This is a genomic window from Cellulophaga geojensis KL-A, from assembly GCF_000568425.1.
GTDB lineage: Bacteria > Bacteroidota > Bacteroidia > Flavobacteriales > Flavobacteriaceae > Cellulophaga > Cellulophaga lytica.
The window spans coordinates 57,672-115,342 of the sequence record NZ_ARZX01000007.1 but is presented as its reverse complement, the minus strand read 5'-3'; the positions used below and the strand labels follow the sequence as shown (position 1 = coordinate 115,342).

The window sequence follows — 57,671 nt, the reverse complement described above, 5'->3', positions numbered from 1 at the left end:
ACTAGTGGTAATAAAGCAAGAGATAATGCACGCCAAAACACATCCTTACCTTTTAGTGAGTTGGTAAGTGGCGTGGCCAAATTATTAACTACAAACGGAAGATTTGCTACCATAATACCATATAAAGAAGAAGAAGAATTCATAAAACTAGCAGAAAATTTTAAACTATACCCGCTAAAAATTACCAGAGTTAAAGGCAATGTAAAAGCAGAGGTTAAACGTAGTCTGTTAGAGTTTCAAAAAACACCTTGCGCCAACATAAAAACAGAAGAGCTTGTTATAGAGAACAATAGACACGTATACACCGAAGATTACATTAATCTAACTAAAGATTTTTATTTAAAAATGTAACATTTAGTCTTTGTATTGTTATATTTCTTTACCTATCTTTGGTTACATATCCTAATACATAGCTATGAAACCAGACTTATTTGAAGCACCAGATTATTATAACATAGACGATTTATTGTCTGAAGAACATAAGTTGGTGAGAGATGCAGCCCGCCAATGGGTTAAGAGAGATGTATCTCCTATAATTGAAGATTATGCTCAAAAAGCAGAATTTCCAAAACAAATAATAAGTGGTTTAGCAGAAATAGGGGCTTTTGGTCCGTATATACCAGAAGAATATGGCGGTGCAGGATTAGACCAAATTAGTTACGGTTTAATTATGCAAGAGATAGAACGTGGTGATAGTGGCGTACGCTCTACAGCATCTGTACAATCATCACTAGTAATGTACCCAATATACACTTACGGCACAGAAGAACAACGCAAAAAGTATTTACCTAAACTTGCCAGTGGTGAGTTTATGGGCAGTTTTGGACTTACAGAACCAAACCACGGATCTAACCCTGGTGGTATGGAAACCAAGTATAAAGATATGGGCGACCATTACCTTTTAAATGGTGCTAAATTATGGATCTCTAATGCTCCTTTTTGTGATGTAGCTGTAGTGTGGGCAAAAAATGAAGAGGGTAGAATAAACGGACTAATTGTAGAGCGAGGAATGGAAGGCTTCTCCACACCAGAAACTCACAACAAATGGTCTTTAAGAGCATCTGCTACAGGTGAGCTTATTTTTGACAATGTGAAAGTGCCAAAAGAAAATTTACTACCAAATAAAAACGGTTTAGGTGCTCCGTTGGGTTGTTTAGACTCGGCTCGTTACGGTATTGCTTGGGGTGCAATTGGCGCAGCAATGGATTGTTATGATACTGCACTACGCTATGCAAAAGAACGCATACAATTTGGCAAACCTATTGGCGCTTACCAATTACAACAAAAAAAATTAGCCGAAATGATTACCGAAATCACAAAGGCACAATTACTAGCGTTGCGTCTAGGACAGCTTAAAAATGAAGGTAAAGCAACAACAGCACAAATATCAATGGCAAAACGTAACAATGTAGATATGGCTTTAAATATTGCTAGAGAAGCTAGGCAAGTATTAGGAGCTATGGGCATAACTGGTGAATACAGTATTATGAGACATATGATGAATTTAGAAAGTGTTATTACGTATGAAGGTACACACGACATTCACTTGCTTATAACAGGTATGGATATTACAGGACTTAATGCCTTTAAGTAAAAAATAATTCCTTATCTTTACACAGTCTAAATAAGGGTTGTCTTGTTTACAAAAACAACCCTTAAATATGTAAGATTATGGAAACACTACAACACATTTTAGTTTTTATTACTGCAACTATTGCATTTGGGTATATTGCTAAAAAATTCTTTCTTCCTAAATCTCTTTTCACAAGCAACAAAAGCAAAAAGTCTTGCGGGTCTGACAATTGCGGCTGTAGCTAAATAGGCTGCCAAATACTCAGTATTTTTCTTAAAACATTCACAATTTCGTTAAAGAAATAAAAATTGTATATTAAAATTATCAAAAAACGCTTTTTTGTAGTCTTTATATTACTTTAATTAGCCGTCAGCTAAAAAACTACAAAAAAAGAGACCTATTAAACTACTTATAACCAAAGTATTACACTATTTTTTTTAGTTGTTTTAGCTTCATTGGGCAACACAAACCACATTGTTGTTGTCTATACTAACAAGAAACAAAACTAAAAAATCAAAAATGCGTAAAACTATTCAGCTTGCTCTAATTATCTCTATTTTACTTACGGGTAACTTTTTAAAATCCCAAGAATTAAATGCTAGTATAAAAGATGCAAACAGCAAAGAGCCAATACCATATGTTTCAGTTGTTTTATCTAACAAAAAAGGTGTTATTACAAATGGCGAAGGTAAATTTTCATTAAGCACTGCAAATACAACTGCTATAGATTCTATTTTTATTTCTTGTATTGGCTACAATACCATTGCGCAACCAGTATCTACTTTTACAGATAGTATTATTTATATGAAACCTAAAACAATAGAGCTTAGAGAGGTACTGGTTTCTAATAAAAACTACACTGGAGAAGAAATTATAGATATGGTTAAAGATAGTTTAGACAAAAACTACAACAAGGATTTCACTAGAAAAAAAATGTTCTTTAGAGAGTCTTACTACCAAGGTTTCGATAAAACGAATTACACATTTATGAAGTCTACAATTAAGGAATTAAATAAACCTTTTATTGATAGTATTTTAAATGCTGTACCCAAAAGAGATAATAGTTATTCGGAAATTTTATGTGACTTGTACGGGAACTACAATAGAGAAAATATGAAGATTGACGGTATAAAAGCTTGCAAATTATATGATGAAAAATCGGAATTAGATATAAACAACCTTGAGGAAAAGTTTAATGAAATTATAAAAGATAACGTAAGACCAGATTCTTATTTTAAAATAAAATCGGGCATATTTAGCACAAAAGTAGATGCAGAAGAAATGGGCGTTGCAGACGTTAAAAAAGACAGCACAGAGTTACAGAAAGAGCTTGAAAAAAGGAAAGAAGAAGAACGAATAAGAAATGTAGGCTTTGCAATTCATAGAAAACACACTATAGGAAGGCAGTTTGAAAACTTGTTTTATATGGATGATGCCAAATTAAATGTAATAACAAAATCTGGCCGTTACAATTTTACTATTACAGACTACACATATTGGGGAAATGCGCCAGTATACATATTAAATTTTGAACCAAAAAGAGGTGAAGATTACAAGGGTACAATGTATGTAAACGCAGATGATTTTGCTGTTATAAGAATAGACTATGAAAATGTAAAAAACTTAAAAAGTATAAAACTGTTTGGCATATCTTACAAAGAACACTTAGCTAATGGTAAAATGATTTTTGCTAAAAATGAAAATAACACCTATGACTTACAATATTTAGAAAGAGAAACCGGAAGCAAATCTGGTATTAATAGACCATTAAAAATAATTGAAAAGAATAAAGTTGTAAAAGGAAGAAATAAGCAGAATGAACTTTATGTTAAGTTAGATATGGCTTTTACTAATGTTATAAAATATGAAATTGTTGTTTTTGATGCAGAACCAATAACAAAAGCTGACTTTACTAATTTTGAAGAAAAGAAGGGTGTTAAACCAGAGCTCTTGCGTAAATACGATCCTGAGTTTTGGAAAGGGTATAATATTATAGAGCCTAACCAAGCTATTAAAGAGTTTACAGCAGAAGAGTAACTACAATATTACGCCTGCAAAAAAATAATTAATAAAAGCGCCCAACCTAGGACTAGCCCCAAGCCTCCTAGGGGCGTAATTGGCCCTAAGAATTTCATTTTTTTTCCTTTAGCAGATGATATGCACAGACCATATATACTAAAAGAGAATAAAAATATACCTATAACAAAAGCATAGCCCATTACAACCTCTATGGTTGAAGAAAAACTATAGTTAAAACCTAAAACTAACAACACAATAGCATGATACATTTGATACTTTACACCAGTTTCAAAATTTTTGAGTTGGTCATCTGTGAATATCTTTTTTAAGGCGTGAGCACCAAAAGCTCCAAAAATAACGGCCAACATACCGTAAAGAGCTCCAAATACTTTTATAGTGATAATCATTATTGGCAAATTAATAAAGTTATATATTTAATTAGAATTATTATAATGCAATTTAAAAAGAGCGTTATGAACATTACATACTTCTATGTTTATCCCTTCTAAATCAGATGTGCTAAATTGAGTTGTTTTATTTACTATTTCTCCTTTTAGTCTTAGGTAGTTATGGAATAAATGATCATTAGAATTAGACAAAACTAAACTGTGAACGATAATATTTCTTTTCTCTCTTAACTCATCCAAATTATTAATCAATTTAATAAATTCATATCGATTAGATAAACTTGAATTTTTTAATTCTTTCTTGATATTTTTAATCTTTTGCCCAGTGTTACTATCAGCAAAAAAATCAATTTTACTATCCATAAAACCCAATTCAGATAAAATCTGAGACAGAATAAATTCGGTCCTAACAAATGAGCTTACAATATCCCCTATTAAACAATTTAATTTTACCATATTTAAATTCTAATATTTTATAATTGATAGTGATAAATAAAAGAGTTATTTTAAACTAGATAAACTATCTATTTTATGAGAAAACATAGTGTACATTTTTTCCGTCTCTAAAGAGTCAGAAACGTTAAAAAATAGCTGAAGAGAATCTTTATAAGTAACCTTTACCTTATGCTTAGATAATTTATCTACAAAAATATAGACATCTGTATTGTAGACAGAATCTTTAAAAATACCTTTTTCTGTTTCACTTACCGAAAACCCGTTAATACGTTCTAAAGATGGAATTTTTTCTACCATTTCTACAGCATTAACATCTGTAAAATTTATTGTTTTATAATATACACCAGATAATATTTTAAATTGATTGTTTTCAATCTTTATCCAGTTTTTATAATGAGCCATAAAAGCAATAACTACCACCATAAGTGTTAGTACTATTACTATATTCCAAAGCCAGTGTTTTTTTCTATTCTTCATTGTAAATACGAATGTACAATTTTTAAAAAATAAGAAGAATAATTACCCTCTAAATAAAAAGAAATCTTCTTTCATTTTTTCAATAGCTACAGTACTATTTGTTGTAATATAATCTATAGCTTTATCTGTAAAACCCTGACCTTTTTCTGTTAAGGATATAATATTGTTGTTTATTACTATCATATTATTTTTCAAAGCCAAATCTACTACTGTTTTAGATTGCATTTTACCCCAATTTATATGCTCGTTTAAGTGGTTTATGTGTCGTTCAGACTCCTCACTATGGTTTTGTAAATGCAACATAAATGTAAGTAAATACACTTCTACCTGTTGTCTTTTTTGCCTAAACAACATAGATATCAAGCCTTTACTTGGTGCAAACAAATACACTAATAAAAATAAAACTCCTAAAACCGTAGTCATAGATCCAGCTATAGAAGCGTCTAGATAATGCGCAACCCAATACCCTATTAAAGCAGAAGCCACACCCGCAACAACAGCTATTACTAGCATTTTTATTAAGTTGTTTGTTAACAAGTAAGCCATTGCTGCAGGAGCAATCATAAGAGCTACAACTAATATTGCTCCAACAGCATCAAAAGCACCAACAGTTGTAATAGAGGCTACAGACATTAAACCATAATGCAATACTAAAGGAGAAAAACCCAAGGTTGCAGCAAGTTGCTTATCAAACGTGCTTACTTTTAGCTCTTTAAAAAAAGTAAACAATAATACTAATGTTACTAATACAATACTACCAATAACCCAGAGCGATTTTGCACCTATATCTACACCATTTATAATAAGCCTATCAAAAGGAGCAAAAGCAAGCTCACCTAATAAAACAGCATCTACATCTAAATGCACATCATTAGCATTTTTTGCAATTAAAATAACGCCAATACTAAATAGCGAAGGAAAAACCAGTCCTATAGCGGTGTCCTCTTTTACGAGTCCGGTTTTTTGAATATACTCTACTAAAACTACTGTAATAACGCCTGTAACAGCAGCAAGTAATATTAACCAAGGTGAGTTTAAATCTTCTGTTATAAAAAAACCAATTACCAAGCCTGGCAGTATAGAGTGACTAATAGCATCGCTAATCATTGCCATTTTACGAAGCACTAAAAAAGTACCAGGTATAGCACAAGCAATAGCCACCAAACAAGCAATAAGTTGTATTTCTAATTGTGCGCTACTCATTTTCTTCTAATTGATTATATAAATTTGCAGCCGTACTAAAGCCTTTTTCTGTTAAAGACCACATTGTTTTGGTTACTGTTATTAACTCTCTGTCTTCTAATTTTTGAAGTGATTTACGTGTAAACCCGTGAAAATTATTTAATATTTTTATAGCGTGAGGATGATTTATATTGTCATGAGACGCTACAATTTGATACATAAAAGCTAACGTTTTATTTAACTCTAAATCTTTACGGTTGTTACGGTATCTAATCTCCTTAAACAACAATCCTCTTTTAGGTGAAAAAATAAACGAAAACAACACAAAAACAGCCGCTATTAATACAATTACTGGTCCTGTAGACAAATTATTAGAACTTGCACTAATTGCAGTGCCAAAAACTCCAGAAAAAGCACCAAAAACAGCAGCCAAAACCACCATTACACCTAAACTATTTGTCCACTGTCTTGCTGCAGCTGCAGGAGCTAACAGCATAGCACTCATTAAAACAACACCAACAGTTTGCAAGCCAACTACAATAGATATAACTATAAAAAATGTAATTAAGACATCTAAAAATTTCACATTAAAACCTAGTGATTTAGTATAATCTGCATCAAAAAGCAACAGTTTAAACTCTTTCCAAAACACCAACAAAATAAGCAAACTTAAACCAGCTATAACACACATTGTCCAAACATCACTGGCTACTAAAGTTGCCGCTTGCCCAAATAAGTATTTATCTAAACCAGCTTGGTTTGCATTGGGCATTTTTTGTATAAAGGTTAACAACAACATTCCAAAACCAAAGAATAGAGATAATATAAGTCCTAAAGCGGTATCAGATTTTAAATGTGTTTTTTTTACAATGCCTCTAATCCAAAAAGTACCAACCAAACCGCTTACCAAAGCACCAATTAATAAAGTATTGCTGTCTTTAGCTCCTGTAATTAAAAAAGCCAAAGCAATACCAGGCAAAGCTGCATGGGATATTGCATCTCCTAGCAAACTCTGTTTACGCAACACCGCAAAACTCCCTAGCATACCACACAAAGCACCTAAAATTGCTGTACCTAATGTTATTGTTTGCAGGGTATAATCTGTAAATAAAAGATTAAAATATTCTGTTATGTTCACAATTTAATTGTTTTATATAAACTTACTCTTGCACACTTACTTTATAGTTTATACCATAAGTTTTAGTTAGGTTACCATCATTAAAAATATCTTTAACAGGCCCTGTTGCTATTTTCTTCACATTTAAAAACGTAACCCAATCAAAATATTCTGGTACCGTTTGCAAATCATGGTGTACTACAATTAGTGTTTTACCCGCTTTACGCAATTCTTTTAAAATATTAATAATGGCTTTTTCTGTTGTAGCATCTACTCCCTGAAAAGGTTCATCCATTAAATAAATACTTGCATTTTGCACTAATGCTCTAGCTAAAAATATACGTTGTTGTTGTCCGCCACTAAGCTGACTAATTTGTCTTGATTTAAAAGACAACATACCCACTTTTTCTAATGCTTCTAATGCTGCTTTTTTCTCTTTTTGCCCAGGTCTTTTAATCCACCCCAAACTACCATAAGTTCCCATCATTACAACATCTAAAGCAGTGGTAGGAAAATCCCAATCTACACTACCTTTTTGCGGCACGTAAGCAACCTCTTTAAACTGTTTTTTATAGGGTTTATCAAAAATTTTTACACTACCAGCAATAGGCTTAATAATACCTAAAATAGATTTTATTAGAGTAGATTTACCTGCACCGTTAGGACCAACAATAGCCATAAGCACGCCTTCTGGTATTGCCAAATCTATATCCCATAAAACAGGTTTATAGTTGTAAGCAACCGTAAGGTCATCTACAGTAATAGCGTATTTAGTTTTCATAAGTTGTTATTTTAACGCATTTACAATTGTAGTTACATTGTATTTAAACATTCCTATATATGTACCTTCTACAGTTCCTTTATCACCTAAAGCGTCAGAATATAATGTGCCTCCTATGGCAACATCATGATTTTTAGATGTAACAGATGCCTGTAAAGCCTCTATTGTACGTTTAGGTACAGAACTCTCTACAAAAATAGCTTTCACTTTATTTTCTATTATAAATTTAGACAATTCTTGCACATCTTGCACACCAGCTTCTGTTGCTGTAGATAATCCTTGCAAACCAACCACATTAAAATTATATGATGCTCCAAAATAATTAAAAGCATCATGGGCTGTTACTAAAATTCTTTTGTCTTGTGGTAGCTCATTAATTTTTCCTCTTACTTCTGCATCTAGTTTTGTTAATTCTTGCAAGTATTTTTTGCTGTTTTGCTCATAAACAGCAGCATTTTTAGGGTCTGCCTTTTTTAACTCATTTGTAACATAGGTAGTTATTTGTTTCCAAAATGTAACATTAAACCAAATATGCGGATCGTAATTAGAAGCAAAATACTCAGAACCAATAAGTTCTTTTTTATTTAAAGCATCAGAAACAGCTATTGTTTTTTTTCCTGTTCTTTCCATTTTTTCAAACACCTCAACAAGCTTACCTTCTAAATGTAAACCGCCATAAAAAACTACGTCTGCATTTACCAATTTCGTTACATCACCCTCACTAGCCTTGTACAAGTGCGGATCTACACCACTGCCCATTAAACCAACAACATTTATAGTATTACCGCCAATATTCTGTAATAAATCTGTAATCATTGTAGTTGTTGTAACTACGTTTAATTTTCCGTTAACAGCTTTTTTAGCATCCGTTTTACAAGCAGATAAACTCACCATTAAAACGCTAATTAGTACATATATAATCTTTTTCATTTTGTTATTTATTCTGTTATCTGCACAAACAAATTAGAAGCAATTTGGTTAGACACGTTAAAACTGTTTGCATTAATTTTTAATTGAAAAGATCCGTCAAAATCTTCCTTATCTATTACTTCTATCACATCTCCTAATGCAATTTTATTTTTATCTAAAAACTTTAAAAACTGACTAGAAGAATCCTTTACCCCTACACAAATACCTTTATCATTTACAGAAAGTTCACTCAAAAGCTTTTTATCTATCACTTTAAAATTACCATTCTTATCTGGTATTGGGTCTCCGTGCGGATCATACTTAGGGTAATCTAAAAGCTTATCTAACTTATCTATTAATTTTTCACTTTTAATATGCTCTAATTGTTCTGCTACCTCATGCACTTCATCCCAAGAAAACTCTAACTTTTCTACTAAAAAAACTTCCCATAACCTGTGCTTTCTAATAATAGACAAAGCCATAGATTTACCAGTATCTGTTAATGAAACACCTTTGTATTTTTTATAGTTTACTAGATTTTTTTCAGATAATTTTTTAATCATATCTGTTACAGAAGATGGCTTAGTTTCCATTTGCTCTGCAATAGCATTTGTAGAGATCTCATTAACTCCTCCTTTACCAATGTGAAAAATTGCTTTTAAATAATTTTCCTCGGAATGCGTCATCAAATTTAATTTTTACCAAAAATACATTTTTATTTCTAAAAACAAATTTTTAGTTTTGTCTAAATTTAATTTTAAACTGATGAAAAAAATAATTTTCACACTAATAATTATTCCCTATTCTATTTTTTCTCAAGACTTTAACATTAAAGGAAAAGTAAGTAATTACAACACACCATTAGCATATGCATCTGTACACGTTAAAGGAAAGCCTATTGGCACTACAACAAATGAAGAGGGATTTTACAGTTTAAAACTAAGTAAAGGGGATTACATTTTAGTATGCCAAAGTATAGGCTTTACCACTATTGAAAAGCAAGTTACAGTTAACAACAACCAAGCTCTTAATTTTAACCTTAAGGAAGATGTTTTGGGCTTAGACCAAATTGTGGTTACCGGTACCAAAACAGAAAAAAGAAGAACAGACTCTCCTGTAATTGTAAACCTTATAAACAGTAAAACGTTAGATAATGTTGTTGCCACTAACTTATCTGAGGGGCTTAGGTTTCAACCAGGTTTAAGGGTAGAAACAGATTGCCAAACTTGCAATTACACACAGTTACGTATGAATGGCTTACAGGGTGGTTATTCTCAAATATTAATAAACGGGAGACCTATATTTAGTCCGCTAACCGGTTTATATGGTATGGAACAAATTCCGGTAAATATGATAGAACGCATTGAAGTGGTAAGAGGTGGTGTTTCTGCACTATACGGCTCTAGTGCTATTGGCGGCACAGTTAACGTAATTACCAAAATACCTATTAAAAACGAATACAACTTAACCTATACCTACCAGAGTATAAACAATAACGCATCTGATAATATTTTACTTGGTAATGCTACGGTTGTAAATGATGATAGATCTGCCGGTGCTACATTTTTCATCAATAAAAGAGATAGAAATACGTATGATGATAATGGAGACAATTACTCTGAATTGCCTAGCCTAAAAAACAATTCTTTTGGGGCAAATTTATTTTATTTACCTTCTGAAAACGAAAAAATAGAAGCAAGTATAAGTAGCATTTATGAATACAGATATGGTGGCGAGCAAGTAAATAAAGCTGCTCATTTAGCAAAACAGTCTGAAGAACGCACCCATAATATAATAATGGGAAGTTTAGATTATCAGATAAATTTTAATGAAGATAAAAATAGTTTTATTGCCTACTATGGCGGACAAATTACAGACCGAGACCACTATACTGGCATACTACCAGATGATGAAAATGAGTTAAACTCTTTTTTGGTAAACCCACCGTACGGCACCTCTAAAGTAGAGACTCACCAAGCTGGTGTGCAATTAAACCATAAAGTAGATTCATTTGTAGGCGGAGAAGCAATTTTTACTTTTGGTACCGAGTATGTTTATGATGATGTTTTAGATGTAATAGAGGCGTACAATTATAAAATAGACCAAACAACCCGAAATTGGGGTGCATTTTTACAAAGCGATTGGGATATTACTCCTAAAATTAATTTTTTATCAGGACTAAGAATAGACAAACACAACTTACTAGATAAAGTAATTGCTAGTCCTAGACTATCATTTTTATACAAAATGAATAAAGAATCTCAATTTAGATTAGGTTGGGGAACAGGCTTTAGAGCGCCACAAGCTTTTGATACCGATTTGCATATTGCCTTTGCAGGGGGAGGAATTTCTAGAATATCTTTGTCTGATAATTTATTTGAAGAACGCTCTAACAGCTACACGGCTTCTTTTAATTATGACAAAGCTACAGAGCATTTAATTGCTGGCTTTACAGTAGAAGGCTTTTACACAAAATTAAATGATGCTTTTTACCTTTTTCCTTTAGGCGAAGATAATTTTGGTGAGTTATTTGAAAAAAGGAACGGAGACGGAGCAGTTGTGAAAGGTATAACAGTAGAGACAAGAGCTAATTTTGATTATGTTCTACAGGTTGATGCAGGCTTTACATTACAATCTAGCAAATTTACAGAAGCAGTAGAAAATATTGAAGGCTTACCTACTAAAAAAGAATTTTTAAGAACACCAAACACCTATGGTTTTGCAACACTAACGTACACACCAACTAAAAGGTTTAATGCCTCTGCTAATTTGGTTTATACAGGCAGTATGGATATTGCGCATTTTGGAGGAGAAAACACGGGTCAGGCTATAGATGAGTACAAGGATACTCCATCTTTTTTAGAAACAAGTTTAAGGCTTGGCTACACTTTTTGCAGCAACAAATTAAATACTGGCTTAGAGGTGTTTGGTGGCGTAAAAAACATAACCAATGCCTATCAAAACGATTTTGATATCGGGAAAAACAGAGATAGTAATTACGTTTACGGTCCGTCTTTACCAAGAACCCTTTTTTTAGGACTAAGATTAAAAAGTTTGTAACTAAAATGAAATTGCACTACCAAAAAATACTTATTGGCCTATTAATTGGCTATATAAACTGTACTCAATTAAATGCACAAGCGCACAAATTAAACTGGCTAAGCTTTAACCAGCTTGAAGACTCTTTAGCTGTAAAACCAAAAAAAGTACTCATACACTTTTATGCAGACTGGTGTAGTTTATGCAATAAAATGGAACGTAAAACATACAAAGACACCACCGTAATTAACAAATTAAAAAAAGAGTATTACGTAGTTAAAATGAATGTAGAATCCACTAAAAAAATAACATTTGGCGGCAAAGTTTATGAGAACAAAAACTTTAAAAAAGTAAATGCTATTCATGAAATACCTTTATTAATGGCTAGTCGAAAAAACAAACCATTTTCATTACCAGTAACAGTTATTTTAGATGATACATTTACGGCAACAGCTAGGTATTTTCAATATTTAAATGCAAAACAACTTTTAAAAACAATACAATAACAATTTATTACGTTTGAAAAAAAATAACTTTAGTTACATTTACAAAAAAAAGCTATGAAATACCTTGTCTGTTTTTTTACCCTACTGTTTTGCATTACCACTATAAATGCACAGCAAAAACAAGACACTACTTTTACGGTTAGCAAAACTGAGGATTATAAATTATTATTTTCCGCTAACAAAAATGATCATATACATTTGAGTTTAAAGGCTAAAGGAAAAGGAGATATAGTTTATACCATAAGTAAGTATAAAGATGTAAATACAGCAATTTTTAAAACTTTAGGCAAAAAAGCAAATTATTGGCTAGAAGCTCCAGACACAGACCTATACCAATTAATTATAAAAACCAGCAATAGTAAGGATTCAAAAATAAGCTTAAATTTTAAAGTAGATTCTTTTAACAAACAAGCGCCTATTATTGCCTACAAAGAAGTTGCAGACACAACATATGCTACACCAATAAAAACAGACACAGAGGTTACTAAACTAAAAACAATCTCTTTACAGCAAGATAATTTTTACCTTAACAGTAGGTCTAACGACTTATTAAAAGGAGGAAAAAGCAGAGTTCTAGTACCAATTGCATTACCAAAAAATACAGTTTCTTGGTATTACGTTTTTAGTGCCTCTAGAGAAGAACAAGACATAAAAAACACAATAAAAAGTTTTGGTTTAGCCTCTACATTATCTAATTATATAGATACGGAAAATTCTTTTTCGGGCGCAGTAGAAAATTTGAGTCCGCCACCTGGAGCTAATATTTGCGACATTTATTTACTAAACGAAGAAAATGCATTACTCTTTAAACAAAAAGAAGACTATGTTCCCTACTTATTTGGCTCTAGAGAAAACTACAAGTCTGGTATTGTAAATGTAACAGACACTACCAAAGGCACATTTTATTTAGGACTTAATAATCCAGATAATATTTACGGCATACACATTGGCATAGAGGTTATTTGCATTGTAGAACAACAGCAAACCATACAGCAAATGCTAAGTAAGCCAATAATTACATTAAAGAAGGTTCCGTATTTGGTAGACTAAAAAGTTACACTTTTCTGGTCATTAGCCATAACCCAAATTGCTTTAATGCTTCTTTGTTTGTAGCAGGTATTTCTAGCTTATCTAAAACATTAAAGGCTTTTTGCGTATAATCTTCTATAGCTTGCTTTGTAGCAACATCTGCTTTAGACTCTTCAAAAATAGCTTTTACAGTAGCTATTTTATCATTATTATTTGTTGGTTGTATAGAAAACAACTGATCTAATGAGTTTTGCTCTGCCTTAGAGGAAAGTTCTAACGCTTTTAAGTACAAGTATGTTTTTTTGTTTTCTATAATATCACCACCTACTTGTTTACCAAATGTCTTTGGGTCACCAAAAGCATCTAAATAATCATCTTGCAACTGAAAAGCTATACCTAAATTTTTACCAAAATCGTAAATTAAGTCTTCATTTTCTACCGTAGTTTCTGCTATTATAGCTCCCATTTTCATAGCAGCAGCAACCAAAACAGCAGTTTTATACTCAATCATTTTTAAGTATTCTGGTATGGTAACATCATCTCTAGTTTCAAAATCAACATCATATTGCTGCCCTTCACAAACTTGCAAAGCAGTAGTACTAAAAAGTACATTTAGTTTTTTGTATTGCTCACCATCATACTGTTCTAAAAGCCTATATGCTTCAATTAGCATTGCATCACCAGATAAAATACCAGTATTAATATCCCATTTTTCATGCACAGTTGCTTTTCCTCTTCTCAAAGGTGCATCATCCATAATATCATCATGAACTAAAGAAAAATTATGAAAAACCTCAACGGCCATAGCTGCTGGTATCGCTTTTTTAAAATCTGTTTCAAAAATATCTGCAGTCATTAATGCCAAAATAGGACGCAAACGCTTACCACCTAATTGTAGTATATAATTAATAGGCTCATATAAGTTTTTAGGCTCCTTTTCTGTTGTAATTTTGTTTAATTCTTCTAAAAAAGACTCTCTATACTGGTCAATGGTGTGCATCTTTATTTTTTTTCCAAAAATACATGAAATACTTTTTAAGTAATTATAAATGTAACATTCATTTTAAACTAAGGTTAAGTAATAATAAAACTTAGGAAACTTTTTTTGTATTCTAAGTTTCCTGACTTATATTTGCGCCACATTATGAAAGAAAAAATTTTAGAAAAAGCTACAGATTTATTCTTAAGCCTAGGTTTTAAGAGTGTTACAATGGATGATTTAGCCAACGAATTGGGGATGTCTAAAAAAACCATTTACACCTACTTTGACAATAAAACAAAGTTAATAGAGGAAAGTACCTCTCATTTATTTTGTAATATTACTAAAGGGATAAACAATATTTGTGCGTTAAACCACAACCCTATTGAAGAAATGTTTGAGATAAGAAAATTTATAATCTCTAACCTAAAAGATGAAAGTTCATCTCCAATTTATCAACTACAAAAGTACTATCCTAAAATACACCAATCATTAAAAAAAGAGCAGTTTACATTTATGCAAAAATGTGTATTAGCAAATTTAGATGAAGGAATAAAATTGGGATTATTTAGAAAAAATTTAGACACAGAATTTATTTCTAGAATATACTTTTCTGGGATGACGGCTATTAAGGATGATGACTTTTTTCCGCCTGAAAAATTTTCAAAAATAAAATTAATGGACAATTATTTAGAATACCACTTAAGAGGAATAGTAACTATAAAAGGAGAAAAATTATTAACTGATATTATCAAATCAAATCAATCATAAATGAAAAGGAGTTTAACATTATTAGTATTGCTTTTGAGCATACAAATGGGATTTTCTCAGGAGAAACCCACTAGTTTCTCGCTACAAGAAGCAATTAACTACGCATTAGAGCACAATTATAGTGCTATAAATGCAGAACGAGACATAGAAGATGCGCAAAAGCAAAAATGGGAAACTATTGCTAGCGGTTTACCGCAAGTAAATGGTGCAATTAGCTACCAAAACCAATTAAAGCAACCTGTATCTTTAATACCAGGAGAATTAGCAGGTGGTGCACCAGGGTCTTTTATACCTGTAGTTTTTGGACAAAAACAATCTACTAGTGCTACAGCAACTTTAAGTCAGCAAATTTTTGATGGCTCATATATTGTAGGTGTACAAGCAACTAAAACGTTTATAGATTACAGCGCTAATAGTAAAGAAAAAAATGCTTTAGATGTACGCAAGGCAGTTGTAGAAGCATATGGCAATGTACTTTTAGCAGAAGAAAGTGCTGCTATATTAGAGAAAAACAAAACCGCTTTAGAAAAAAACCTTAACGAAACGCAAAAGATTTTTGAAAATGGTTTAACTGAAGAAGAGAGTGTAGAGCAACTGCAAATTACTTTAGCATCTATAACAAACCAGTTAAAAAACGCAATTAGACTTAAAAAAATTACAGTACAAATGCTAAATTTAGTAATGGGCTTAGAACTAGACAACCCAACTAAATTAACAGAAGACTTAGATATTTTAACTGAAAAGCAGATAGATTTTAATTTAGTAGAAAGCGATTTAGTTTTAGAAAATAATGTAGACTACAAAATGGCACTTAACTTAAATGAGCAACGTGCATTAGAGCTTAAGTTAGAAAAAAGTAAAGCACTACCAACACTTAATGCTTTTGTAAATTTTGGATACACAGCTTACAGTCAAGAATTTGATTTTTTAAAGAAGGAAACAGATTGGTTTAACTCATCAATTTTAGGTTTTGATCTTAATATTCCAATATTTAGTTCTTTACGCAGAAGTGCATCTACACAACGTGCCAAAATTGCATTAGAAAAAGCAAAAACACAAAAAACAGAAGCAGAAGAATCTTTACGTTTAAGTTGGGAAAATGCAAAAAGTGAATACATTTTAGCAATAGAACAATACCAAACAAATAAAGACAATTTAGGCTTAGCAGAACGCATAGAGAAAAAAAACCAGGTAAAGTATTTTGAAGGTTTAGCTACAAGTTTTGAACTTAGACAGGCACAAACACAATTGTACGCAGTACAACAAGAGTACTTACAGTCTATGGTAGACGTAATTAATAAAAAAACAGATTTAGAATTAATTCTAAATAACTAACCCCAACACAACAATTTGTAACACAAACAACATGAAAAAAATATTCTACATACTAACACTTACAGCAGTTGTTACTGCCTGCGGAAGCAAAAACAATTCTGTAGAAAGCATTATTGCTAAGGGAGATATAGAAGCCATAAGAGAAAAGAAAGCTACGGTTTCTGAAGAGCACAAAAAGCTAGAGATACAAATGTTTAAGCTAGACTCTGCCATTGCAGAAATACAAGGAAACAAAAACCTTCCTTTAGTAAGTACATTAACCACTAAAAATCAGGTTTTTAATCACTTTTTAGAACTACAAGGTAACGTACAAACAAAACAAAATGTTTTAATATACCCAGAAATGGCTGGTACATTAAAAAGAGTATACGTTAAAGAAGGACAAAAAGTAAACAAAGGGCAAATACTTGCTACTATAGATGATGGTGGTATGAGCAGTCAACTTGCACAATTAAAAACACAAGCAGAACTGGCAAAAACTACTTACGAAAGGCAACAAAGACTTTGGGAGCAAAAAATAGGTTCTGAAATACAATACCTACAGGCTAAAACCAATTACGAAGCCCAAGTAAACGCTATTAAACAGGCAGAAAGTCAATTAGGCAAATCTAGCATTAGAGCTCCTTTTACTGGCATTATAGACGATGTTATTAAAGAGCAAGGAACTGTTGTTGCCCCTGGTATGGGATCTGAAGTTTTTAGAATTGTAAACTTATCTAATATGTATTTAGATGTAGAGGTACCAGAGACCTACATTAAAAGCATAAAAAACGGAAAAGAAGCTGTTGTATATTTTCCAATTTTAAATGATAGCGTAGTTACTAAGATTCGCCAAACTGGTAACTTTATTAATCCTAGTAACAGATCTTTTGTAGTAGAAATTCCGGTTCCTAATAAAAACGGAAATATAAAACCAAACTTAACAGCAAAAGTTAGACTTAATGACTACACTAGCAATGAGGCCATTTTAATACCACAAAGTGTAATTTCTGAAAATGCAAACGGAGAACAGTATGTTTATGTAGCAGAAAAAACAGAAGAAAACTATGCTAATGCTAAAAAGAAAATAATTACGACTGGTAAAAGTCAAGGTCCATTAACAGAGGTTGTATCTGGCCTAACAGCTAATGAACACGTAATTAAAGAAGGTGCAAGAACAGTTAAAGACGGACAAAAAGTTGAAATTTTAAATCAATAATTCCATGAGCAAAATACAAAAAAACGCCGACAAGGAATTTAAAATATCCTCATGGGCAATAGATAACCCTTCCGTTATTTATGTGCTAATTGGACTATTTTTATGGATAGGACTCTCTGCTTATATGGCAATGCCAAGAGAAGATTTCCCTGAAGTAATTGAAACCAAAATATATATAAGCACACCATACCCTGGTAACACTGCTGAAGATATAGAACGTTTAATTACAGATCCTTTAGAAGATAAAATAAAAAACGTAAGTAATGTTGTAGAGGTAACATCTACCTCGCAAGAAGACTATGCTATGATTATAGTAGAGTTTGACGAAGGCATTACTGTACAAGAGGCTAAACAAAAAATTAAAGACGAGGTAGATGCAGAAAAAGCAAGTGAAGACTGGCCTACTTTTAATGGTGCAAAAGTAGAACCTAATGTTTTTGATCTTAACTTGTCTGAAGAAATGCCTATTATGAACATTAACTTTACAGGAGATTATCCTGTAGAAAAGTTAAAAGATTTTGCAGAGTATTTACAAGATAAAGTTGAAGACTTGCAAGAAATAAAACAGGCAGACATACGTGGTGCTCAAGAAAAAGAAGTAGAAATTGCAGTAGACATTTATAAAATGATGGCTGCTAAAATTAGTTTTGATGATGTTTTAAATACAATAAGAGGCGGTAATGTTACTATGTCTGCTGGTAATTTAAAAACAAAAGAACAAAGAAGAACTATACGTATTTTAGGCGAAGTAAAAGACCCACAATTACTAAACAACTTTGTGGTTAAATCAGAAAATGGTGCTACTTACCTTAGAGATATTGCTACTATTACTTTTTCTGAAGAAGATAAAACTACCTATGCCAGAGAGTTTGGAGAAAGCGTAGTAATGCTAGATGTAAAAAAGAGAGCAGGACAAAACTCAATTTCTGCATCAGACCAAATAAAAGAAATTGTAAAAAAGGCCCAAAAAGAATATTACCCACCAGATTTAAAAATTTCTATTGCAAACGACTCATCAACAAAAACCTTAAACCAAGTAGACGATCTTGTAAACAACATCATCTTTGGTATTATACTAGTTGTAACCGTTTTAATGTTCTTTTTAGGATTTAGAAATGCACTATTTGTTGGTTTTGCCATTCCTATGTCTATGTTTATGTCTTTTATGATATTATCTTTACTAGGCTACACCCTAAACACAATGATTCTTTTTGGAATGATTATGGGACTTGGTATGCTTGTAGATAACGGTATTGTGGTTGTAGAAAACGTATACCGTTTAATGGATGAAGGTTTGTCTAAAGTTGAAGCTGCAAAAAAAGGTGTTGGCGAAATTGCTTTCCCAATTATTGTATCTACACTTACAACAGTTGCTGCCTTTGTACCTCTTGGTTTATGGCCGGGCGTAATGGGCCAGTTTATGAAATTTTTCCCAATAACACTATCTGTTGTTTTAGGTTCTTCATTACTTGTTGCTATTTTAATGAACTCTATGCTGGTTTCTAGATTTATGGAACTAGGCGAAAAAGAACTTACCGTTAAACAACTTATACGCTTAAGTATTATTCTTGGTGGTTTTGGTTTACTAATATTAATTTTTGGTGGCGCAATGAGAGGCTTAGGCTCTGTAATGATTATTACTGCAATAATGTTCTGGGCTTACAAGTATTTTATTAAAAAATTGGCTATTCGTTTCCAAAAAAACACAATGGTTAAGTTTGAAAACTGGTACGAGCGCAGATTAAAACACGCCTTAAGAGGAGGTAACGTTTACTGGTATGTAGGCGTAACTTTTGTGCTTTTACTTGTTGTTTTTATGCTTTTTGGTATGTCTATTGGCAGTAAAAGAACCAAAATAGAATTTTTTCCAGACAACATTCCTAATGAAATATCTGTTTACATAGAATACCCAGAAGGTACTTCTATTGAGAAAACAAATGCCATTACAAAGGTTATAGAAAAAAGAGTTTATGATCTTTTAGATGATGATATTTACAAGCACAATGGAGAAAATTTTATTATAGATTCTGCAGTTTCTCAAGTCGGTGAGGGTGCTGGTAACCCACAAACAGATGGTGGTTCTACCGCAGAAATGCCGCATAAAGGTAAAATAACGGTAAACTTTAGCGAGTTTAAATTTAGAAGAGGGATTAACACAGAGGAAATACGTGCAAAGGTGCAAAAAGCACTAAGCGGTATTTACCCAGGTGTAAATATATCTGTAGAAAAAGACTCTAATGGACCACCTGCTGGCTACCCTATTAATATAGAATTAGAAGGTAAAGACTATAATGAACTTATAGCAACAGCAGAAAGCATTAAAAACTTTATTAACACCAAAAATATAGCTGGTATAGAAGAAATAAAGATTGATGTAAACAAGAGCAAACCTTCTATGGAGGTTGTGGTAGACCGCGAAAAAGCTGGTGAACTAGGAGTATCTGTTGCTCAAGTTGGCAATCAATTACGTAGAGCATTGTTTGGAGAAAAAGCAGGGGTTTACAAAGAGGATGGTGATGATTATGACATTAACGTTCGCTTTAATGAAGATTTACGCTACAATACAAATGCATTATTTAACCAGAATATAATTTTTAGAGATCCATCTAACGGACAAATAAAAGAAATTCCGGTTTCTGCTGTTGCCACTACTAAAAACACCTCTGGTTTTAGCGCTATTAAGCACAGAGATAACGAGCGTGTTGTAACAATCTACTCTGGTTTAGAACCTGGTTTTACAGATGCTGCTGCAATTGTAGATGAGATACAAAAAGAAATGGAGGATTACAAAGGCAAACCTTCTACCGTAAAAATAGATTACACTGGCCAAATTGAAGAGCAAAATAAACAAATGATATTTCTTGTTAGCGCATTCTTTTCTGGTCTAGGCTTAATTATGCTAATTCTAATATTTCAGTTTGGTGGTATTTCTAAACCAATAATTATAATGATAGCCATTTTCCTAAGCTTTATTGGTGTGTTTGGTGGACTAATGATTACTGGGTGGTCTTTTGTTATAATGATGACAATGATGGGTATTATATCCTTAGCAGGTATTGTAGTAAACAATGGTGTTGTATTGTTAGATTATACCCAAATACTTATAGACCGTAAAAAAGTGAAGCTTGGGTTAGATGAAGGAGATGTTTTATCTAGAGCAGAAGCCACAGAAGCAATTGTAACTGGTGGTAAAGCAAGGTTAAGACCTGTAATTTTAACCGCAGTTACTACGGTACTTGGGCTAATACCACTTGCCATTGGTTTAAATATAGATTTCTTTGCTCTATTCTCAGAGTTTAATCCGCATATATACATCGGTGGTGACAACGTTATATTCTGGGGACCTTTAGCTTGGACAGTTATATTTGGACTTATAGTAGCTACATTTTTAACCTTAATAATTGTACCTGCATTATTTGACATAACATACAGGTTAAAAATAAGGTTCTCTAAAAAAACTGAAGAAACTAAAATTAGTGCAGAGTAATTACTGTTATATACCATAAAAAAAGGCGCTATAAATGGCGCCTTTTTCTTTTAATTTTTTTTAGCTAAAAGCTATTCTTTTATTTTATCCTGAATTTTTTTAGAAATCATAAAAATTACCAACAACACAATAGCGCACAAAGCTGCAACAATACAGATAAGGGCAATAGTGCTTGGGCCGTTTAGTGGATCTTCAAAATTTATCTGAGTTACGTTGTACCCAATTAGCAATCCTGCTATTAAAAACAAGATTATAAATATTACTTTATTCATTTTAACTTCTATTTAAAATAGTTCATTAATATTTGCTGCAAATAGTTTTACTGCTATTGCAAGCAAAATTACACCAAAAACTTTTCTAATTACATTTAATCCGCTTTTTCCCAGTACTCTTTCTATTTTTTTAGAAGACTTTAACACTATATAAACAAAAAGTATGTTTACTAAGATAGCTACAATTATATTTTGTACGTGATATTCTGCTCGTAAAGATAATAAAGACGTCATTGTACCAGCACCCGCAATTAACGGAAAAGCTATTGGTACTATAGATGCCGTTTCAGGAACATCATCTTTATAAAGTGTAATACCCAATATCATTTCTATTGCCATAAAAAAGATAATAAAAGAACCCGCTACGGCAAAAGAGTTTACATCTATACCAATAAGGCCAAGTATTTCTTCACCTACAAACAAAAAAGCAACCATAATTAAAGTAGCTACTAACGAAGCTTTTTCAGACTGTATATGTCCAACTTTAGCTCTTAAACTAATAATTATAGGTATACTACCAATAATATCTATTACCGCAAAAAGAATCATACTAGCAGTAACAATCTCCTTAAAATCAAAAAAACTAGAAGGCATAATTTAACTTTTTTTAAAAATCGGTGCAAACTTACACTTTATAAAACGGTTTTAAATTACTAAAATTAAAAATAACAACTTATTAACGTTAAAAAAGTATCTTTGCAATATTATATTACGCATATGTTTCAAATAGGAAAAACTATAGTATCTGAAGAAATTATTGACAACGATTTTGTTTGCAATTTAACGGCATGCAAAGGCGCTTGCTGCATAGACGGTGACGCTGGCGCTCCTTTAGATGACAAGGAAACGGAAATATTGGTAGATATTTACCAGGATGTTAAGCCTTTTTTAAGGCCAGAAGGTATTGCTGCCATAGAGGAGCAAGGTGCTTTTGTTAAAGGAGAAGATGGTGAGTGGGAAACTCCTTTAGTAAATGGAAGTGAATGTGCTTATGTGGTTTTTTCTGATAACGGAACAGCTAAATGTGGATTAGAAGATGCTTACAACGAAGGCATTACCAGCTGGAAAAAACCGGTATCTTGCCACCTATATCCTGTTAGAACAAGAGAATACACAGAGTTTACAGGTGTAAATTACCACAAATGGGAAATTTGTGATACAGCTTGCTCATTAGGTCAAGAATTAAAAGTACCTATTTACAAGTTTGTAAAAGAAGCTTTAATTAGAAAGTTTGGAGAAGATTGGTATAATGAATTAGACTTGGTAGCAAAAGAATACACCAAGTTAAATAATGGGAATAGTTAAAATAACTTCTGTACCCAAAGCTTTTTTATCTTCATCTTTTAAGTCTATAAACTCTACTTTAAAAGAGTTTAAATAGTCTTTAGAAAAGTTTTTTAAGCGTTCTTTTGTAATATCTATACCTAAAGATTTTCTTTTAAGCACTTTGGCTTCTTTAATTTTTTCTGATGCCGCTCTGCCTATACCATTATCTGTTATACGAATTATTATAAACTCTTCATCTTGTTTTGAGATATGAAGGTGTATTTTTTTAATCCCTTTTTTAGATGACAACCCATGCCATAAAGCGTTTTCTAAAAAAGGTTGAAGAATTAGTGATGGTATTTTTACTTGGTTTACATCTACATCCCTATCAACATCTACCGTAAAATCTATTTTATTAGAAAATCTAATGTTTTCTATATGCATATACAAGCTAACGGTTTCTAACTCGTCTTCTAATGAAATTTCTCTTAATGAGGATGCTTCTAATATTTTACGAACTAGTTTAGAAAACTTATTTAGATAATGCACCGCATTTTTCTTTTCATTATTAATAATGTAAAGCTTAATAGAATTTAAAGAATTAAATAAAAAATGAGGGTTCATTTGGCTACGCAGCATAGTTTGCTCTAGCGTGAGCATTTTTTTATCGCTGGTTAATTGGTTTTGCTTGTAAAAGACAAACAAAACAACCATTAATAACACTAAAGAAATACCTATGATAAGTAAAGTAGCTCTATTCTTTTTAAGCTTTAACTTTACTATTTCATTGTCTTTCCTAAGGTTTTCTATTTCATTATTAATTTTTTCATTCTCGTACCTTAAAATAACATCGTTGGCATAACGTATGTTTCTAGTACTACTAATTTTTTTTTCTAACTCTATAGCTCTTTTGTAGTAAGTTAAAGCATTATCATGATTACCTTTTAATTGCTCTAACTCAGACAATCTTTTGGTTCCTAAAGCAATTATTCTTGGTATACCTTGGTCTTTACCAATTTCTATACTCCTTTTTATGTGGTTCTCTGCTTTTTCAATCTTATTTAACTGCATGTAAGCCCAACCCATATTTGCCTCTACAAAAGCAGTAATGTACTTATCTCCTATTTGTTTGGCGCCAACTAAAGCAGTTTCTAAAAGCACAATGGCTTTTTTAGTTTTATTCTGTTTTAGGTAGACTTGAGCTATACTATTATTACAAATTACCTGCCCTTTGTCTGAGTCTATTTCTTCATTATACGCTAATGAAGTTCTGTATTTTTCCAAGGCTTCCTCTAATTTACCTTGTTCCTCTAAAGCTTCTCCTATATTTTGGTAATTAATAGCTAAACCAAGCTTATTACCCAACTCTTCTTCAATTTTTAAAGATGCATTATACCTGTTAATAGCCAAGTTATACTGCTCTAAACTATGGTATAAATTACCAATACTATTTAGAGATACATTAATACTTCGTTTTAAATCTTTACTAGGCTTTTTTACACTTTCTGCTAGCTCTAAGGCCTGTTGGTTATAATCTAAAGCGGTACGTATTGCATCTATTCTTCTGTAGTCTACACCCAACATATTTAAGCTATATACCTTAAACTCTATATTGTCTGCTAATGTAGATGCCTCTAAACCTAGTTTATGTAATTGTATTGCTTTATTATATTGAGATAAATTCCTGTATACCGTTCCTAATTGATTATAAGCATAAGATGCACCTACAAAATACTTACTTTTATCTGCCCTAGCCGCAAAATACCTTAACAATAAAGTATCCTTTTTACTGTATTTAACAACAGTATTTATTTGGTCATAAGTTTGCGGTTTTGCAAGTATTAAACTATCTATTTTTTGTTTACTTTTTTTACTAAGTGTAGTCTGTGCTTTTACTTCTGCACTAAGCAAACATAAAACACACATTAATAAAATATGTAGTAATTGCTTTGTAGTAATTATGTTGTTTTTTAATTTAAAAGTCATAACCAAATTAAAGCAAATCTAAAAAGTTAGACTTTTTTTGTCTAGACACAGGAATTCTGTCGTTAGATTGCAACACCAAGTAACCATCTGTTTTAATAAATTCTTTTACCTTATTTACATTTACAATGTAAGAGTTATGTACCCTAAAAAAGTTTTCTAAGGTAAGCATATCATCAACCTCTTTAAGTTTTTTTGTTAATACAACTTTATTGCCATCATCTAAATATAGTGTACTATAGTTACCGTCAGACTCAGCATACATAATTTCATCACTATTTAAAAAAATAAGCTTTCCGTCTGTATTTATAGTAATCCTTTTATTTGCTTTATTAGAATTAAATCCTAAAAGCAATCGTTCCAAACGCTCAATGGTATCGTTTTTCTGATTGTATTTTTTAATCTTAACAATAGTATCATTTAAGTCATCTGTATCTATAGGTTTTAGCAAGTAATCTATAGCTTCATTTTTAAGAGCCTTAATAGCATATTGGTTGTATGCAGTGGTAATTACAATAGGATATTCTCTGTCTTTCACCTTTTGCATAAACTGAAACCCGTCCATAATTGGCATTTCTATATCTAAAAAAACACAATCTGGTATATTTCCGCCTAAGTAATTAAGGGCCTCATAAGGGTCTGTAAAAGAAGCTACCACTTTAATTTCATCACTAAAGTTGGTTAACTCCCAAGTTAAGCTCTGTATGGCTTTTATTTCATCGTCAATTACAACTGCTTCTATCATAACAAAGATTTAGAATAGTAAATGTACAATACAATGTTTAAAACAATATTTTTTTTGTGTAGTTGGTTAAAAATTACGTGTTAATTGCTTAAAAAAGCTGATTTTCATACAAACTATACATTTTTTTTCTCCATCTATACATTGTTAACGCATAGATTAGTAAATGATTATAAATTAGCAATGTATTAGATGTGCGTAATACAACATTTATAAAGTAAACCTAAAAGCAATTACAGAATTATGAAAAAATGCATTTTTATGTTTAGCCTATTAGTAATTACTATAGTTATTGCCGCGCTAATAGAAAACAACAAAACAACAACAAAAGACAAAAAACAAGAGGCTGCTTTAATTACAACAGATAAAAACGCAGATTCTTTACTAGCAACAACAGTAAATAAATAACAAAATTAATTTTATGATACCACCAAACTAAGAGTTTACGATTCTAAAGGACGTGTATTAAAAAACAGAATACACAACTGCGTTAAGCAGCCTGCTTTAATAAAACGTTAAATGGTTTTTATTGCAAATGGTTTAAAGGTTTCGGGGGGAACTACCTGAATCATATAATAGTTCATTTTTGTTTGTATTAAAGTCAGAATCGTAAAGTTTGGTGCGTCATAAATTGCTACTTCACTCACAAACAACACTTCTAAATAATATACTTTTTGGTTTATTTTTTTACAGCATTTTTCTGTTTAAAAAACTAAAAAAACATATAAATTCTTCAAAGGCAATAAACATCACTGGCGAGGACACATGTCAACAATTACTGTTAAAAACTTATAGCCTAAAAGCCGCAAAAGCCCTTTACCATGTGGCTACATTTTACAATCTTTGTAGTCCCCCAAGGTTTAAGGGTCAATTCTCCTTAAAATTTTTAAAACAGTTATAATCCAGATTTAAATTATGTCAGCAGCAATAGAACCTATTTTAGAAAAAAACGAAGACAGATTTGTAATTTTCCCTATTAAACACAACGATTTATGGGATTGGTATAAGAAATGTGAAGCTAGTTTCTGGACAGCTGAAGAAATAGATTTACACGCTGATCTTGATGATTGGAAAAATAAATTAAATGACGACGAGCGTTACTTTATTAAACATATACTAGCATTTTTTGCTGCATCTGATGGTATTGTAAATGAAAACCTAGCAGAAAACTTTGTTAGCGAAGTACAGTATGCAGAAGCAAAATTCTTTTATGGTTTCCAAATTATGATGGAAAACATACACTCGGAAACATACTCATTGTTAATTGATACATATGTTAAAGATGAAAAAGAAAAAGATATTTTATTTCACGCATTAGAAAACTTTCCTGCTATTAGAAAAAAAGCAGATTGGGCATTAAAATGGATAGAGTCTCCAAGCTTTGCAGAGCGTTTAATTGCTTTTGCTGCAGTAGAAGGTATTTTCTTTTCTGGTTCTTTCTGTTCTATATTTTGGCTTAAGAAAAGAGGCCTAATGCCAGGATTAACCTTCTCTAACGAATTAATATCTAGAGATGAAGGTATGCATTGTGATTATGCTGTTCACCTACACAACCACCATTTAATTAATAAAGTACCTAAAGAGCGTATTACAGAAATACTTGTAGATGCATTAGATATAGAAAGAGAATTTATTACAGAATCTTTACCTGTAAGCTTAATTGGTATGAACTCTAAATTAATGACACAATATTTAGAATTTGTAACAGACCGCTTATTAGTAGAATTAAACTGTGACAAAGTGTACAACTCTACAAATCCATTTGACTTTATGGATATGATTTCTCTTCAAGGAAAAACAAACTTCTTTGAAAAAAGAGTAGCCGAGTACCAAAAATCTGGAGTTGCCAACAATAATGATGGTGACGACGCACAGAAAATTAGCTTTGACGCAGATTTTTAAAATTTAACCCTTTTATTTTTTAGAATAAATTTCTAAAAAAAGCACTATAAATAACCAATTTGTTGAGTCTCACAAGACTTGACCTAACCAACGTATCACTAAAAACAATTGTAGCATGTATGTAGTAAAAAGAGACGGCAGAAAAGAATTAATAATGTTTGACAAGATTACGGCAAGAGTTCGTAAGCTTTGTTATGGCTTAAACGCATTAGTAGACCCCCTAAAAGTGGCTATGCGTGTAATAGAAGGTTTATACGATGGTGTAACAACATCTGAGTTAGATAATTTAGCAGCTGAAATTGCAGCTACTATGACAACCACTCACCCAGACTACGCCAAGCTAGCTGCGCGTATATCTGTATCTAACTTACACAAAAACACAAAAAAATCTTTCTCTGAGGTAATGAAAGATTTATATGAATATGTAAACCCTAGAACAGGTAAAAAAGCACCTCTTTTATCTGACGAAGTCTTTAAAGTGATACAAGACAACTCAGAAAAACTTGACTCTACTATTATATACAACCGAGATTTTGGCTACGATTATTTTGGATTTAAAACCTTAGAACGTTCTTACCTATTAAAACTTAACGGTAAAATAGCAGAACGCCCGCAACATATGTTAATGCGTGTTTCTATTGGTATACATTTAAACGATTTAGATGCTGCTATAGAGACATATGAACTTATGTCTAAAAAATATTTTACCCACGCTACACCAACATTGTTTAACTCTGGTACTCCAAAGCCACAAATGTCTTCATGCTTTTTACTTGCTATGCAAGATGATAGTATTGATGGTATTTATGACACATTAAAGCAAACTGCTAAAATATCTCAGTCTGCTGGTGGTATTGGTTTATCTATACACAATGTAAGAGCTACAGGCTCTTATATTGCAGGTACAAACGGTACGTCTAATGGTGTGGTGCCAATGCTACGCGTTTATAATGACACGGCTCGTTATGTAGATCAAGGAGGAGGAAAACGTAAAGGTAGCTTTGCTGTTTATGTAGAACCATGGCATGCAGATATTTTTGAGTTCCTAGATCTAAAAAAGAACCACGGTAAAGAAGAAATGCGTGCGCGTGACCTTTTTTATGCAATGTGGATTCCAGATTTATTCATGCAAAGAGTTGAAGCTAACGCAGATTGGACATTAATGTGCCCTAATGAATGCCCTGACTTATACAAAAAGCATGATAAAGAGTTTGAAGAGGCATACTTAGCCTTTGAAGCAGAAGGCAAAGGAAGAAAAACAATTAAAGCTCGTGATCTTTGGGAAAAAATACTAGAATCTCAAATAGAAACTGGTACACCTTATATGCTATATAAAGATGCAGCAAATCGCAAGAGCAACCAAAAGAACCTAGGTACCATACGTTCTTCTAACTTATGTACAGAAATTATGGAGTATACTGCTCCTGATGAAGTTGCTGTGTGTAACCTTGCCTCTATTGCATTACCAATGTTTGTAAAAAATGGCGAGTTTGATCATAAAGAACTTTTCCGTGTAACAAAACGTGTTACCAGAAACTTAAACACAGTAATAGACCGTAACTACTACCCAGTAGTAGAAGCAGAAAACTCTAACATGCGCCACAGACCAATTGGTTTAGGTGTACAAGGCTTAGCAGATGCATTTATTATGATGCGTATGCCTTTTACTAGTGATGAGGCAAAAAAATTAAATCAAGAGATTTTTGAAACATTATACTATGCTGCCGTAACAGCTTCTATGGAAATGGCTAAAGAAGATGGGCCATACTCTAGCTACGAAGGGTCTCCAATATCTAAAGGAGATTTTCAGCATAACTTATGGGGTATTAAGGATGATGAATTATCTGGTAGATGGGACTGGGAAAAATTACGTAAAAGCGTACTAAAAAATGGGGTTAGAAACTCTCTTTTAGTTGCTCCTATGCCAACAGCATCTACATCTCAAATTTTAGGAAATAATGAATGTTTTGAGCCTTATACATCTAATATTTATACACGTAGAGTATTATCTGGTGAGTTTATTGTTGTAAACAAGCATTTATTAGAAGATTTAGTACAATTAGGCCTTTGGAACGAGAGCCTAAAGCAAGAGCTTATGCGTGCTAACGGCTCTATACAACATATTGATATTATTCCTGAAGATATTAAGGAACTATACAAAACAGTTTGGGAGTTAAGCATGAAAGACATTATTGATATGTCTAGACACCGTGGATATTTCATTGACCAAAGTCAGTCTTTAAACTTATTTATGGAAAATGCAAACTACTCTAAGTTAACGTCTATGCACTTTTACGCATGGAAAAGCGGACTTAAAACTGGTATGTACTACTTAAGAACTAAGGCTGCTGCAGATGCAATTAAATTTACAGTAGACAACAGTAAGAAAAAAGAGAAACCAGTTATTGAGGCTCCAGAGCCTAAGTTAGCTGCAGTTAGCGCTGCACCTAAAGCAACTGCAACAGAGTTAAAAGTAAACCCTACACCTGCAGATTCAGATGTAGAACCAATGAGTGCAGCAGAAATGAAAGCACTTATAGAACAAGCTAAAGCTGGCCAAGCAGATGACGATTGTTTAATGTGCGGCTCATAACAGCGTAAAGCTTTATGAACACCTCTCGTTATGGACGAGAAAAAAAATACCTCAACTATGCCCTCCCCTAATTTGGCATAGCTTGAGGTTTTTTATTTTTCAATATTATTTTACCAACTACACCAAACAAAAAAGCATCATTAAACACTACCATAATAGTAGATTTAATGATGCTTTTAAAATCTATATAAAAGCTATGCAATAGCCATAGCTATTCTTTTCTAAGTCTAGGTCTAATAATTGTAGAATACACTAATGCAGATGTATACACAATTAATAAAATAAAATAATTCTCCATAGTAGTATGTATTTTCTAAAGAATAACAATTTAAACATTACCCTTTTGTTATTTATACGTTATGAAAATACAAAAAGTTTACATACAACCAAATAAAAGCGCACTTAATCGATAAATATTTAGAGAATTTAACTTGAAATTACAATTTTTAACACAATTTGAGAGTTTCAAAAACAAAAAAAGCTATGCATACACATAGCTTTTTCAATATTTTAAACCTAATCTTTACATAAAACTATCTACTGTTTTATAAGCCTCTATAACAGCACGTTCACCAGCCTTATTAGGTCTAGAATTGCCGTGCTCCATACCTAAAATACCAGTAAATTTTTTATCGTGAATAAATTTAAATACATTTTTATAATTTATTTCTCCTGTAGTAGGTTCTTTTCTTCCTGGGTTATCACCAATTTGTATGTAAGCAATTTCATCCCAACTTGCTTCCATATTTGGTATTAAATTACCCTCTTGTATTTGCTGGTGATAAATATCAAATAAAATTTTACAAGATGGAGAATCTACAGCCTTACAAATTTCATAAGCTTGCGGAGACTCTGTTAAAAACAACCCTGGATGATCTCTAAAATTTAACGGCTCTAACACCATTATAATTCCGTGAGGCTCTAATATAGCTGCTGCTTGCTTTAAAGACTCTATTACATGAGCAGTTTGGTAACCCATAGACTGCTTTAAATCTACGTGTCCTGGCACCACAGTAACCCATTTTGCATTAACACGCTTTGCTACCTCAACAGATCTTTTAATATCAGACAAAAACTTTTCTCTAATGGTTAAATCACCAGAAGTTAAACTAGGTTTTTTCCAAAAAATTTCATGCGCCACAAAAACGCCCATTTCTATGCCTAAATTTTGCATTGTCTTGGCAAGTTTGGTTTGTGTTGCCACATCACGACTTAGCATTGTGTTATCTTCTAAAGCAGTAAAACCTTCATCTGCCATAAAACGCAATTGATCTTCTAAACTTTCTGCGTGGTTAGAAAACATTCCAAAATGAGGCGCATACTTTAAATTAAATGCGTGCTTAGCATTTGTGTTATAACCAGCCCCGTAACCATAAGCAGTACCTAAAGTTAATGCACCTGTAGTTAATGCCGATTTTTGTATAAAGCTTCTCCTTTTCATTTAATAAATTATTATAAAGCCCAAGCTTTACCTCCTGTAAACTCTTCTGTAGTACCACAAGGAACATATTTACCCGGTATAGGATCAAAAGCTAAAAAGTTTTTAGCTATTTCTTCCGTAGCCTTATAGCCTCTAATTGTCCACCCCCTAAGCTCATGAGCAAAAGCAATAGCTCCAGAGTTTATATCTAATTCGGCCACTTCTCCATTGGCAATAGCATTATTATAATTACGCATCGTAATATTTTGTTGTTTAATTTGCTCTTCAGACAATTTTAAACAACTTGCTAACGCGCTTTCTAACTCTTCAGCTGTAATATCTGTTACAGCATCTTTACCAGATTTGCTCTTAGCTAATGATAAAAAACTAGCCATTTTAGCTTTAAACAATGCTTTTTCTTCTTCTGTATTAGATACATTTATATATTGATCTACAAACATATGCACATTTGCTTCAGATGCAGAAGGAGAATCAGTTTTTGGTAAAATAATATCCATTAAGGTTATCACAACATTACCTTCTTCCTCTGAAAAAAATTCTGGAGCAAAAGCAACACCTTTATCGTTTTTACAACTTTGTACAATACTAATTAAGGTTGGCGTAGCTACAACATAGCCTAATGACAAACCTAGGTTCTTAAGTGCTAATCTTCTATTCATTATAATAATCCTTTTTTAATTTGTTCTGCAGCGTGGTTTGCTGCTCTTGCAGTAAAAGCCATATATGTTAATGATGGATTAACACATGAAGACGATGTCATAAAAGACCCGTCTGTTACATACACATTAGGTACAGAGTGCACTTGGTTGTATTTGTTTAATACAGACGTTTTAGGATTATGACCCATACGAGCAGTACCCATTTCATGTATTCCAAGGCCTAAAGCTCCTAAATTATCAAAAACATTAACATCTCTAAATCCTGCAGATTTTAACATTGCCGCAGCCTGTTCTTTAATGTCTTCTCTCATTTTTAGTTCGTTCTCTTTAAACTCAGCATCAAAAGTAACAGTTGGTAATCCCCAATCATCTAACTTATTATAGTCTAATGTAAACCTGTTATCTTCATAAGGTAATACTTCACCAAAGCCCATAATACCCATTGTCCATCCACCAGGTTTTAAAATAGCATCTTTTAAATCTTTACCATAACCCGTTTCTGCAACTACCTCTTGCCAGTTACCTCTACTTGCACCACCTTGGTAACCATAGCCTCTAATAAAATCTTTACGATCTGTATCACCGCCTAAATTCCTAAATCTAGGAATATAAACACCGTTAGCTTTTCTTCCTTTATAGTATTTATCTTCAAAACCATCAAACTTTCCATTTGCACCACAACCTAAATGGTGATCCATAATGTTTCTACCTAATTGATCTGACTCATTACCCATACCATTTGGGAAAGTATCAGACTTAGACTGCATTAATATAGCTGTAGAAGCAATAGCCGATGCACACAAGAAAATTACTTTTGCTTTAAACTCTATTTTTTCTTTTGTTACCCTATCAATAACCTTAACTCCTGTTGCTTTTTTAGTTTCTTCATCATAAATAACCTCATAAACAATAGAGTCTGGCCTTAACGTTAAATTACCTGTAGCTTCAGCAGCAGGCAAGGTAGAAGAGTTACTACTAAAATAAGCTCCAAACGGACACCCTCTACTACAACGGTTACGAAATTGACATTTAGATCTTCCGTCTCCTGCAAATTTTTTATCACTAGTAATGTGGGCAACTCTACCAGCAGTAATAACACGGCCGTTAAAATTCTCGGCAACGCTTTCCTTTAATTTTTCTTCAACACAATTTAACGGCATCATTGGCTCAAACTTACTATCTGGTAGTTGGGGCAAACCTAAACTTTCTCCAGACACACCAATAAATGTCTCAACCTTTTCATACCAAGGCTCAATATCTTTATAACGCACTGGCCAATCTACACCATGACCATCTTTTTTATTAGCTTCAAAATCTATATCACTCCAACGGTAACTATGCCTACCCCACATTATAGATCTACCTCCTACGTGGTAACCACGCATCCAGTCAAAACGCTTAGTTTCATTGTAAGGATGCTTTAAATCATTTACAAACCAATGCTTAGTATCTGCATTTGTAGTATAACCAGTTCTAGATTGCTTTAACTGTTTTGCTTTCTCTTCCGGAGAAATGGCTCCGTTATTTGGCAAATCCCAAGACTCTTTAAAAGCGGTAGGGTAATCCTCCCTATGTTTTACCATTCTACCTCTTTCTAAAATTAAAGTCTTTAAACCAGCTTCACATAATTCTTTAGCAGCCCATCCGCCACTTATACCAGTTCCTACAACTATAGCATCATAAGACTCTTGTTCTTCGTTATAATAAAATTTGCCCATTCTTTGCGTTGTTTATTTGATAATTTTCTCAAATATAAAATAAATTTTCTACATTTAAACCCTGTAAATATTGAGGTTAACGTACTATAACGTTATAGTTGATGTAAATTCCTAAAAATTAAATATCTAAAAAATGAAAGTTAAAAACCTAGTTAAACAAAGTGTAAAATATCCATTAGTTTTACTTGTTTTTTGTTTTGCATCATGTAAGGATGCTCCTAAAAAAACCGAAGAAGTAAAAGAAGAAATTGCGAAAACTAAAGTAGACGAAAAAAAACCATTTTTTGAGTTGTCTTTAGCGCAGTGGTCGCTACACAAGCAAGTTTTTGATGGCGGAAATCCTTATGATTTTGCTGAGAACGCGAAAAAATTAGGTTTTACAGGTTTAGAATATGTTAGCGCTCTTTACAATGATGTTAAGGAGGCAAATTATTCTGATGAGGCTATGGCAGAATTTGTAGCTAAATCTAATGAAGCTGCTAAAAAACATGATATGAAAAATGTTTTAATTATGGTAGACGGACAAGGAGATCTTGCTTTGGCAGATGCCGCTGAACGTAAAAAAACTGTTGAAGCTCATTACAAATGGGTAAAAGCTGCCGCAGAAATGGGATGCCACGCTATACGCGTAAATTTAGCAGGTGCTACAGAAGAAAAAGAATGGGTTGCCAGCTCTGTAGATGGATTAACACAACTTGGCACTTTTGCTAAGGAACATAATATAAATGTTATTGTAGAAAACCACGGCGGATTGTCATCTAATGGAAAATTACTTTCTGAAGTAATGAGCAAAGTTAATATGGACAACGTTGGTACATTACCAGATTTTGGAAACTTTTGTATTAAAAAAGCAGAAGATGGTAGCTGTGAAGATATGTATGACATTTACAAAGGGATAACTGAATTAATGCCATATGCAAAAGCAGTTAGTGCTAAGTCTTACAATTTTGATGCAGAAGGAAATGAAACGAAAATAGACTATGCCAAAATGTTACAAATTGTAAAAGATGCTGGTTATACTGGTTTTATTGGGGTTGAATATGAAGGTGAAGAAAAAAGTGAAGAAGAAGGTATTATTGCTACCAGAGACTTACTAATTAATGCATCTAAAAACTTAAAATAAAAAATAAGCCTTAAAAGATACTTTTATGAGTAAAAAAATTAGACTAGGAATTCTAGGTGGCGGTGGAGATTCTTTAATTGGTGTTTTACACAGGGTTGCTTCTTTTATTAATGACAATTACCAAATTACTGGTGCTGTTTTTAATCCTAATTTAGAAGATAGCTTAAGTTTTGCAAAACAAATAGATATTCCTACCAACAGAATATATAAAGATTTTGATACACTTATTGAGGAAGAATTAAAACTACCTGCAGAAGAAAGAATACAAGTATGCTCTATACTTACTCCTAACTTTTTACATTTTCCTATGGCTAAAAAGTTATTAGAAAATGGCTTTCATGTTATTTGTGAAAAACCAATGACAACCACTTACGAAGAGGCTAAAATTTTACAAGCTACTTTAGAAAAAGCAGGTACAATTTTTGCCGTTACACATACGTATACTGGCTACCCTATGGTACGCCAAATGCGAGAAATGATTAAAGCTGGTGCTATAGGAGACATTCAAAAAGTAGATGCGCAATACTACCAAGGATGGATAAACCCTATAATTCATGAAAAGGATAAAAGAGCCAGCACTTGGCGTTTAGATCCCGAAAAATCTGGCATTAGCTGTTGTATGGGAGACATAGGTGTACACGCGTTTAATATGATAGAGTACACAACTGGTATGCAAATAAAATCTTTATTATCAGATTTAAATTATTTATATGATGATAATAAAATGGACATAGACGGTACAGCTCTTGTTCGTTTTAACAGTAACGCAAAAGGTATTATTAGAGCTAGCCAAATAGCTACTGGTGAAGAAAACGGACTTACCATTAAAATTTACGGGAACAAAGGCGGGTTAAAATGGGAGCAAGAAAACCCAAATTATCTGTATGTTATGAGTGATGATAAACCTTTGCAGGTATACAAACCAGGACACGCTTATAACTCTGATTTATCTTTAGACGGAACCAAATTACCTCCAGGACATCCAGAAGGTATTTTTGATGCAATGGCAAACATTTATTTAGGCGTTGCCAGAGCTGTAAGAGGTGAAAAGTACAATGATGGGGAATTCCCAACAATGTTAGATGGTGTGCGTGGTCTTAACTTTATACAAAGTAGCGTAACCTCTCACCAAAAAGGAAATATTTGGATAGATTTAGATTAACTAATACACCAATACAAAAACAAAAAGCCACACTTTAAAAGTGTGGCTTTTTTTATATAATGTAGTGCCAGTTTAAAAAACTTTTTCAAATTCCTCACAAACAACTATCATACTATCTGTGGGCTTACGTTTAAACTCTGCCAATTCTCTTGTATAATAATCTACGTGTGTAGTTCTCCAATACGACAAACTTTTATTTCCCTCGCCCTCTTTCTGCGCATAACTTTCGTCAATACTAAACAAAGGCTTTAATTTAACAGCCGTAGTACGCACAATACATTTTGCTTGGCCACTCCAGTCGGTAACAATTCTAAAATCACCTATTTTTGGTAAGGATTCATTACGCAATTGCAAACCAAGTAAAGAGTGCGTAGTTGCTTTTTTTATTCCTTTCACAACCAGTGTAGCACACTCATTTGCATCTTTTTCATTATCGCAGAAATGTTCTACTTTAGGGTCTTTTACAAAAGCATCTTCCAAATGCTTATCTAAATAATCTCCCCATAAATTCTTAGCCGATTTATTGTTTTCCACAGATATAAATTTATATTTTTAGTCCAATACGGTTTTTATGTTGTTCGTCGCACAAAACCACTCAATTCGTATAAAAAGCTACCCCAAATCGTTTACAAATTATTATATTTATAACTTGGGTTATTCTTCTTTATAGCCTTAAAAATTAAACGTTAAATATAGCATTAAATTACATAAAATGAAGACAATAAAAGGTCCATCGGTATTTTTAGCACAATTTGTAGACAGTAAAGCTCCATTTAATTCCTTAGAAGGATTATGCAAATGGGCAGCAGACCTTGGGTATAAGGGTATACAAATACCTACTTGGGAAACTTTTTTAATAGACCTAGACAAGGCCGCAGATAGCCAAGAATATTGTGATGAACTTAAAGCAAAAGTAAATTCTTATGGTTTAGAAATTGCAGAACTATCTACTCATTTACAAGGACAATTGGTTGCTGTACACCCAGCTTATGACGTAATGTTTGATGGTTTTGCACCAGAACATTTACGTGGAAATCCACAAGCAAGAACAGAATGGGCAATAGAAACAGTTAAAAAAGCTGGTACTGCAAGTAGGCGATTAGGTATTAAATCTCACGCTACTTTTTCTGGTTCTTTGTTATGGCATACAATGCACCCTTGGCCACAAAGACCTCCTGGTTTAGTAGAACTTGGTTTTGAAGAACTTGCGGCTAGATGGTTACCTATACTAGACCATTTTGACAAAGAAGATGTAGATGTTTGCTATGAAATTCATCCAGGAGAAGACCTTCATGACGGAGATACCTTTGAGCGTTTTTTAGAAGCTACAGGCAACCACAAACGTGTAAATATTTTGTATGACCCAAGTCATTTTGTACTACAACAACTAGACTATATTGCTTTTATAGACCATTACCATCCATACATAAAGTCTTTTCACGTAAAAGATTCTGAGTTTAACCCAACAGGCAAAAAAGGTGCTTTTGGTGGTTATAATGACTGGAAAGACAGGGCAGGAAGGTATCGTTCTTTAGGAGACGGACAAATAGATTTTAAAACTATTTTCTCTAAGCTTACCCAATATGGATGCGATGTTTGGGCTACTATGGAATGGGAATGCTGTATTAAAAGTCCTGAGCAAGGTGCTACAGAAGGTGCTAAATTTATACAAGACCACATAATTGAAGCTACAGAAAAAACTTTTGATGATTTTGCTAAAACTGGTACAGATAAAGAGTTGCTAAAAAAAATGTTAGGCATTTAAAATAACAAACAACAATAACTACTTATGAAAAAATTAGTATTAATAAGCTGCTTAACTGCATTAACTTTTAGCTGCAAAGACAAAGCAACCCAAGAAACAAAAGAAAAAGAAATTACTGCAGAAAACACCATAAAAGAAGCACCTACAAAAAATGAATGGACAGTGCTTTTTGATGGCAGTAACCTTGACAATTTAAAATTGTACGGAAACGATAACGCTATTGAAAATTGGAAGATTGAAGGTGACGCCCTAGTTTTTCATCCACCAACAAACAGACCTAAAGACACCCATTACAATCTTGTTTCTAAAAAAGAATACACAAATTTTGTATTGTCTATAGATTGGAAAATATCTGAAGGAGGAAATAGTGGTATTTTTTGGGGAATTAAAGATGATGGCACATACGGACAGCCTTATGAAACAGGTTTAGAAGTACAGGTGCTAGACAACCAAAAACACCCTGATGCAAAAAACGGAACAGATCGCCAAGCTGGTGCTTTATATGATTTAGTTGCTCCTAGTAAAGACGCAACAAAACCAGTTGGAGAGTGGAATACAACAGTTATTACAATTAACCACAACACCAACAAAGGTAGTTCTGTTTTAAATGGTGTTACGGTAGCAGAATTTCCTTTAGAAGGAGAAGAATGGAACTCCTTACTAGAGAATTCTAAATTTAACGGCTGGGATGGTTTTGCTAAATATAAAACAGGTAAAATTGGCGTGCAAGACCACGGTGATGTGGTATCATACAGAAACATAAAAATTAAAGAATTAAATTAAGCATGAAAAAAATTATCTGGTCTCTTTTAGGGCTTCTAATTATTAGCTGCCAAGAGAAAGCAAAAGTAGAAACCCCTGAAACCAAATCTGAAGTAGATTACATAATCCACGAGGAATACAGTGGCACAGAACCTACAAAACCTGAAGAAACAGAATTATACAAACCAGTACCACCAACAGTTACACCTGCAAAAAATAATGCCGCTCCTAGTGATGCTATTGTATTATTTAACGGTAATAACTTAGACCAATGGGTTGGTACAGATGGCAAACCAGCCCCTTGGGATGTTAATGAAGAAGATGGTTTTTTTACAGTAAAAGATAAATCTGGAGACATTAAAACAAAAAAGGAATTTGGCAGTATACAACTGCATATAGAATGGAGGTCTCCTAAAGAAATTTTAAGAGATGGACAAAACCGTGCAAATAGTGGTGTGTTTCTTCAAGATAGGTATGAAATACAAGTACTAGATAACAACAATAATGATACTTATGTAAACGGACAAGTTGGCTCAATATACAAACAACATATTCCGCTTGCAAAAGCATCTGTACCTACTGGAGAGTGGAACACTTATGATGTTGTGTACCACGCACCAGAATTTAATAAAGCTGGTAAAAAAATAAAATCTGGGACACTAACACTTTTACACAACGGAATTCTAGTTTTAGACCATGTAGAAATTAAAGGCACAACACCTTACATTGGATGGCCTAAAAACGAAGCTCACGGTAAAGCCCCTTTAAGATTGCAAGATCACGGAGACAACAGCAGGGTTAGTTATAGAAATATTTGGGTAAGAGAACTCTAATAACAATTCTTTAAAACCAGAAAAATTCTGTCTATTACAACTAGGCAGAATTTTTTACTTTAATCAGAAAATTAAAGTATTTATCCTATCATTTGTTTTCAAACTAGTGAAATAGCGTTATTAGAATAGACTGGTAGCCTCAACTAGTATAGTTTAATTATATTTGCATAAAATTTACAATATATGATTCAGTCCATGACCGGATTTGGAAAACACGTAGTGCAACTTCCATCAAAAAAAATTACTATTGAAATTAAGTCTTTAAACAGCAAAAGTTTAGATTTAAATGCACGTATGCCATCTGCATACAGAGAGAAAGAATTGGAGTTACGCAAAACTATTGCTAATGGCTTACAAAGAGGTAAAATAGACTTTAATCTTTATATTGAAAGTACTGGAGCAGATACTTCATCACAAATAAATGAAGCAATTGTTAAGCAGTACATGCAACAATTAAAAAACATAGCAGAAGGTGATGATGTTAAGCTTTTAGAAATGGCTTTACGTTTACCAGATGCTATGAAAACAGAGCGTGAAGAAATTGACGCTGAAGAGTACAAAGCAATACAAAATACACTTGTAGAAGCCTTAAAAGAAATTAACGTATTTAGAACTGAAGAAGGCGCTGTTTTAGAACAAGACTTTAAACAACGTATTACTTCATTAGAAAGCTTGCTACAACAAGTAATTGCTATAGATCCAGACAGGCAAACTGCATTACGAGAACGTTTAGAAAAAGCTGTATCTGACTTAAAGACTGATGTAGACGAAAATAGGTTTGAACAAGAACTTATTTACTATTTGGAGAAATATGACATTACAGAAGAAAAAGTTCGTTTAGCAAACCACTTATCTTACTTTACAACTACAATAAACTCTGCCGACTCTAACGGAAAAAAATTAGGTTTTATATCTCAGGAAATTGGTAGAGAAATTAACACCATTGGCTCTAAAGCTAATTATGCGCCAATGCAACAGTTGGTAGTGCAAATGAAAGACGAGCTTGAAAAAATTAAAGAACAAATGCTAAATGTTTTATAATGAAAGGCGGCAAACTTATCATATTTTCAGCACCATCTGGTAGTGGCAAAACAACTATAGTTAGACATTTATTAGGTAAAAAACACTTAAACCTAGCATTTTCAGTATCTGCAACATCTAGACCTAAAAGAGGAAAAGAAAAAAATGGCGAACACTACTATTTTTTATCATTATCTGAATTTAAAAACCATATAAAAAACGATGATTTTTTAGAATGGGAAGAGGTTTACAGAGATAACTTTTACGGAACACTAAAAACAGAAGTAGAACGTTTATGGGCTGAAGGCAAAAACGTTATTTTTGACATAGATGTTGTTGGAGGATTGCGTATAAAAAAGAAATTTCCAGAACAAACACTGGCAGTTTTTGTAAAGCCACCTAGCATAGACGAGCTTAAGATTAGGTTAAAAAAGCGTAGCACAGAAAGCGACGATAAAATTAATATGCGTATAGCAAAAGCATCTGTAGAATTAGCTACCGCTCCACAATTTGATACCGTTATTAAAAATTACGATTTAGACACTGCTTTAGCTGAAGCAGAAAAACTGGTTGAAGATTTTATAAGCAAGCCAAACCCAGAAAAAGAAGCGTAAAATGAAGAAAGTAGGGTTGTATTTTGGAACCTTTAACCCAATACATTTAGGACACTTAGTTATAGCAAACCACTTAGTAGAATTTACAGATTTAGACGAAGTTTGGTTTGTAATAACACCTCAGAGTCCGTTTAAAACAAAACAATCTTTATTAAGCAATCACCACAGGTACCAAATGGTTTTAGAGGCTACAGAAGAATACCCTAAACTAAAACCATCTAACATAGAGTTTAATTTACCACAACCCAATTATACGGTACATACTTTAGCTCATTTACTAGAGAAGTACCCAAATGGTTACGGTTTTTCATTAATAATGGGAGAAGACAACCTAAAAAGTCTTCATAAGTGGAAAAACTACGAGGTTATTTTAGAAAACCACAATATTTATGTGTACCCTAGGGTTTCTTCTGGCACAATAGACCATCAATTTAAAAATAACCCTAAAATAAAAATGGTAACAGATGCTCCTATAATGGAAATCTCATCTACGTTTATTCGTAAAAATCACAAATTAGGTAAAAACATTACGCCTTTATTACCTGCCGCAGTTTTTAAGTATATGGATGAAATGAATTTTTATAGGTAAATACTTAATTTATGCTTCTGTATTCGTTTACCATAGCTATAAATTCTAGCTCTAGTTTTAAAGGAGAACCGTCTGCAGCAATGTTTGGATGATCTTTACCATAATCAAAATCATTATTAGCAATACGCAATTTTAAACTAGTTAACCCCATTAAAATGTTTCCTAAATGGTTGGTAAAATTAGTAACAACTGGCATAGGCTTACCAAATTCTTTTACTATTAAATCTTGGTTTTCCTTCAATCCTTCTAATGCAACATATGCCGCTCTAAGCTCTTTTATTTTTTGGTTAATTACCGTAAAATCTAAAGTTAAAAGTCCGTCTACATCTCTACCTCCAATTTCATTTAAAATAGCCTCTGTAGCATTTATAGCAGTAAATAAATTGTATTGCACTACCAACTCTTGCTCTTTATACTTCTCTTTTTTATACTTTTCAACATCGTCTTGCAACCTGTAAAAAACAATAGACATATCATCAAAAGTAGAAAAGTAATTACGGTAAGCTTCTAGCAATTTTATGTGAAGCTTTTTAGTTTTATTAACATCTACAGACTCTACAATTCCTTTTTTATAATACGCATCTACTTCTAAAATAGTATTGTATAAAATTTCTGCAGTTTTGTACACCAAAAGCATATTGGCATCTACCTTTTTTATAGCAGGACTATGAACTATGGTAGATTTTAAAATGTTTAACTCTTCTAAAGGTAAACCAATTTTACTTTTTAAATTTGTAGTTCCGCTAGTCTCTTTTTGGTTAACCCAACTTAAGTAATTAGCGTAAGATTTACGTACTTTATCATCATAAGTATTAAAAAACTCTATGTAGTTATTGTATTTCACCACAAATTCTGTAGAGTTATATGCGTCTTTAATAGTGCTAACTACAAGTTTTTTTTCATCAGAAGAAAACGGTTCTAAAGAACTAGTTACCGTTTCCATACCCTTGTCATCCTTTTCTTGCTTTATGTTTTTGCAACTTACAAATACAAAAGCAATTAAACAGGTATGTACAAGGTAGTTTTTCATTTCTTATTTTTAATGTGGTGCAAAAATAAACAAAGTTATTATGTTAACTATCACGGCATACCGTGATTATTTATAATTGTTATGAACAATCTATTATTATATTAACTTTTCACTAACAAACATACAATTCTACATTTATTATATTGTAGCCCTAACAAACCACTAATGAAAAAAATACTCTTATTTTGCATAGCAGCATCGTTATTTTCTGCTGCTAGCACAACTGCCCAAAAGAAAAAAAAATCTAAAAAAGGGAAAACAGAACAAACAGCTCCTGCTCAAAAACCAAAAAAAGGAGACATTAAAAATTACAGTCAGGTTGTAACAAAAGATGCCGTTACTGACAATGGTCTCTTTACAGTGCATAAGGTTGATAAAAAGTATTTATACGAAATACCTTTTAGCAAGCTAAACAAAGATATGCTTTGGGTTACTAGAATAGCTAAAATACCTACCGGACTTGGCGGCGGATATATGAATGCCGGCTCTAAAACCAATGAGCAATTAGTACATTGGGTTCGTTTTCAAGACAAAATTTTACTTAAAGCAAAATCTTATGATAATGTTGCAGATAGCAGCAAAGCAATAAGTGCATCTGTAAAAGTTAACAACTATGAGCCTACCCTATTTGCTTTTGACATAGAAGCTTTTAACACAGACTCTACAAGTGTTGTTGTAGACGTAACTGCTTTATTTAACACAGATGTACCTGCAATTAGCGGACTATCTAGCAGATTAAGAAAAACATACAAAGTAAAAAGATTAGATCCAAAACGTAGTTTTATAAACAGTGTTAAAAGTTTTCCTGAAAACATAGAAGTAAAACAAGACTTTACTTTTAATGCATCAGAACCATCTACACTTAGAGCAACAGAATCTATTAGCTTACAAATAAATCAGTCTATGATTTTGTTACCAGAGCAACCAATGCAACCACGTATTTTTGACCCAAGGGTTGGTTTTTTTACTGTTAGTCAGTATGATTTTGGTAGTGACGAGCTAAAAGCAGATAAAAAAACATACATTAGACGTTGGAGGTTAGAACCAAAAGACCCTGAAGCATATGCAAGAGGAGAATTGGTAGAGCCTATAAAACCAATTGTTTACTACTTAGATCCTGGTACACCTGAAAATTTAAAAGAATACATTAAACAAGGTATTGAAGACTGGCAAAAACCATTTGAAACTGCTGGTTTTAAAAATGCAATAATTGCACGAGACGCTCCTACACCAGAAGAAGACCCAGAATTTAGCCCTGAAGACATTAGATATTCTATGATACGCTATGTTGCTAGCACAACAAGAAATGCAGTTGGCCCAAGTGTATCTGACCCAAGAAGCGGAGAAATTATTGAGAGTGATATTATTTGGTACCACAACCATTTACGTAGTTACAGAAACAGGTATTTATTAGAAACTGGTGCTGCTAACCCTAATGCAAGAACACTTAACACCAAACCTAAAGAAATAGGAGATATGATGCGTATGGTTATAGCACATGAGGTTGGCCATGCATTAGGTTACCCTCACAATATGGCTGCAAGTTATGCTTATCCTGTAGACTCTTTACGTAATGGAGAATTTACTCAAAAAAATGGTATTGCTGCTAGTATAATGGATTATGCTCGCTACAATTATATTGCGCAACCAGGAGATAAAAACATTAGATTTATTAGACAAATGGGACCTTATGACCATTATGTCACAAACTGGGGTTATCGTTATTTAGCGGCTAATTCTCCTGAAGCAGAAGTACCTACTTTAAGTAAATGGATCTTAGAAAAAGCAGACAATCCTATTTATAAATTTGGAAGACAGTCTAGCCGTTTTGATCCTCAATCACAAACTGAAGGATTAGGAGATGATCCAGTTAAAGCAAGCTCATACGGAGTAAAAAACCTTAAATATGTAGCAAAAAACCTTAGCAATTGGACATCTGACCAAACAAATAACTATGATGATTTAGAAGAATTATACGGAGAATTATTAGGTGTTTATAGTAGATACGCAGGCCATGTAGTAACCAATATTGGTGGTGTTTTTGAAAACTTAAAAACACCAAAACAAAATGGTCCCGTGTATACACCTTTAAGCAAAACTAAGCAAAAAGAGTCTATGAAATGGTTACAAGACAATGTGTTTAGCACCCAATCATGGTTAGTAGATAATGCCATTTTACAAAACATAGATTATGCTGGCTACCCAGAAAATTTACGTAAAGTACAAGCAAGACATTTAAATGGTGTTTTAAGCGCAGACCGCATTGGTAGGCTGCTAGATGCAGAAACCACAAACAAAACATACTACAGCGCTTTAGAAATGTTGTCTGACTTACGTAAAGGCATATGGAGAGAAGCTTACATTGGTAAAAGCGCAGATATTTACCGTAGAAACTTACAACGTACATATTTAGAACGTATGGAAACATTATTAAATGCAAAAAATAGCAGCAGATCTAGTTTTAATGTTACCACATCTGATGTAAGCTCTTTAGTTAGAGGAGAATTAAAAACCTTACGCTCTAAATTAAAAGTAGCAAAAAATGGAAGTATTAATACTGTTACACGCTACCATTATGAAGATGCTATTGCTAAAATAGACCAAGCTTTAGAACCTAAATAAAACACAGCACTACACATAAAAAGAGGGGTAATTTGTATAAATTACCCCTCTTTTTTATATCTTAAAAACTACTTTTTAGTTAACACATCAGTACCTAAAAGCTTATCATCTTTATTGGTATACCAAGCTCTAACGGCGGGCATACGCACACCATTTATAATTTCTGTATTAGACAATAAAATGTATTCTCCATCATTTTTAGTTTCGTCATGAAAAAACTGATACATCTCCATATCTAAAGATTTAGGGTTAAAATAAAAATACCAAGTATCTTTACCTACTTCTTTATCATAAGTTACCTTAATAACCTTATACCATTTTTTATTAATTGTTTTAGAATAAAGCTTAGGATCTACTATAGTGCCTTTGTCTTTTAGTTTCATTGGCAAACCGTATAAGTATGTATAGTAGTTTCTCATAAAAAGTGCACGTTCCTTATTAAACTTTAGCTTTTTTTGCTCTTCCTCATTTACAATCTGTCTGTCATCAACAAAAAAATGAACACTATCATTTACAACCTTAACAGTATGCTTTTTACCTTCTTTTGCGTTAGATAAAACAAAAGTGCTTTTAGGCTGGTTTATATGAATATCTGTAACTCTATCTTTTTTATTAGGAGTGCTCATTGTAACCACAAAGTCACCTTTAAAAGTAGGCCAATTATTATTAGGATCATAACGAGCAATTACTTTGTCTAAAAACTCAAAAGCTCCAGTTTCTTGAGCCTTTAAACTGGCAAAAGCTAGCATACAAAATGTAAAAAACAAAAATTTAATATTCATAAAATATTTTTTTTAAGGGTAATAATACTCCTAAAGTATAAAAACTATTTTTAGTTTAATTAAAAATTAATATTTTGTAAGAAAAATAGGCTATGAAAAAATCTTTAATACTTATAGCAGCTTTAGGCTTAATAGCAACTGCATCTTTAGCTCAGCAAAAAAATGTGTTCGCGTTAGATTCTACATTGCTAAACAAAACTACAACTCCTAATATCACAAGTCTATACAGCAATAAAAATTCTGATGCTTTCTCTAGGTTTAGAGAAAAAAATTTAGAAAAGTACAACAAGCAAAATAATTTTTATCTAACAGACGTAACCAGGCAAAAGAACAAACACAGTAGTAAAATGCCAGTTTATAAACCAAAGGGCAACTATTACACAAGAAACATTACAATAGATACTACCGCTACTTATAACCTAAAAATTATATCTCCTGATAAGATTAAAAACTAGTTGTAATTAAAATATTGAGTCAAAAAAAAAAAGCCCAACATAATTGTTGGGCTTTATATTTATATGCTCACTACTTATGAAATTGTAGCTGGCGGTACACTACTATCATGCTCGTTGTAATACAACTCTAACATAGTCATTGTAGCCGTCATCAAATCTTTAGTCTCTAATAATAATGAGAAATACAAAGTAGTATTTTTTGGGCTAGATTCTTCTGTTCTAGTACGCTCTACTTGTTTTTGTATTTTTTGAGAAAGTAACTCAAACAACTCCTCTTTTTCTTCTAAAATCTGCGCAATTCCATCAAAAGAACGCGTTTCAAATACAACCTGAGTTTCATTTAAAATATGCTCTAATTTATAGTCTATTTCTTTTAGCTCTTTAATTTGGTTATATTTTAATTTTTTATGGTTGTTATTAATATGCTTGTATGATATTTTAGTAATATACTCTAAAGACTGCGTCATATCTTGTAAAGAGCCTAAAATATTTATGTAAAAATTACTTGCCCCAACACTAGCATCATCTAAGTTTTTAATAAAATAAAAGATATGATCTCTTAAATCATCTACCTCATCACCCAATTTAACAACTCCTTTTTTATTCTTTTTAAGAATGTCTAAGTTTTGCTTAGCCAACCCATCAATAGAATTGGTATAAATTTTATTTGTTCTTTTAACAACATTAGCTGTGTTTTTAGCACTTTCAACAATAACACCTTGGATAGAACTACTTTCTGCTCTTCTAAGGCTATCTTCAGCCTTAATTTCTTTAGATTTTTTATTGTATGATATATAGTTTCTTGCCAATAATAAAATAGCAACAAATAATAATATTGAAATAGCTGCACCAGTACCAAAATTTATAAGAGTTAAAATAATACCAGCTGCAGTAAATGCAATAATTGCAGTTCCAAACCAACCACCAATAACATTTAAAACACCAGCAACTCTGTACACAGCACTTTCTGCACCCCAAGCTCTATCTGCTAAAGAAGTACCCATTGCTACCATAAAAGTTACATAAGTTGTAGACAATGGTAGTTTAAATGATGTAGCTACAGAAATTAAAATACCCGCAACAACTAAGTTAACAGCTGCCCTTACCATATCAAAAGCAGGCATTTCATAAGTTTTATCTTTAGCTAACGCTATTTTTGGTTTTTCAAATCTTGCTTCTACTTTATCAGAAATAGATTTAGGCATTACAGCAGATGTATATGTAGAAATTGCCATTCCTATTCTAACAATACCTCTAGACAAAAAGTTAGGTTCAAAACGTTCTTTACCTTCGCCTTCTCTAGACAAGTTTATTTCTGTTTCTGCTACATAGCGTGCCTTTTTAGAGAACCAAAGTGTTGCAACCATTATCATACCCGAAATAAACAACAACAACGTTGGCGTAGGCACTTTTTCTGACAAAATAGACATACTAAAAGCAGTTGCGTCTACACCAGATGCAGACCACTCTGTATAAGATTGGTATGCTGCAATTGGCACACCTATAAAGTTAACCAAATCATTACCAGCAAAGGCTAATGCTAACGCAAATGTACCAACACCAATAATAATTTTATAAATATTAAGCTTTGCAATTGCTGTTAGTATATATGATAAAACAAACCAAACAACAAAATTTACCAAAACAATAGGAAACCACTTAACCTCTAAAAAGTGCTTAATAGTCATATCTCCAATAAGCTCAAAACTCTGACTAGCAAATGCTGTACCTTTAATACCTTTCATAAAAATAAAGTAGGTAATAGCAGATAAACCAATACCACCAAATACAGAACCTACCCATTTTGCTTTTTTATCAAAATCATAAGATAAAAGTAAACGAGAAAACCACTGTACAATAGCACCTATTGAAAAAGCAATAACAACGGAGAGGAGAATACCAATTATAATTTCTGTTGCTTTGGAAGTATTAATATAATTTACAACGTCTGATGCACTACCACCAGCCTGTAATATTTTAATTAATGCCATTGCCACAGCTGCACCTAAAAGTTCAAAAACAATAGAAACCGTTGTAGATGTAGGCATACCCAAGGTATTAAAAAAATCTAACAACAGAATATCTGTAATCATTACGGCCATAAAAATGAACATAATCTCATTAAAATAGAACTCATTAGGGTTAAAAATACCTTTTCTAGCAACCTCCATCATCCCACTAGAAAATATAGCTCCACAGGCAATACCAACACTAGCAACAATCATTATAGATCTAAAGGAAATAGCCTTAGATCCTATAGCTGAATTTAAAAAGTTGACTGCATCATTACTCACGCCAACTACAAGATCCGCAATAGCCAAAACCGCTAAAGCTATAATCATTATTAAATAAATATTACTCTCCATAATTTATAAAAATTCAATTTGCAAATATGCTTTGTTTTTAACTGTCTAACGTTATGTTAAGGTTATTTTTTTACTTAAAAATGCACCTCTAACTGCAGTCTACATATAAGCCCCTCAGGACCATCTACTTCGCTTAAATAAGTAGCATCTGTTTGCACTTTTAACTTATGCCCAACAATGTATTTAGAAACGCCTAATGTGTATTGCAATTCTTTATTTCTGCCTGTGACATCTTTATCCAAATCTACAAATGTATATCTGCCAGACAGCTCCCAATTATTTTTAAACACATAACCAGACATTAAGTTTAGTCCGTTACCTACTTGCACTATATCACCAGTTACCGTACCATCATTATTTTTAGCAATGGCATCGCCGGCGTTTCTGTCTGCATATTCACCCATAAAGGAAAAGCCGTTATATTTAAACATAGCATTTACAAATAAAGTTTTTATGTCTGTTTCATAAAAACCGGTATCTGTATACATATAATCTCCTTGGTTGCTTCTTGTTTTTACAGCGTTATTATTAAAATCATAAGCTGCACCAATCATTAATTTAGGCTTTTTTTCACGTTTTAAATCGGCACCAACAAATTCTGTATTACCTGTAAAATTACCAAAAGGTAAAAAATCTATTCTTGCTGTGTATTGGTAACCTCCTAAATTTCCTTTGCTAACATTTCTTCCTTCTCCTTGAGAAATAGCTAATGCTTCTTTTACAATAAAATTTTCTGAAACATTAAATTTATGTCGTAATTGCATTCCCATATCTCTGTCTATTGTAAACCTACTATTTAACAAAGATCTATCAACCATTTGCATATTTGCAGAAGAAACTATGCGCTCTATATTTCCTGGTAATTTTGTTTGGCCTATCCACAGTTCAAAATTCTCATAAAAATTCCACATCACATAAGCATCTAAAATGTAGCGTGGAGCATCATGGGTAAACTCAGATCCTCCAGACAAATCTCTATTAGACAGCCCCAACTCAACCTTATATTTAAATTTAGGAGAGTAAGCAAAACCGCTAAATTTTAACCTGGCTCTACGCACTAAAAAGTTAGATCCTACAGAAGCTAAATTCCCATCTTCATTTTCTCCCCATTGTCCAATTCCTAAAAATTGCAAACGGGCAGATGCTTTCATAGTCCAAGTACTATCTTGCCCAACAATATTTAGTATACCCTTACCAAAACTAGGTGCTTTAATCTCCTGAGCTTCAAGCGTATTTAAACCTACTACAAAAAACAATACTGTAAAAATTCTAAAACACATAAATGCTATTTTCCTCTTGCAACAATCCTTTTACAAATGTTAATTAATTGTTTCTAAATTATTAACTAGATGCAAATTTAGGTAAACTAACTTAAAGACAAAGGTGTTATTTTAGATAACCCATACAACCATAAAATGTATAGTGTATAAATATACTTTTTAAGTTTATTCTACTTTATTTAAAAAGCTATTTAAGTATCTTGCAACTTTTAAATCATGTACTATGAATTGGGAACAATTACTATCTTTAAAGCGCTTTGGAGACACTAATAAAAGACTACGTAAAGAACAAGATGAAACCAGATTGGGTTTTGAAGTTGACTATGACCGTGTAATATTTTCGTCTGCATTTAGAAGTTTACAAGATAAAACCCAGGTTATACCACTTTCTAAGACAGACTTTATACACACTAGGCTTACGCACAGTTTAGAAGTGTCTGTGGTTGGCCGTAGTCTAGGACGTATTGTTGGAAAAAAAATACTAGAAAAACATCCGCACTTAAAAGAAGTTCACGGATACCATTATAATGATTTTGGAGCTATTGTTGCCGTTGCTTCTCTTGCACATGATATAGGAAATCCTCCATTTGGACATAGCGGAGAAAAAGCTATTGGCGAATATTTTAAAACCGGAAACGGACAAAAATACAAAACCAAACTTACAGCCAAAGAATACCAAGATATTATAGATTTTGAAGGAAATGCTAACGGGTTTAAACTGCTAACTGAATCTAGAACAGGTGTAGAAGGAGGATTAAGATTAAGTTATGCTACACTGGGTACTTTTATGAAATACCCAAAAGAATCTTTACCCAAAAAGCCCACAAAACATATTGCTGATAAAAAATTTGGTTTTTTTCAGACAGAAAAGGATTTTTTTAGTGAGGTTGCAGAAGAACTTGGCTTATTGCAAACCAGAGATGGCAAAGACATTTCTTTCTCTAGACACCCACTTACTTATTTGGTTGAAGCTGCAGACGATATTTGTTATACAATTATTGATTTTGAAGATGGCATAAACCTAGGTTTAATATCTGAAGACTACGCTTTAGAATACTTAATTAAGCTAGTTAAAGACAAGATTAACACAAAAAAATACAACGAAATGGTTTTTATGCAAGATCGTCTTAGCTACTTAAGAGCACTTGCCATAAACACATTAATTACAGATGCAGTTGCTATATTTTTAGAAAATGAAGAAGCTATTTTAGATGGTTCATTTGACGTATCTTTATTAGATAAAAGCAACTATATTGCCCAAATAAAAGACATAATATCTTTAAGTGTATCTAAGGTTTATAAATCACAAGAGGTAATAGAAAAAGAAATAGCTGGCTATAAAATTATATCAGATATTTTAGATGTATACACAAATGCTTTAGTAAAAACAGCAGAAGGTACTGCTTCTAATTATGATAGTATTGTTTTACAAACATTACCAGAACATTACCAAAATACAGATGCTCCTTTGTACAACTTACTTTTAAATACCTGCTGTTATGTGGCAAGCTTATCAGATAGTGGCGCTGTGCACATACACAACAAAATTATGGGCAAACAACTTTAAAAATCATAAGATAACCCCACACCAAGTAGCTGCTTAAATTGTATTTTAGGCCTACCAGGTGTGGTTACAACACCATCTGTTACAACCTCATCAAAAACAACATCATCATCATATAAAAGATTGGTGCCAATATTAGCTTTTACGTATTGGTTAACCTTCATATCTAAACGCAGTTCCCAATCTACATCTATATTACCAAAACTATTTAGGTAATCTGTATAAAGAGTTAAGTCATGCGCTAAAGTCATATTTTTAGCCACATCTGTTTTCCATGTATTAGTAACTAAAAAGCCAAATTCCATTAAAGTTCGCTCTCCTTCTTTTGTGATGTTACCATCTGCATCTCGCTCAGCTTTTTGCACACCAAAAGCACCAGAATTTGCTAACTCTTGATCTAACACAAAAGTTGCTTTTTGTGTTATTGGTGATATGTATAAGTTAAACTTTTTACCTTCTGGAATATAAGAAGTACCCGCTCCTAAAAACAAATAACCAGGTGCCATAAATGTAGAAATTTTATCTTCTGTATTTGGGTATTTATAACCGTCTGCAAATTGCGAATTAAAGTTTGCCTTAACAGAATAGTACCAATTACTTATTGTGTCTCTCCTATATGCAAAAGTAGAGCTAAAACGAATTGCATCATCTGCCTTTCTTAATTTCTCACCTTCTATGGCACTAAGTCCAAACCTAAGATCTAAACTATTGTTCCACTGTATGTATCTAAACTTGTAATTACGAACAAATTTTACATTTCCTATAGCCGATACAGAGTTGTTACCACCAGCTTTCCAGTTTACAAAAGCCACCTCATTAATAGCTATACCTAAATGGTTTGTTTTATCCCAAAAAGAAGGAACCTTAAACCACCCAAAATTTTCTCTACGTGGGTTTGCCTCATAAGTAATTCTTGGGTTAGCTAGCTTAACACCTCTAGGGATATTCTTAATTTTTTCTTGATTCTTACGAACTACAATTGTACCTACTATAGTGGTATCTACCTGAACAGAATCTGTTTCTACAGGATTAGAAATTTGAGCGTTTATTTCCGCTATACAAAAGGTTAAAACTAAAATTACAATTGTTTTTTTAAACATAATCCTATTCGTTTGCATGTAAAGATTCTATAAAAATCTTAAAACTATTTGCTCCTATATTATTTATTTCATGTAGTTGCGCTACACTGCCATGTTGCACAAAAACATCATCTATTCCTAAAATATGCACCTTATTTGTAAAGCTATTGGTATTTGCAAACTCTAAAATAGCACTACCAAAACCTCCAATTTTACAACCATCCTCAATAGTAACTATTGTTGAATATTTGTTAAAAATAGACAATAATTTTGTAACGTCTAATGGTTTTATAAATCGCATATTAACGTGTCCTATTTTACTACTGTCTAAATCATTTAAAACAGCCGCAACCATGTTACCAATATGACCTACAGAAAGCACCACAATTTCTGTGCCTTTTTTTAATTCTAAAGATTTTCCTATCTCAATTTTTGTAAATGGTTGTTTCCAATTTTTAGTAACACCTCTGCCTCTTGGATACCTTATTGCAATAGGCTGTTGCAATCCCAATTGGGCGGTGTACATTATATTTCTTAATTCCTCCTCATTCATAGGAGCAAAAATTAACAAATTTGGTATGCAACGTAAATAAGCAATATCATAAACACCATGATGCGTGGCACCATCTTCACCAACCAAACCTGCCCTATCTAAACAAAAAATTACTGGCAAGTTTTGCAATGCTACATCATGTATAACCTGGTCATAGGCACGTTGCAAAAAAGTAGAGTATATATTACAAAACGGAACCAAACCCTCTGCCACCATACCAGCAGCTAAAGTTACTGCATGTTGTTCTGCAATACCTACATCAAATGCCCTATCAGGAATTTCTTCCATCATAATTTTTAAAGAGCTACCTGTTGGCATAGCAGGCGTAATACCTACTATTTTTTTATTTTCTTTAGCTAACTCAACAATAGTTAAACCAAAAACATCTTGATATTTTGGCGTTCCCTCTCCGTTAACCTTAGGCAATAAATCTCCTGTAACTTTATTAAATTTACCTGGCGCGTGGTAGGTTACTTGGTTTTCTTCAGCTTTTTTAAGTCCTTTTCCTTTTGTAGTAATAACGTGTAAAAACTTAGGGCCTTTAACTGTTTTTAGTCTGTTTAACTCCTCTATAAGTAAAGGTAAATTATGGCCATCTATTGGTCCTGAATAATTAAAATTTAACGCTTCAAAAATATTATCTTGCTTTGCACTACCTTTTTTAACATTGGTAAGGTATTGTTTTAAAGCTCCAACGCTTGGGTCTATACCAATAGCATTATCATTTAAAATTATTAGCACATTTGCATCTGTTACGCCAGCGTGGTTTAACCCTTCAAAAGCCATACCGCTAGCAATAGAAGCGTCTCCAATTACCGCTATATGCTGCTTTAAAGTTTCCCCTTTTAATTTAGAGGCAATTGCCATACCCAAAATAGCAGAAATAGATGTAGAGCTATGCCCTGTTCCAAAATCATCATAAATACTTTCTTCCCGTTTAGGAAAACCACTAATACCGTTTAGTTGCCTATTGGTTTCAAAAACATCACTTCTACCCGTTAAAATTTTATGTCCGTAAGCTTGGTGACCTACATCCCAAATTAATTTATCAAACGGCGTATTAAATACATAGTGTAAAGCAACGGTTAGCTCAACCACACCTAAACTAGCTCCTAAATGCCCTTCTTTAGCAGAAACAATATCAATAATAAAATCTCTAAGCTCCTTTGCTACAATTGGCAAGTTTTGCGCTGGTATTTTGCGCAAATCATCTGGAGTTGTTATGTTGTTTAAATATGCCATTTAAACAGCAAATTTAAAGGGTATTTATGAGTAAATAAAGAAATAAGTAAAGAGTTATAGCTTTACAACCAAATGTGCTACATAAAAGGTTGTATTTTATTTGGTAAGGTTGATAAACTCTAAAGCTAAGCTTAAAAACTGTTGGTATTTTTTATACTTTTACTCCATGATAAATCCTTTTGACGACACGTACTTTATGAAAAAAGCCTTAGAAGAAGCACAAGCTGCTTATAACAAAGGAGAAGTACCTGTTGGAGCTGTTATAGTTATAAAAGACCGTATAATTGCACGTGCACATAACTTAACAGAACAATTAAATGATGTAACAGCACACGCAGAAATGCAAGCTATAACTTCTGCTGCAAATTTTTTAGGCGGTAAATATTTAGAAAACTGCACACTTTATGTAACCTTAGAACCTTGCCAAATGTGCGCAGGAGCCTTGTATTGGAGTCAAATTTCTAAAATTGTGTACGCAGCTAAAGATGTAAAAAGAGGTTTTACTGTAATGGGCACAACCTTACACCCTAAAACAAAAATATCTGGTGGTTTATTAGAAAAAGAAGCCTCTGAACTTTTAAAACGGTTTTTTATTGAAAAACGAAACTTGAATTAAAAATAAAAAGCCTTGCAATGCAAGGCTTTTGTTTTAATCAAAATAAATATACTTTATTAGATTACTTGCACTTGTGCAGCAACCACTCCTTTTCTTCCTTCTTCTTCTACGTATTCTACTTTGTCTCCTTCGTTTAGCTCTACTCCGTTTAGCGATGTTGCATGCACAAAGATGTCTTTTCCTGTTTCGTCGTTTGTAATGAATCCATATCCTTTAGAGTCATTATAAAATTTTACTGTTCCAGTCATTAAAAATAAATTATAAAAAATGTTAATACTCAAATATAACATATTTTAATTAGAGCAATGTAAACAGAAGTTAAAATCGCATAAAATTATTGATTATCAGTCTTTTCCAAGTTTTTCCCTTGCATTTTCTTAATATTTTCTTCATTTAGCATGTAATTTTTAACATTCTTCCCCTTACTTACTCTTATTAAAAAAAGAGGCATTGCTATAAAAAATATTCCTACGGTTCCAAAACCTATAAACTTGTGCGCTATGGCTTCATTCCCTTCTAAAATAATAAAACCATACACTATTAAGCCTATTGCCACTATAGCTACTATACCACTACTATATTTCATCATACATCATTATTTTGTGAAATCTATTAATTTTTTTCTGTAAGCTGTTAATAGTTTAGATTTAGACACAAAGCCTATATACTTCCCTTCTTTAACAATTGGTAAGTTCCAAGCACCTGAAAGTTGAAATTTATCCATTACTGCCTGCATATTGTCTTTTTCATATTCTATTACCTCTGGCACAGACTGCATAAAATTTTCTACTTTTAACGTTTTATACAGCTCTTGTTTAAACATTACATCTCTAATATCATCTAAAAGCAAAATACCTTTTAAAGCTCTTCCTTTTTTATCTAATACAGGAAAAATATTTCGGTTAGATTTAACAATTGCAGAATGCACTACATCTCCTAACGTCATATTTTGTTTTAAAGGAATAAAGTTAGTCTCTATAACGGTATCAATATCCATTAGTGTAAGGACTGCATGATCTTTATCATGAGTTAACAACTCACCTTTACGACCTAACTCCATAGTGTACACAGAGTGCGGATAAAAATACTTTGTAATACCAAATGACAATGTTGCTGTAATCATTAAAGGCACAAAAAGTTCATAACCACCAGTAACTTCGGCAATTAAAAATATAGCTGTTAATGGCGCATGTAACACGCCTGCCATTAAACCTGCCATACCAATTAATGTAAAATTACTTTCAGACACTGGTGAGCTAACCAAGCCTGTTGCATTTATAATTTTAGCAAAGCAATTGCCCATTATGCTTCCCATAAATAATGTTGGCGCAAAAATACCTCCTACACCACCTGCTCCAAAAGTTAAAGAACCTGCTATTACTTTAAAAAACACCAAACCTCCCAACAAAGCTATAATTACCCATACGTTTTCTAGGTCTAAATGCAAAAAGTTAGTAGATAAAGCTTTTTCTGGATGCCCTGCCATAAGGTGGTTAATAACATCAAAACCCTCTCCGTATAGTGGCGGAATAAAATAAACCAAAACCCCAATAGAAAGTCCACCAATTATTAATTTTTTTAAGGGCGATTCTATTTTATCAAACAATTGCTGAATACGATCATAAACCTCTGTATAGTACATAGAGATTAATGCAGAGACTACACCTAATGCCATATAAAAAGGAACATCAGAAATAACAAATTTGTCTTCTAATGTAAACGGAAGCAAAACATCGTCTCCAAAAAAAAAGTAAGATGTTATTATTGCTGACAAAGATGCCAGTAATAAAGGTAACATAGACGCAATAGTTAAATCTAAACTAAATACTTCTATAGCAAAAACAATTGCCGCTATGGGCGCTTTAAATATTGAAGATAAAGCACCAGCTGCAGCACAACTAATTAGTAAGTTACGCGTTGTTTGGTCTAGATGAAAAAAACGAGATAAATTAGAACTTATAGCAGCACCTGTAGCTACCGTAGGGCCTTCTAAACCTACAGACCCACCAAAACCAACTGTTATTGGAGCTGTAATTAAAGAACCAAACATTTGATACCTTTTCATAAACCCTTTACGCTTGGCTATTGCGTACAATGTTGAAGGTATACCGTGACTAACCTTGTTTCTAATAATATATTTAACACATAAGTACACTAAAAAAAAACCTAGTATTGGCGACAAAAAGTAAAAAGCATGATGGTAATTAGCCACCAATTTACCCTCTAACGCGTGTTGTATAAAATGGGTTGCATTTTTTAGCAACACTGCACCAATACCAGATGTTATACCTACTATTACACTAAGAATGTATATAAACTGCCTATTTGTAATGTACTTTGCTCTCCATACTAAAATACGTTTAAGCAATTTTT

53 protein-coding genes (2 of these 53 cut by a window edge) are annotated in these 57,671 nt (G+C 32.6%); 27 read left to right on the top strand and 26 right to left on the bottom strand.

From position 1 onward, the window contains the following. The 4 genes from KLA_RS07560 to KLA_RS07550 form a co-directional block, all read left to right on the top strand. Window positions 1-351, top strand: partial view of a tRNA1(Val) (adenine(37)-N6)-methyltransferase gene (locus KLA_RS07560; RefSeq protein WP_034644807.1) — the final stretch only. 387 nt of this gene lie to the left of the window's left edge; only the last 351 of its 738 coding nucleotides appear in the window; the start codon falls outside the window, past its left edge; its stop codon occupies window positions 349-351. 64 nt (window positions 352-415) lie between these two features. Next, window positions 416-1,594 carry an acyl-CoA dehydrogenase family protein gene (locus KLA_RS07555; protein ID WP_034644805.1) on the top strand — a complete coding sequence of 393 codons (1,179 nt, stop codon included), beginning with the start codon at window positions 416-418 and terminating at the stop codon, window positions 1,592-1,594. A 77-nt stretch (window positions 1,595-1,671) separates the two neighbouring features. Continuing rightward, complete coding sequence (locus KLA_RS18235; protein ID WP_200868408.1) at window positions 1,672-1,818, top strand: hypothetical protein; 147 nt, start codon at window positions 1,672-1,674, stop codon at window positions 1,816-1,818. A 274-nt stretch (window positions 1,819-2,092) separates the two neighbouring features. Beyond that, window positions 2,093-3,610: a carboxypeptidase-like regulatory domain-containing protein gene (locus tag KLA_RS07550; RefSeq protein ID WP_034644880.1), complete on the top strand. Its 1,518-nt coding sequence runs from the start codon at window positions 2,093-2,095 to the stop codon at window positions 3,608-3,610. Between the two features lie 8 nt (window positions 3,611-3,618). Here KLA_RS07550 and KLA_RS07545 read toward each other — a convergent pair whose 3' ends face one another. The 8 genes from KLA_RS07545 to KLA_RS07510 form a co-directional block, all read right to left on the bottom strand. Continuing rightward, the gene (locus tag KLA_RS07545) at window positions 3,619-3,999 is read right to left on the bottom strand and encodes a DUF423 domain-containing protein (RefSeq protein WP_034644803.1); all 381 of its coding nucleotides are present in this window, start codon (window positions 3,997-3,999) and stop codon (window positions 3,619-3,621) included. A 27-nt stretch (window positions 4,000-4,026) separates the two neighbouring features. Then, on the bottom strand, window positions 4,027-4,362 hold the full coding sequence (locus tag KLA_RS07540; RefSeq protein ID WP_152536832.1) for a hypothetical protein: 336 nt from the start codon (window positions 4,360-4,362) through the stop codon (window positions 4,027-4,029). A 138-nt stretch (window positions 4,363-4,500) separates the two neighbouring features. Further along, on the bottom strand, window positions 4,501-4,932 hold the full coding sequence (locus tag KLA_RS07535; protein WP_034644798.1) for a hypothetical protein: 432 nt from the start codon (window positions 4,930-4,932) through the stop codon (window positions 4,501-4,503). A gap of 42 nt (window positions 4,933-4,974) precedes the next feature. Then, on the bottom strand, window positions 4,975-6,135 hold the full coding sequence (locus KLA_RS07530; protein WP_034644796.1) for a metal ABC transporter permease: 1,161 nt from the start codon (window positions 6,133-6,135) through the stop codon (window positions 4,975-4,977). Then, on the bottom strand, window positions 6,128-7,252 hold the full coding sequence (locus KLA_RS07525; RefSeq protein ID WP_013621258.1) for a metal ABC transporter permease: 1,125 nt from the start codon (window positions 7,250-7,252) through the stop codon (window positions 6,128-6,130). The genes KLA_RS07530 and KLA_RS07525 overlap by 8 nt, the downstream gene beginning before the upstream one ends. A 22-nt stretch (window positions 7,253-7,274) precedes the next feature. Then, a complete protein-coding gene (locus tag KLA_RS07520) occupies window positions 7,275-8,012 on the bottom strand; it encodes a metal ABC transporter ATP-binding protein (protein WP_034644793.1) in 738 nt (245 codons plus the stop codon). Window positions 8,013-8,018: 6 nt separating this feature from the next. Beyond that, window positions 8,019-8,942, bottom strand: a complete 924-nt coding sequence (locus KLA_RS07515; RefSeq protein ID WP_034644792.1) for a metal ABC transporter solute-binding protein, Zn/Mn family — start codon at window positions 8,940-8,942, stop codon at window positions 8,019-8,021. Window positions 8,943-8,950: 8 nt separating this feature from the next. After that, a complete protein-coding gene (locus KLA_RS07510; protein WP_013621255.1) occupies window positions 8,951-9,607 on the bottom strand; it encodes a metal-dependent transcriptional regulator in 657 nt (218 codons plus the stop codon). 79 nt (window positions 9,608-9,686) lie between these two features. Here KLA_RS07510 and KLA_RS07505 point away from each other — a divergent pair, with 79 nt between their 5' ends. From KLA_RS07505 to KLA_RS07495, 3 genes are read left to right on the top strand one after another with little or no spacing between them, the layout of a single operon-like run. Next, the gene (locus KLA_RS07505) at window positions 9,687-11,981 is read left to right on the top strand and encodes a TonB-dependent receptor (RefSeq protein ID WP_034644789.1); all 2,295 of its coding nucleotides are present in this window, start codon (window positions 9,687-9,689) and stop codon (window positions 11,979-11,981) included. A 5-nt stretch (window positions 11,982-11,986) separates the two neighbouring features. Then, a complete protein-coding gene (locus KLA_RS07500) occupies window positions 11,987-12,466 on the top strand; it encodes a thioredoxin family protein (RefSeq protein ID WP_034644787.1) in 480 nt (159 codons plus the stop codon). A gap of 54 nt (window positions 12,467-12,520) precedes the next feature. After that, the gene (locus KLA_RS07495; protein WP_034644785.1) at window positions 12,521-13,516 is read left to right on the top strand and encodes a hypothetical protein; all 996 of its coding nucleotides are present in this window, start codon (window positions 12,521-12,523) and stop codon (window positions 13,514-13,516) included. A gap of 4 nt (window positions 13,517-13,520) precedes the next feature. Here KLA_RS07495 and KLA_RS07490 read toward each other — a convergent pair whose 3' ends face one another. After that, on the bottom strand, window positions 13,521-14,495 hold the full coding sequence (locus KLA_RS07490) for a polyprenyl synthetase family protein (RefSeq protein WP_034644784.1): 975 nt from the start codon (window positions 14,493-14,495) through the stop codon (window positions 13,521-13,523). 144 nt (window positions 14,496-14,639) lie between these two features. Between KLA_RS07490 and KLA_RS07485 the strand changes: the two genes are divergently transcribed. Genes KLA_RS07485 through KLA_RS07470 form a run of 4 tightly spaced genes read left to right on the top strand, consistent with a single transcriptional unit; the run spans window position 14,640 to window position 21,265 of the window. Continuing rightward, window positions 14,640-15,245: a TetR/AcrR family transcriptional regulator gene (locus KLA_RS07485; RefSeq protein WP_034644782.1), complete on the top strand. Its 606-nt coding sequence runs from the start codon at window positions 14,640-14,642 to the stop codon at window positions 15,243-15,245. Then, the gene (locus KLA_RS07480) at window positions 15,246-16,580 is read left to right on the top strand and encodes a TolC family protein (RefSeq protein WP_034644780.1); all 1,335 of its coding nucleotides are present in this window, start codon (window positions 15,246-15,248) and stop codon (window positions 16,578-16,580) included. Window positions 16,581-16,611: 31 nt separating this feature from the next. Beyond that, entirely contained in the window at window positions 16,612-17,778 is a 1,167-nt protein-coding gene (locus KLA_RS07475) for an efflux RND transporter periplasmic adaptor subunit (RefSeq protein ID WP_034644779.1), read from the top strand. A gap of 4 nt (window positions 17,779-17,782) precedes the next feature. Continuing rightward, window positions 17,783-21,265, top strand: coding sequence for an efflux RND transporter permease subunit (locus KLA_RS07470; RefSeq protein WP_034644778.1), 3,483 nt, complete (start codon window positions 17,783-17,785; stop codon window positions 21,263-21,265). Between the two features lie 71 nt (window positions 21,266-21,336). On the opposite strand, the gene KLA_RS07465 is transcribed toward KLA_RS07470, so the two are convergent. Beyond that, entirely contained in the window at window positions 21,337-21,537 is a 201-nt protein-coding gene (locus KLA_RS07465; protein ID WP_013621246.1) for a hypothetical protein, read from the bottom strand. 12 nt (window positions 21,538-21,549) lie between these two features. After that, the gene (locus KLA_RS07460; protein ID WP_013621245.1) at window positions 21,550-22,131 is read right to left on the bottom strand and encodes a MarC family protein; all 582 of its coding nucleotides are present in this window, start codon (window positions 22,129-22,131) and stop codon (window positions 21,550-21,552) included. 123 nt (window positions 22,132-22,254) lie between these two features. Between KLA_RS07460 and KLA_RS07455 the strand changes: the two genes are divergently transcribed. Continuing rightward, on the top strand, window positions 22,255-22,842 hold the full coding sequence (locus KLA_RS07455) for a DUF3109 family protein (protein ID WP_034644776.1): 588 nt from the start codon (window positions 22,255-22,257) through the stop codon (window positions 22,840-22,842). Here the strand turns inward: KLA_RS07455 and KLA_RS07450 are convergent. Next, window positions 22,822-24,789, bottom strand: coding sequence for a tetratricopeptide repeat protein (locus tag KLA_RS07450; RefSeq protein ID WP_034644775.1), 1,968 nt, complete (start codon window positions 24,787-24,789; stop codon window positions 22,822-22,824). The genes KLA_RS07455 and KLA_RS07450 overlap by 21 nt on opposite strands. A 7-nt stretch (window positions 24,790-24,796) precedes the next feature. Continuing rightward, window positions 24,797-25,531 carry a LytR/AlgR family response regulator transcription factor gene (locus KLA_RS07445; RefSeq protein ID WP_034644774.1) on the bottom strand — a complete coding sequence of 245 codons (735 nt, stop codon included), beginning with the start codon at window positions 25,529-25,531 and terminating at the stop codon, window positions 24,797-24,799. 240 nt (window positions 25,532-25,771) lie between these two features. Between KLA_RS07445 and KLA_RS18080 the strand changes: the two genes are divergently transcribed. The 3 genes from KLA_RS18080 to KLA_RS07435 all read left to right on the top strand — a co-directional run bounded on the left by KLA_RS18080 (window position 25,772) and on the right by KLA_RS07435 (window position 30,023). After that, the gene (locus KLA_RS18080; RefSeq protein ID WP_161633457.1) at window positions 25,772-25,936 is read left to right on the top strand and encodes a hypothetical protein; all 165 of its coding nucleotides are present in this window, start codon (window positions 25,772-25,774) and stop codon (window positions 25,934-25,936) included. Between the two features lie 507 nt (window positions 25,937-26,443). Continuing rightward, window positions 26,444-27,430, top strand: coding sequence for a ribonucleotide-diphosphate reductase subunit beta (locus tag KLA_RS07440; RefSeq protein ID WP_013621240.1), 987 nt, complete (start codon window positions 26,444-26,446; stop codon window positions 27,428-27,430). A 115-nt stretch (window positions 27,431-27,545) separates the two neighbouring features. Then, on the top strand, window positions 27,546-30,023 hold the full coding sequence (locus KLA_RS07435) for a ribonucleoside-diphosphate reductase subunit alpha (protein ID WP_034644773.1): 2,478 nt from the start codon (window positions 27,546-27,548) through the stop codon (window positions 30,021-30,023). A 523-nt stretch (window positions 30,024-30,546) separates the two neighbouring features. Here KLA_RS07435 and KLA_RS07430 read toward each other — a convergent pair. Genes KLA_RS07430 through KLA_RS07420 form a run of 3 tightly spaced genes read right to left on the bottom strand, consistent with a single transcriptional unit; the run spans window position 30,547 to window position 33,841 of the window. Then, a complete protein-coding gene (locus KLA_RS07430) occupies window positions 30,547-31,464 on the bottom strand; it encodes a hydroxypyruvate isomerase family protein (protein WP_034644772.1) in 918 nt (305 codons plus the stop codon). 11 nt (window positions 31,465-31,475) lie between these two features. Then, window positions 31,476-32,123: a gluconate 2-dehydrogenase subunit 3 family protein gene (locus KLA_RS07425; protein WP_013621237.1), complete on the bottom strand. Its 648-nt coding sequence runs from the start codon at window positions 32,121-32,123 to the stop codon at window positions 31,476-31,478. Beyond that, window positions 32,123-33,841 carry a GMC oxidoreductase gene (locus tag KLA_RS07420; protein WP_034644771.1) on the bottom strand — a complete coding sequence of 573 codons (1,719 nt, stop codon included), beginning with the start codon at window positions 33,839-33,841 and terminating at the stop codon, window positions 32,123-32,125. The genes KLA_RS07425 and KLA_RS07420 overlap by 1 nt, the downstream gene beginning before the upstream one ends. A gap of 133 nt (window positions 33,842-33,974) precedes the next feature. Here KLA_RS07420 and KLA_RS07415 point away from each other — a divergent pair, with 133 nt between their 5' ends. After that, window positions 33,975-34,964, top strand: a complete 990-nt coding sequence (locus tag KLA_RS07415; RefSeq protein WP_013621235.1) for a sugar phosphate isomerase/epimerase family protein — start codon at window positions 33,975-33,977, stop codon at window positions 34,962-34,964. Window positions 34,965-34,989: 25 nt separating this feature from the next. Continuing rightward, a complete protein-coding gene (locus KLA_RS07410; protein ID WP_034644770.1) occupies window positions 34,990-36,126 on the top strand; it encodes a Gfo/Idh/MocA family protein in 1,137 nt (378 codons plus the stop codon). Window positions 36,127-36,198: 72 nt separating this feature from the next. On the opposite strand, the gene KLA_RS07405 is transcribed toward KLA_RS07410, so the two are convergent. Continuing rightward, window positions 36,199-36,660: an ASCH domain-containing protein gene (locus tag KLA_RS07405; protein WP_034644769.1), complete on the bottom strand. Its 462-nt coding sequence runs from the start codon at window positions 36,658-36,660 to the stop codon at window positions 36,199-36,201. 178 nt (window positions 36,661-36,838) lie between these two features. On the opposite strand from KLA_RS07405, the gene KLA_RS07400 reads away from it, so the two are divergent. The 6 genes from KLA_RS07400 to nadD all read left to right on the top strand — a co-directional run bounded on the left by KLA_RS07400 (window position 36,839) and on the right by nadD (window position 41,709). Beyond that, a complete protein-coding gene (locus KLA_RS07400) occupies window positions 36,839-37,891 on the top strand; it encodes a sugar phosphate isomerase/epimerase family protein (RefSeq protein ID WP_034644767.1) in 1,053 nt (350 codons plus the stop codon). A gap of 24 nt (window positions 37,892-37,915) precedes the next feature. After that, window positions 37,916-38,674: a DUF1080 domain-containing protein gene (locus KLA_RS07395; RefSeq protein WP_034644765.1), complete on the top strand. Its 759-nt coding sequence runs from the start codon at window positions 37,916-37,918 to the stop codon at window positions 38,672-38,674. A 2-nt stretch (window positions 38,675-38,676) separates the two neighbouring features. Beyond that, a complete protein-coding gene (locus KLA_RS07390) occupies window positions 38,677-39,486 on the top strand; it encodes a DUF1080 domain-containing protein (RefSeq protein ID WP_034644764.1) in 810 nt (269 codons plus the stop codon). A gap of 183 nt (window positions 39,487-39,669) precedes the next feature. Beyond that, complete coding sequence (locus KLA_RS07385) at window positions 39,670-40,527, top strand: YicC/YloC family endoribonuclease (RefSeq protein ID WP_034644762.1); 858 nt, start codon at window positions 39,670-39,672, stop codon at window positions 40,525-40,527. Then, the gene (gene gmk / locus KLA_RS07380; RefSeq protein WP_013621228.1) at window positions 40,527-41,120 is read left to right on the top strand and encodes a guanylate kinase; all 594 of its coding nucleotides are present in this window, start codon (window positions 40,527-40,529) and stop codon (window positions 41,118-41,120) included. The genes KLA_RS07385 and gmk overlap by 1 nt, the downstream gene beginning before the upstream one ends. Window position 41,121: 1 nt before the next feature. Next, window positions 41,122-41,709: a nicotinate (nicotinamide) nucleotide adenylyltransferase gene (nadD, locus tag KLA_RS07375; RefSeq protein ID WP_034644760.1), complete on the top strand. Its 588-nt coding sequence runs from the start codon at window positions 41,122-41,124 to the stop codon at window positions 41,707-41,709. Window positions 41,710-41,713: 4 nt separating this feature from the next. Here nadD and KLA_RS07370 read toward each other — a convergent pair whose 3' ends face one another. Further along, on the bottom strand, window positions 41,714-42,739 hold the full coding sequence (locus KLA_RS07370) for a YiiG family protein (protein WP_013621226.1): 1,026 nt from the start codon (window positions 42,737-42,739) through the stop codon (window positions 41,714-41,716). 165 nt (window positions 42,740-42,904) lie between these two features. Here KLA_RS07370 and KLA_RS07365 point away from each other — a divergent pair, with 165 nt between their 5' ends. Next, window positions 42,905-45,361 carry a zinc-dependent metalloprotease gene (locus KLA_RS07365; protein WP_034644759.1) on the top strand — a complete coding sequence of 819 codons (2,457 nt, stop codon included), beginning with the start codon at window positions 42,905-42,907 and terminating at the stop codon, window positions 45,359-45,361. 68 nt (window positions 45,362-45,429) lie between these two features. Here the strand turns inward: KLA_RS07365 and KLA_RS07360 are convergent, their stop codons facing one another. Further along, complete coding sequence (locus KLA_RS07360) at window positions 45,430-46,143, bottom strand: DUF6503 family protein (RefSeq protein ID WP_034644758.1); 714 nt, start codon at window positions 46,141-46,143, stop codon at window positions 45,430-45,432. A 92-nt stretch (window positions 46,144-46,235) separates the two neighbouring features. Here KLA_RS07360 and KLA_RS07355 point away from each other — a divergent pair, with 92 nt between their 5' ends. Then, a complete protein-coding gene (locus tag KLA_RS07355) occupies window positions 46,236-46,598 on the top strand; it encodes a hypothetical protein (protein ID WP_034644756.1) in 363 nt (120 codons plus the stop codon). A 74-nt stretch (window positions 46,599-46,672) separates the two neighbouring features. On the opposite strand, the gene KLA_RS07350 is transcribed toward KLA_RS07355, so the two are convergent. Together KLA_RS07350 and KLA_RS07345 are read right to left on the bottom strand one after the other, a co-directional pair. Further along, on the bottom strand, window positions 46,673-48,964 hold the full coding sequence (locus KLA_RS07350; RefSeq protein ID WP_013621222.1) for an inorganic phosphate transporter: 2,292 nt from the start codon (window positions 48,962-48,964) through the stop codon (window positions 46,673-46,675). A 74-nt stretch (window positions 48,965-49,038) separates the two neighbouring features. Next, window positions 49,039-50,244 carry a porin gene (locus tag KLA_RS07345; protein WP_034644754.1) on the bottom strand — a complete coding sequence of 402 codons (1,206 nt, stop codon included), beginning with the start codon at window positions 50,242-50,244 and terminating at the stop codon, window positions 49,039-49,041. Between the two features lie 223 nt (window positions 50,245-50,467). On the opposite strand from KLA_RS07345, the gene dgt reads away from it, so the two are divergent. Continuing rightward, window positions 50,468-51,811, top strand: coding sequence for a dGTP triphosphohydrolase (gene dgt / locus KLA_RS07340; protein WP_013621220.1), 1,344 nt, complete (start codon window positions 50,468-50,470; stop codon window positions 51,809-51,811). Here dgt and KLA_RS07335 read toward each other — a convergent pair. Next, window positions 51,808-52,908, bottom strand: a complete 1,101-nt coding sequence (locus tag KLA_RS07335) for a DUF3078 domain-containing protein (protein WP_034644753.1) — start codon at window positions 52,906-52,908, stop codon at window positions 51,808-51,810. The genes dgt and KLA_RS07335 overlap by 4 nt on opposite strands. A gap of 4 nt (window positions 52,909-52,912) precedes the next feature. After that, complete coding sequence (locus KLA_RS07330) at window positions 52,913-54,682, bottom strand: 1-deoxy-D-xylulose-5-phosphate synthase (protein WP_034644752.1); 1,770 nt, start codon at window positions 54,680-54,682, stop codon at window positions 52,913-52,915. Between the two features lie 166 nt (window positions 54,683-54,848). On the opposite strand from KLA_RS07330, the gene KLA_RS07325 reads away from it, so the two are divergent. Beyond that, window positions 54,849-55,298, top strand: coding sequence for a nucleoside deaminase (locus KLA_RS07325; RefSeq protein ID WP_034644750.1), 450 nt, complete (start codon window positions 54,849-54,851; stop codon window positions 55,296-55,298). Window positions 55,299-55,354: 56 nt separating this feature from the next. Here KLA_RS07325 and KLA_RS07320 read toward each other — a convergent pair whose 3' ends face one another. The 3 genes from KLA_RS07320 to KLA_RS07310 all read right to left on the bottom strand — a co-directional run. Beyond that, window positions 55,355-55,546 (bottom strand): cold-shock protein, encoded by a 192-nt coding sequence (locus KLA_RS07320; RefSeq protein ID WP_034644878.1) that lies wholly within the window; start codon window positions 55,544-55,546, stop codon window positions 55,355-55,357. An 86-nt stretch (window positions 55,547-55,632) separates the two neighbouring features. Continuing rightward, the gene (locus tag KLA_RS07315; RefSeq protein ID WP_141103717.1) at window positions 55,633-55,887 is read right to left on the bottom strand and encodes a hypothetical protein; all 255 of its coding nucleotides are present in this window, start codon (window positions 55,885-55,887) and stop codon (window positions 55,633-55,635) included. Between the two features lie 6 nt (window positions 55,888-55,893). Beyond that, on the bottom strand, window positions 55,894-57,671 hold the 3' portion of the coding sequence (locus KLA_RS07310) for a chloride channel protein (protein WP_034644748.1). Its footprint extends 10 nt past the window's final position; only the last 1,778 of its 1,788 coding nucleotides appear in the window; its start codon lies off the right edge, out of view; the stop codon is at window positions 55,894-55,896.

Bases quoted from the DNA above. Each gene is read 5' to 3' on its own strand.
- KLA_RS07555 (WP_034644805.1), top strand. From the start codon at position 416: ATGAAACCAGACTTATTTGAAGCACCAGATTATTATAACATAGACGAT.
- KLA_RS18235 (WP_200868408.1), top strand. From the start codon at position 1,672: ATGGAAACACTACAACACATTTTAGTTTTTATTACTGCAACTATTGCA.
- KLA_RS07550 (WP_034644880.1), top strand. From the start codon at position 2,093: ATGCGTAAAACTATTCAGCTTGCTCTAATTATCTCTATTTTACTTACG.
- KLA_RS07545 (WP_034644803.1), bottom strand. From the start codon at position 3,999: ATGATTATCACTATAAAAGTATTTGGAGCTCTTTACGGTATGTTGGCC.
- KLA_RS07540 (WP_152536832.1), bottom strand. From the start codon at position 4,362: ATGGATAGTAAAATTGATTTTTTTGCTGATAGTAACACTGGGCAAAAG.
- KLA_RS07535 (WP_034644798.1), bottom strand. From the start codon at position 4,932: ATGAAGAATAGAAAAAAACACTGGCTTTGGAATATAGTAATAGTACTA.
- KLA_RS07530 (WP_034644796.1), bottom strand. From the start codon at position 6,135: ATGAGTAGCGCACAATTAGAAATACAACTTATTGCTTGTTTGGTGGCT.
- KLA_RS07520 (WP_034644793.1), bottom strand. From the start codon at position 8,012: ATGAAAACTAAATACGCTATTACTGTAGATGACCTTACGGTTGCTTAC.
- KLA_RS07515 (WP_034644792.1), bottom strand. From the start codon at position 8,942: ATGAAAAAGATTATATATGTACTAATTAGCGTTTTAATGGTGAGTTTA.
- KLA_RS07510 (WP_013621255.1), bottom strand. From the start codon at position 9,607: ATGACGCATTCCGAGGAAAATTATTTAAAAGCAATTTTTCACATTGGT.
- KLA_RS07505 (WP_034644789.1), top strand. From the start codon at position 9,687: ATGAAAAAAATAATTTTCACACTAATAATTATTCCCTATTCTATTTTT.
- KLA_RS07500 (WP_034644787.1), top strand. From the start codon at position 11,987: ATGAAATTGCACTACCAAAAAATACTTATTGGCCTATTAATTGGCTAT.
- KLA_RS07495 (WP_034644785.1), top strand. From the start codon at position 12,521: ATGAAATACCTTGTCTGTTTTTTTACCCTACTGTTTTGCATTACCACT.
- KLA_RS07490 (WP_034644784.1), bottom strand. From the start codon at position 14,495: ATGCACACCATTGACCAGTATAGAGAGTCTTTTTTAGAAGAATTAAAC.
- KLA_RS07485 (WP_034644782.1), top strand. From the start codon at position 14,640: ATGAAAGAAAAAATTTTAGAAAAAGCTACAGATTTATTCTTAAGCCTA.
- KLA_RS07480 (WP_034644780.1), top strand. From the start codon at position 15,246: ATGAAAAGGAGTTTAACATTATTAGTATTGCTTTTGAGCATACAAATG.
- KLA_RS07475 (WP_034644779.1), top strand. From the start codon at position 16,612: ATGAAAAAAATATTCTACATACTAACACTTACAGCAGTTGTTACTGCC.
- KLA_RS07470 (WP_034644778.1), top strand. From the start codon at position 17,783: ATGAGCAAAATACAAAAAAACGCCGACAAGGAATTTAAAATATCCTCA.
- KLA_RS07465 (WP_013621246.1), bottom strand. From the start codon at position 21,537: ATGAATAAAGTAATATTTATAATCTTGTTTTTAATAGCAGGATTGCTA.
- KLA_RS07460 (WP_013621245.1), bottom strand. From the start codon at position 22,131: ATGCCTTCTAGTTTTTTTGATTTTAAGGAGATTGTTACTGCTAGTATG.
- KLA_RS07455 (WP_034644776.1), top strand. From the start codon at position 22,255: ATGTTTCAAATAGGAAAAACTATAGTATCTGAAGAAATTATTGACAAC.
- KLA_RS07450 (WP_034644775.1), bottom strand. From the start codon at position 24,789: ATGACTTTTAAATTAAAAAACAACATAATTACTACAAAGCAATTACTA.
- KLA_RS07445 (WP_034644774.1), bottom strand. From the start codon at position 25,531: ATGATAGAAGCAGTTGTAATTGACGATGAAATAAAAGCCATACAGAGC.
- KLA_RS18080 (WP_161633457.1), top strand. From the start codon at position 25,772: ATGAAAAAATGCATTTTTATGTTTAGCCTATTAGTAATTACTATAGTT.
- KLA_RS07440 (WP_013621240.1), top strand. From the start codon at position 26,444: ATGTCAGCAGCAATAGAACCTATTTTAGAAAAAAACGAAGACAGATTT.
- KLA_RS07435 (WP_034644773.1), top strand. From the start codon at position 27,546: ATGTATGTAGTAAAAAGAGACGGCAGAAAAGAATTAATAATGTTTGAC.
- KLA_RS07430 (WP_034644772.1), bottom strand. From the start codon at position 31,464: ATGAAAAGGAGAAGCTTTATACAAAAATCGGCATTAACTACAGGTGCA.
- KLA_RS07425 (WP_013621237.1), bottom strand. From the start codon at position 32,123: ATGAATAGAAGATTAGCACTTAAGAACCTAGGTTTGTCATTAGGCTAT.
- KLA_RS07420 (WP_034644771.1), bottom strand. From the start codon at position 33,841: ATGGGCAAATTTTATTATAACGAAGAACAAGAGTCTTATGATGCTATA.
- KLA_RS07415 (WP_013621235.1), top strand. From the start codon at position 33,975: ATGAAAGTTAAAAACCTAGTTAAACAAAGTGTAAAATATCCATTAGTT.
- KLA_RS07410 (WP_034644770.1), top strand. From the start codon at position 34,990: ATGAGTAAAAAAATTAGACTAGGAATTCTAGGTGGCGGTGGAGATTCT.
- KLA_RS07400 (WP_034644767.1), top strand. From the start codon at position 36,839: ATGAAGACAATAAAAGGTCCATCGGTATTTTTAGCACAATTTGTAGAC.
- KLA_RS07395 (WP_034644765.1), top strand. From the start codon at position 37,916: ATGAAAAAATTAGTATTAATAAGCTGCTTAACTGCATTAACTTTTAGC.
- KLA_RS07390 (WP_034644764.1), top strand. From the start codon at position 38,677: ATGAAAAAAATTATCTGGTCTCTTTTAGGGCTTCTAATTATTAGCTGC.
- KLA_RS07385 (WP_034644762.1), top strand. From the start codon at position 39,670: ATGATTCAGTCCATGACCGGATTTGGAAAACACGTAGTGCAACTTCCA.
- gmk (WP_013621228.1), top strand. From the start codon at position 40,527: ATGAAAGGCGGCAAACTTATCATATTTTCAGCACCATCTGGTAGTGGC.
- nadD (WP_034644760.1), top strand. From the start codon at position 41,122: ATGAAGAAAGTAGGGTTGTATTTTGGAACCTTTAACCCAATACATTTA.
- KLA_RS07370 (WP_013621226.1), bottom strand. From the start codon at position 42,739: ATGAAAAACTACCTTGTACATACCTGTTTAATTGCTTTTGTATTTGTA.
- KLA_RS07365 (WP_034644759.1), top strand. From the start codon at position 42,905: ATGAAAAAAATACTCTTATTTTGCATAGCAGCATCGTTATTTTCTGCT.
- KLA_RS07360 (WP_034644758.1), bottom strand. From the start codon at position 46,143: ATGAATATTAAATTTTTGTTTTTTACATTTTGTATGCTAGCTTTTGCC.
- KLA_RS07355 (WP_034644756.1), top strand. From the start codon at position 46,236: ATGAAAAAATCTTTAATACTTATAGCAGCTTTAGGCTTAATAGCAACT.
- KLA_RS07350 (WP_013621222.1), bottom strand. From the start codon at position 48,964: ATGGAGAGTAATATTTATTTAATAATGATTATAGCTTTAGCGGTTTTG.
- KLA_RS07345 (WP_034644754.1), bottom strand. From the start codon at position 50,244: ATGTGTTTTAGAATTTTTACAGTATTGTTTTTTGTAGTAGGTTTAAAT.
- dgt (WP_013621220.1), top strand. From the start codon at position 50,468: ATGAATTGGGAACAATTACTATCTTTAAAGCGCTTTGGAGACACTAAT.
- KLA_RS07335 (WP_034644753.1), bottom strand. From the start codon at position 52,908: ATGTTTAAAAAAACAATTGTAATTTTAGTTTTAACCTTTTGTATAGCG.
- KLA_RS07330 (WP_034644752.1), bottom strand. From the start codon at position 54,682: ATGGCATATTTAAACAACATAACAACTCCAGATGATTTGCGCAAAATA.
- KLA_RS07325 (WP_034644750.1), top strand. From the start codon at position 54,849: ATGATAAATCCTTTTGACGACACGTACTTTATGAAAAAAGCCTTAGAA.
- KLA_RS07320 (WP_034644878.1), bottom strand. From the start codon at position 55,546: ATGACTGGAACAGTAAAATTTTATAATGACTCTAAAGGATATGGATTC.
- KLA_RS07315 (WP_141103717.1), bottom strand. From the start codon at position 55,887: ATGATGAAATATAGTAGTGGTATAGTAGCTATAGTGGCAATAGGCTTA.